We start from the raw sequence: 57671 nt of genomic DNA, 5'->3' as shown, positions 1-57671 counted from the left end.
CTTAGCCGCAAAGTTCTTGGGAAGCTTCGCATTCAGTTCGGCGATGAAGTCGCCGCCAGCCTCGTCACGCTCCGCGTCGTCATCGCCGCTACGGAACTTGTGCACCAGTGAGCAGATCAGCCACGGATCGTGTTTGTCGATCGTGCCGATCAAATCAGCGCCGCTCATGGTCCGGTAGATCTCTTCGTTGACGCCGCCAAAGACGCCCTCGATCTGCACATCGAGTTCGGTGCGATCAGTGATGATCAACACCCGCGCCTGGTCCTGGTGCTCACGAATCCACTTGGCCAACCACACCATTGTCAAGCTCTTGCCCGAGCCCTGGGTGTGCCAGATGATGCCACCCTCGCGTTTGGTGACCCGTTTCTGCGCGGCCTTCACACCGAAATACTGGTTGTGCCGCGCGATCTTCTTAACCCCCGAGTCGAACACCATGAAGTCGTGGATCAACTCCAGAAAGCGCTCCTTGGAACACATTTGCAGCAGCGCACGGTCAAGCGGCTGCGCGACATCAGACGGCTCCTTCCACTCCAGCCAATACTTCTCCGGCGCCTCGATTACCCCGTACCGCAGACCCTCCACGTCGTTGGCGGCAAAAAGCAACTGAACGGTGGAGAAGAACGGCCTGATGAAATGCTGCTGCTGGTTGCCGATGTTCTGCCGTATCCCCTCGGACACACTGACCTTCGAGCGCTTGAACTCGATCACACCCAGTGCCAAGCCATTCACATACAGCACAACATCGGGGCGCTTGGTGTGCTGGCCCTTGATCGACACCTCTTCGGCGATCACGAAGTGATTCGCGTTCGGGTTGCCCCAGTCGATCAGCCGAATCGTCTCGTACTGCTCGGCCACCCCACGCTTCACCTTCACGCCATAGCGCAGCTGATCGTAGACGGCACGGTTGGCCTCGTACAGGCTGCGTGCACCACCAACGCCAGCGGCCTTATGCAGCTCGTTGATCGCCCTCGTTATAACGACGTCGTCGTAGTCGCGCGCCAGCAGGTTCTCGCGAAGGATTGTCTCCTCGATGTTCGAGTTACCAACGCGCTCTGCCCAGTTGCCGGCGTGCCCGTAGCCCAGATGATCCTGAAACAGCCTGACAGCCCGGCGCTGTGTCGCGCGCTCTAGCTGGCCGACGGTACTCACGACACGGTCTCCAAGGCGGGCAGGCGGGTGCGACCGGTAAGAAGCTGCTGCATCAGGCCGCTCTTCATGCTCCGTGCTTTTGTAAGGCGAGCGCGCAGCGTATCGATCTCGGCGTCGGCACTAATAACCGCATCAGCAATTGCTCGCTGTTCAGCCACATCCGGCAAAGCAACCACGAAACCATTGAGGCTGCCGTTGGTTATCTGGTTGATGGTGGCGCCAAGATGTTCATCAATCTGACGCTTGAAGTCATTCGACTGAAAGAAGTACTGCAGGAACGGATTCGAGCGAGACCGGTAGACCGCCATGAATGCTCCGAAGGTCTGCCCGGCGACCCGACGATCCAGCAGGACGCTCTTACCAATCAACCGACGGCTTCCGTTTCGAACGCAGATCAGGATGTCGTTTTCGCGTAACCGGATTCGGTCGCGTATGGGGCAGTCGACGTAGACGTTGTCGTCAAACGCGAGCCGTCCGTCTTGGATATTCGATGAACGCAGCACAAGTGTGCCCGCCTGCTTCACGTTCCGAGGGCTATAGGTCAATCCGATCAAACTTTCGCCGATGTCGCCAAGCCGGAATTCAGTCCACTCTCCAGAGAATCCAGGCAGACGTGTCCGACCGGTAAGGAGCTGCTGCATCATGCCCTGCTTAATCGCCTGCTTCTTCGCAATCAGCCGCGTCAGTGTGGCGATCAGATCATCTGAGTCGCCAAGAGCTTCCGCGATGGCATCTTGTTCGGCGCGCGGGGGCAGAGCAATTGGATACTTTGCTGCCAGTGCCGTATTGAAGACCTGCTGAGCCCCGCCAACGAGTCCAGCTTGGAGGCGTGATTTTCCCGACGGGGAGTTGAGCACTTGCATCGCAAACTCGGCACTAAGCAGTTTAGGATCAGGCCGGACGATTACGAGACTCGCGGCGTTCGCTGGGCCAATTGACTTCGGAACAACCGCCGTAGTTCCTGGATAGCCGACACGAACCATGACAAGATCACCCGGCTGCAGAGAAGACTTTGCCCACTTCTTATGCGTCGCTGAAGAAATGTATCGAAGCTCCTTCAGGTCCAGTCGGCCTGGGAGAACGTTGGTTCCACGCAATAATGGCACACCGCTTTCTGCAAATAGGTGTGACATGGACCCGACAAAACCTACAGTTGTCTTGCTGCTCAGCTCGCCCAATGACGCGACAGTCCAGTCGGCGGGTATTGGACCGACGATCGATTCCTTTAGGCTGCGCTTGGTCACTAGTTGACCCCCATATCGGCGAGATGACCTGCGATCGTGGCTTCAAGCCTCTCTAGTTCGGCATCGAGCGCACCAACCGTCTCTGAGTAACGCTCCCCGAGCTCCTGAATCCGCGCGACGAGGTCAAGCGTGAGCGAATTGACCTCGCCGCCGATCCGACCTCTAACCGCTGCGCACCACTTATCATCGAGCACAAGCGATTTCACAGCGTCCTCGGTGAGATGGCCGTACTCCTTCAGCACGGCGGCATCAAGTTCGGCCTGCGCTTCCTTGACAGCTTTCTTGGCGTCGGTCTCGGCGTCGTAGAGGTCGATCAGGTGCTGGAGCGCCTTGATCTCGTCGGGGTCGGAACCTTCTTTCTTGGCGTCCTTGAGCCGCGCCGCCGCCAGGGCCTTGCTGATCTTGTCGTCGTCCATCGCTGCGGCGAGCAAGCCATCCTCGACCGCGTGCTCCTCCGTGTACTCCTCGACGGCGCGGGCGGCTTCCTCGGCGGCTGCGGTGAGTTCGTCGATGTAGGGCTGGTAGTCGGCAAAGTTGGCCGCGACCATGACGGCGGGCGGGATGAGGTCCATTTTGTACTTGGTGGCGCCGCGCCCAGAGCCGGCAATGAGGTCTGGCACTTCAGTCAGCTTGCGGTCTTTGTCCTCGATCGTCTTGCGAGGTTTGGCAGCACCGACCCAGCCCTCGTTCATGATCAGGAAGACGTCGTCGTGCATGGTCTCGTTCCAGTAGGTCATGAGCTGCTCGTAGACGTCGTACTCATCGAGGAGCGGCACCGATTTGAAACGTGCCAGCAGGTCCTCGCTGATCTCGCTGATCAACTCGCCGGGCTTCGTGTTCTCAGTTATCTTCGCCAACCGCGCGCGGTGCGAACCGAGCCACTCATCGACGTCCGCATCAACCCTGGCGGCGAACTTCTTGAACTTGGCAGAGTCCAGCACGGTCTCCTGGACGCTTGCGACATCGATCGTGAGATCACTGTAGCCAGGCCGGTTCTCGGTGAACAGTGTGCTGCGCAGGGTTGAGAAAGCCTTCCAGTAGTCGTCCAGCGCGTCGAGGTCGCGGTCTGGGATGCCGCCGTGCAGATGAGCGTGTAGGTCCTGGATGTCCTCGGGCTCCGACGAATCGATGTAGCGCGGGATGTTGAGGTTGTAATCGTTATTCGGGTCTGCGATCTCCTTGAGTGGCACCATGCGCGAGTACCGCTCGACCTCGATCTGCTTGGTGAAGCTGTCGACGATCTGGTGCATGTCACGCGGACGCAGGCGGTTCTTATTGCCGTCTTTCATGAAACCCTTGGAGGCATCGATCATGAAGATCCCAGTGCGCGCCTGCGCATTCTCCTTGTCGAGCACGATGATGCACGCCGGAATGCCAGTGCCGTAGAACAGGTTTGCCGGCAGGCCGATGATGCCCTTGATGTAGCCGCGCTTGATCAGCTCCTTACGGATGGTTGCCTCGGTGTGCCCCCGGAACAGCACACCGTGCGGCAGGATGACCGCGCCCTTGCCGGTCGACTTGAGCGACTTGACCATGTGCAGCAGGAAGGCGTAGTCGCCGTTCTTCTCGGGCGGGCGGGCATAGCCGTCGAAACGTCCGTATTCGTTCTCCAGCCCGTTCGTCCACGACTTGACCGAGAAGGGTGGATTGGCGACGAGGAGATCGAAGGAGTCGAGCGTGTCACCCGAACGGAACTTCGGGTCGACGATGGAGTCACCCATCCGGATGTCTGCGGTCACGTTGCCATGCAAGATCATGTTCATCTTCGACAGCGCCCAGGTGGCGTTGTCCTTCTCTTGGCCGTAGATGGTTAGACCGTTCGGCGCCGCGTCAACCACCTTGAGAAGTAAGGAGCCCGAGCCGCAGGTCGGGTCGTAGACCGTGGTGCGCTTCGGCGTGTTCGGCTTGATCCCGATCACTTGCGCCATCACGCGAGAGACCTCAGCCGGCGTGTAGAACTGTCCCTTGCTCTTGCCAGACTCGGTCGCGAAGTGCCGCATCAGGTACTCGTAGGCGTCGCCGAGCAGATCGTCGCCCTCAGCGCGCGAACCGGAGAAATCGAGAGCTTGGAAGATACCGATTAGCTTGGACAGCCGATCCTGCATGGCCTTGCCATCGCCGAGCTTGTTCGGGTCGTCAAAGTCCGCATTGTTGATGACGCCCTGCAAGTCGTTGGCATCGGCCAGCTTGCGGATGGCGACGTTGATCTCCTCGCCGATGTTCGGCTTGCCCTTCAGCTTGACCAGATCGTCGAAGGATCCCCCCGTCGGGACTTCGATCAGACTGGTCGGGTCGGCCTTGGCCTTGTCCGAGACGTACTTCACGAACAGCAGCGTCAGGATGTAGTCCTTGTACTGGCTGGCATCCATCCCGCCGCGTAGCTCGTCGCAGGACTTCCACAGCGAGGAGTACAGATCAGACTTCTTCAAGGCCACAGGGGACTATCTCCTATTGACGGTGCGAACATCACTGCATGCTCGCGGTTTCTGGGCAGGTCTGTCGAGGTGGGGAGCGCACCCGCCCCGCCTAGGAGAGTAGATCGGCGAGGCAGGTACCGGGGCGGATCGCTCGCCGTATCGGTGTCCCGCCAGGTCCTCGATTACGGCCGATGCGTTGACGGGACGGAGCTCGGCGCCGCTGGGACCGCAACTGTCGGCGTCGCGCAAGCGCTACGGAACTTGGGCCGGCGGCAGGCGAAGTAGACACAAGGGTCAGGCTCGCTCGCGGGGGTCAACCCCATCAGCATCGAGGATATCTATGTAACGCGCGAAGGCCCTGTCGACCTCGCTCTTGATCTGGACGAGCGTGCCTTCCTCCATGCGGTAGGTCCGATTTGGATCACCTTTGAAGGAGAGCCAGTTAAAGCTGGTCGTGATCCACTGGTCGTCGAAGATCAGGATTTTGGCGTGGGTGTTCTGTAGGCGGACGATACGCAACTTGTCGTAGCGAGCTGCCAGATTGTTGAGCTTGCGCAGCGCAAAGTCGTCGGATCCGCTGTCATCGGGTCCGTACCCGTGACCGACATGCACTTCAACGCCCGCCCGAAGTCGTCGCTCAAGGGCAGCGAGAAAGTCCGTGTTGACGACCGCGCCTCTTACCCACGGCGCAATGATCAGTAGCCGCTCCGTGGCGCCATTGAGCGCTTTAGCGAGGAGCTGCGGGTGCTCATGCACATCCACACTGCGCACCGCAATGTCCTCGATGCGTTGCGGAATCTCGGTGGATTCGTCGCCGTCTCTGGGCCTCAGCTCGCCGTTGGCTCTGAGGATCTCGACCTGATCGCTGGCAACCCGCTGCTCCTCGAGCTCGGGCGCCAGAGTGGGACGAGACTCCGGGCGCGCTACAGCGATCCCGAGTTTGATGACGGCGTCCGCCGCCGCTAGCTCCAACCCATGAGCGGGCTGCAGGTCTCCGTCGACGCATAGCCCCAGTTCCACCTCACCGGAGTCGGGATCGCCATAGACCAGCAGCTGGGCCGGCATGTAAAGGTGCAGGTTCTGTGACGCGATTTTTCGAACGCGCAGCACCTCTACTTGCCGCGTCCGGTCGTCGCGCGACTCGACCAGCTCGTTGAAGCGCTCCACGGCAAGGTCGTTTAGGTCGACTCGTGAGCTCTTCTTGGCGGGCAAGATCTCAAGGCCGGCCTCCAGGGCGTCCCGCTTCTTGATCAGGTTGGAACGTGCGTAGTTCTGGGCATTCCAGACGAGCCGATCGAACGGCACATTGAGTTGGGTTAAGACGGGTTGTACCGCTGCGGCATTGCGCGCTGCTTCTAGACCCAGCGCTGTGAGGCCAAGCTGTCCACTCCAAGCCTTGGTGAGGTTGTTGGAGCTGATCTGGTCGGCGACGGTGCTGACTACCTGGTCGCGCTGCAGGCCAAGGAGTGCAGCGATCTCATCGATCTCACGAACCCCTGCGTGCACGAACCGCAGAATGAATTCTTCCAGCAAGGGGAGCGGCTTGCGCTCCTGAGCCAGCACATCCACGCGGAGCATCGTGACCGGTAGGGCGGCATCGACCACGCTGATCAGCTGGAGCCCCGGTCGGTGATCGCCGAACCGGCGCCTAAGTATGTCGGCTGACGTAAGACTCATCGCTCGGCTGTCCTCAGTTCGCAGTCGTCCGGATGTGTCTCGACATACGAGAGCACCTTCTTCAGTGCACCGGTCGTGCCTCTGATGAATCCCGCGTCGCCAACGATGGTGAGGCCGAATCGAGCGCGGGAGAGCGCAACGTTGATGCGACGCCAGTAGTCGGGGCCGATGAACCCGAGCTCAGCCTTGGAGTTGCTGCGTGTCACCGAGAAGATGGCGACATCCGACTCACGCCCCTGCACTGCATCGACGCTCATGACCGTGATTGACAGGTGCCGTAGCCGGTTGCCAAGTGGAGCGAGCTGCTGTTTGAGGTCGGCGACTTGCGCGACGTATGGCGCGATGACAAGAACATCCAGCTGCTCGCAGTTCTTCGGCAGGCTGACGACCTGCTTATCGATTGACCCATTTAGCACCACCAGTCGATCGATCACGATGCGAGCCTCGGCACGGTTTGCGAAGCTCTTGCCCTTGCCCTGGGGAGCTGCCTCTCGGCGAGCCTCGCCGTGGGCCGACGTATCGAGCCACAGGACGGGCTTGCCGTAGCCGAGGGCGTAGCCGCCGAGCCCGCCGTCGTTGGGGGAGCGCAACTTCTCGCCGTAGAAGCAGGTCGAGATCATGTCACCGATCGGGCGGATCATCCGGTACTGCTGATTCAGCATGACCTGCGAGTGTTCCGGTAACCGATCCGTCAGTCGTTGGAAGAGCGTCTGTTTGACGTCTTCGGGAAGGAGCTGATTGTCGTTCATCAGGTCTTTGTTCCGCAGCAGGTCTTCGTCGATCGGTGGCAGCTGGTTCGTGTCACCGACGACGACCCAGCGCTTGGCTCGGGAGACCGGCACTAGGGCTTCGGTGAGGGTTGCGCGAGACGCCTCATCGACGATGCACAGGTCAATGTCGAGATGGCGCACTGCGGGATGCCTCAAGTAGCCGACGCAGGTTCCCGCGATCACGCTCGTCTGGTCGAGGAAGGTGTTCGCGAGGCCAGAATCCGAGGCGATCCGCTGCAGCCACTCACCCTGCAACTGGAGCCGGATCAAAAGCTGCTGCGCATCGCTGCTTCCACCGATGAGGGCATCTACAGCATTCATCGCGTCTGCTGCAGTCATGTCTGCCGTCAGGGTCAGGTCGCTGCCAAGCTCCGACTGCGCCTCCGATAGCAGCTCATCGCGGAGGTCAGCCAGCGCGTCAACCTTCTCCTGTACCGATGTCGAGGACGTTGGCTCCGACAGGGAAGTCGCCAACTCCGACCGCCGCTCCCCCTCCTCGTCTGGGCGCGCGGTCTGGATGTGGTCGAGTTGCGCCAGGGTGGCAGACAGCTGCTGGAGCGCCAACGCTGCTCGGAGATGTGATGGCGCCAACCCCGCCTCGGAGGCACGCGCTCCGAGGTGACTCTCAGCGTTCTTGCGCACCGCTCTTGCCCACCGCTTCATCTGAGCATCGAGCAAAAGGTGCCGTACTGATTCATCGACGCGATTCGGGTCAGCGCCTGCGAGCCTGACCATGCTCGCCCGGCCACTGTCAGCAAGCCGCTGCAGGGCATTGTCCACGGCGACGTTCGTCTGCGAAGCGATGAGCACCCGTGCCTGGGCGTCTGCTTGCAGTGTCTGCTCAACGAGCTCAGCGATGAAGCTAGTCTTGCCCGTCCCTGGTGGTCCTTGGACTACGAAGATGTCCGGGGAACCCATCGCTGTCTCGATGGCCTCCCGCTTGCGCTCGTCAAGTTCGCGGTTCCAGCTCACGATCGGAATCGCCTTGGGCTCCGCGTTGCAGCCGGGGTCAAGAAGCAACTGCCTCAGATCTGGGCGAGCTGACTTATCGCGCTGAACGTCGTCGACGGCCTGACGCTGTCGGTTCAGCGCCGCTTCGTCGGGTCCAAGGTGCGGATCGAGTACCGCGCGGTCGGGAAGTCCTTCCCACCGCCTGGCGCTCAGGATCACAACTCGATCGCCCTCGTGATCGATGACTTCGCCCCATCCGAGTTTTCGGTCGGTCGCCAGATCCCGCACACGCCATTCGGTGCCCACCAGGTCGTGGTCCACCGCCGTCTCTAGAGTGAACGTGGCCTCACGACCCCGTGCCTGCCACTTTTTGTAGGGAAGCGGCTTCTTCTCCCCGCGGGCAAGCTCTTCGCGGGCATTCAGAACTCGACGCCAGGTGTCAAATAGTTCGTCGCCGACCCGTTCCTCTCCGACACTTGCGTCCCCATCGCCCTGAGCCTCGTAGAAGGCATCGACTGTGTCGATCAAGGTGGCAATGCCGGTCTTGGCAAGGGCAAGGTTGGCCGGCTGGTTGAACGTCCAGTCGAAGACTTTCGGCATGAGAAGCGCACGCCGTCTGTGATTTTCAAGTCGCTCAAAGTCGAGCTCCGCCGCTTTGATGATCACAGCGCCGCTCTCGTCACACTTCAAGGTGAAGCTCCAGGCCTCGCCGTCGAGGCGGATGCGATCACGCTGGAGTTCGCCCGACTCTTGGCTGTTAAAGAAGGACGCGTAGACGTTCCCCGACAGGTCTGCGTTGGCCTTGCCGATCGCCTCCTGCCGTGCGTCATCACTACGCGCCAGTGCCTTGATGGCCGACTTCGTAAGGCGCAGCCAGACCGGATTTCGCGCAACCTGCTGCTCTGCTTGTCTGCGCTGTTGGATGGCATTTAGGGCGCCCAGGAGGTCGCTGGCGTTCTTCGGTCGGTCATCCGGCTGCGTGGCGATGCACGAGCCCAGCAGGCGCCGGGCTTCAGGAGGAACGGGAATTGTCTCCAATGCCCGTTCGACACCCGCGAGGTCCTTGAGCTGCTCCTTGGTCATGCATTGAATGAGGAGAACGCCCATTGAGTAGACGTCTCGCACATACCGAATATCAGCGTTGAGTTCCGGCGGCGCGTACGGCTTCGAATGCCAGCCTGCGACGGTATGCGAAGTTGTCTGCTCCTCGCCGCGGATCTTCGCGATTCCAAAGTCTGCAAGCAGGGGAACCCCTTCGTCTGAGACTAGGACGTTTTGTGGCTTGATGTCGCGGTGCTCGATCTGCTTCAGGTGGGTGTAGGCAAGGGCATCCACCAGTGGCAGGGCTATCTCGGTAGCCAACCGATCCCATGAGTCCCACGGTCCAGATGCCTTCAACACATCGTCGAGGTTGCGCTCGACCCAATCCAAGACGAGGACATAGGTGTCGGTCTCGTCCATGCCGGACCAGCGGCAGCGCACGATGTTTGGGTGCGAAAGGCTCTTGAGCGTGTTCGCTTCGTTGTTGAAGACTTTCCGGGTCACGTCGTCGGACTGGCCCGACAGGAGCTTGACAGCAACAAACGATTCGTCGCGGTCATCAATCGCCTTGCGGACGATGGAGAAGGTCCCGCTACGGCGCTCGACCTTCAGAAGCATGTAGTGGTCAGCGATAACGTCGGGCACGCTCAAGACCCCCTTTTGTGTCGACGCTGGCTGGCGGGAGTCCTATCGAAACATAGCGGTCCGACACGATTTGAACCCGCCGCGGGTTGCCGTCCCTGGAGGTTGCGATGGCGTTCGACGGACGGGCGCAGAGGTGCGTGCTCCCGATATTTCGATCCGCTTCAAGAGGGTCCGCTCTCCCGTCGCCGTGGCCAGAGCTCCAGCGATTCGCCTGACCCGTACGCACCTCGGCATCTGGTGATCCACCCGTCCTCGATATCCGAGTTCGTGGGTGGAGAACTCACAGCCACCACTGACCACGTTGATGCTGTAGTTAACTAAACTTGAAATACCATTGATGCTATATGGCGTTGATGAAATAATCAGAAGGTGATCGACCTCGCCAGCCTCCGCCGGACGGTTGGCCTCACCCAGGTGGAACTGGCCGAGGCCCTCGGCACTAGCCAGGGACAGATCAGCCGTATGGAGAGGCAGCACGACATGTTGGTCAGCACCCTCGCGGACTATCTCCAGGCGCTAGGTGTTCGTGCCTCGCTCGTTGTCGAGATGGGCGAGCAAACGGTGACGCACGACCTCACAGCCGGGCAAGAGGACAAATGACCACCCAGGCCGAGATCACCCAGAAGAACCACCACCGCGCCGTCCGCTTCTTCTGGGGCCTTCTGCTGGGTGCGACACTTGTGAGTCTCGTCGGCAACGAGGTCCACGCATTGCTGCCGTACATCCCCAAGGTCGTCATCGAGATTGGCGCCGCAGCTGTGCCCCCCATCGTCCTCCTCGCCGCCGTGCACGGCATCGCTCTCGCCGTCCGTGCTGGAGCGTCCGGCAGGGTCTACCGCTGCGCTACCGCGGCAGTTGCAGTCATCGGCATGGGCGCCTTCATGCTCAGCTTCCGCGCGCTCCGTGACCTGCTGATCGAGACGGGCACGCCAGCGGAATGGGCGTGGGTTTTCCCTGCCATCATCGACACCGCGGTCGGAGTGTCCACCCTGATGTTGGTTGCGCTCGGGGACAAACCGGCACGCCGCGCCCGCACCGTAACCTCGTCTACCGGTACACAAACTCCAGCCAAGCAACGGTTGGCGCAACCCCCCACTCAGAATGCAAAAGGCGAGGTCACACCGTTTGCCCCAGCCAGTGCGCGAGCGCAGACCTCTGCATCAGTACAACCTGACCCGGCACAGACAATGGGGGACTCAGCGCAAGTCGAAGTGACAGAGGCCGATGCAGAACGTGCACAGGTTGATGCAAACCTTGCGTCGGAGCTGATTGCATCCGGTGTGACCACACAAGCTGTCGAGACTGTGATCGCGGTTCTTGCGGCACGACGCAACGGCGCGTCGATCAACGCTGCCGCCAAGGGATCTGGGATCAATTACAGGACTGCGCAGCGGATCGTGCAGGCGGCGGCCGAGAACCGACAGCGGGAGCTTGCGGTGGCCAGCTGACTGCTCCGAGCGGAGAATGAAGCCGTGGCAACAACGCGGAAGTGCCGGAGGTAGTGGGCGACAGCCCCGGCTCGATCAGAGCGATGGCCCGTTGCGGCAAGTGCGGGCACTTCGCCAGCGTTCACCACGGCGGTGGGGGAGGACGCCCCGGCGGCTCGTCCTGCGCGGCCCCCGAGTGCGATTGCCCAAAGTTTGTTGAGGGCGCCGACGCCCGCGTTCCGCTGGGCAAGGACAACCTGACGCCTGCTGAAGTGGCACAGCTGACGGGGCTGTCAGTGCACACCCTGAGCTATTGGCGTCAAACCGATCAGGGACCGAAGACGATCAAGGCAGGCACCCGGACGCTGTACCGGCGAAAGGACCTAGAGCAGTGGCTCGCAGGAGTCGACGGACGGACAGAACCCTTGCGCAGTAACAGGAATGCACCGTCAGAATCGACATCGAGAACGACCGGCTGGTATGAGAAGGCGGTAGAGGCTGCAGGCCGGATCGAGCCAGCCCGCGCATCACCCTGGAAGCTTGCGAGCACTTACGCACTGCTATCCATCGCCGAAAGCCTTCTCGCACACCGGCAGAAGAGACCGCCGGGTCCGGCCCCGACGGGATCCGCAGGGCGACAGGATAGCGAACTTCTCACCGTCGCCGACGTAGCCGAGATGACGCGGATCAAGACGAGCACGTTGCGCTACTGGCGCGCCCTGGGAGAGCGCGGCCCTGCGTCGTTCAAGCTTGGCAGGCATGTGATGTACCGCCGTGCGGATGTAGAGAAATGGCTAAACGAGGCGCGATGAGCGCGGCGAGGCAACGCAGGCGCAGCGGGACCTCCCGGACCCGCATTCCTCGCAAACCGACCGGTGGCCGAAGCGCGAGGACCTATGCCACCGCAACTCCTGTCCGATCTCGCGTTGGGTTTGCTGGCGGCCGGACCTGTGGTGAGGATGGTGCGGGGAGCATCCGTCCTTCGCGGCGATCGGCTTGTGGCCACGCCGTGGCCACAATTTGGCCACAGTTACAGTTAACTGAAGTGAACCTCTGTTACGTTTCTTCGCAGCTAGAGCCACTATCGACGCCCTGATCAGGTAGCTGAATAGGGTTCAAATCCCTCCGCCACCGCCATTTCTCTTCGCCGAGACTGCCGGCAGATCGTAACTTCCGTCGAGATCGCGATCTGACCGCAGTTTCGGCGATTTGAAGCCGCTCAGGCGAAGGGCACCCGGTAGTCGGGTGACCATGCGCCGCCGATGCAGCTCATCGTGATGCCGTCGGCTGTCAGCGCTACGCCCTTGTCCTCGCCGCACACGGCGCGGTCGGTGCGAATACCGACCAGCGGCGGCGACGCGATCCATTGGCCCTTGGCACTGCATGCCAGCGTGCCACCCGACGAGTCGAGCGCCAGGTTGTACCGGGTGTTCTGCACGCAGGCGTCACCCAGGGTGGCGCCCCGCTCGATGTACGGCACGCATGCGGGGGCGGTGCCGTCACAGGACACCGGATACGCCGACGCGCTTGTCGCCGTCACCATCGGTGCCACGATGAATCCACAACCCAACGCCAGTGCAGCCATGAGTTTCATGGGCCATAGCGTAGGTCCCTGCGCACACACTGGGTGCGCATTAGGCTCACTACTCATGAAGTCGCTGGCTGTCGCGCTGTTCGTGGGCCTGTTCTCGACCGTCGCGATGGCCCCGCCCGCCAACGCCGACGTGGTGGCCTACCTCGTCAACGTGCATGTGCGCCCCGGATACAACTTCCCCAACGCCGACGCCGCGATCGGCTACGGCAACAGCATCTGCGACCGAGTCGCCGCCAAGATGAGCTACGCGCAACTGGTCGAGGAGGTCAAGGCCGACTTCAACACCTCCGACTACTACCAGGGCGCCTACCTGATCAATCAGGCCGTCAACGAGCTCTGCCCGGCGCAGATCTGGCAACTGCGGCAGTCGGCGGCCGGGTACAAGCTTCCTGCCTGATTCTTCTCACGACAACGGCGGCGCCCTTTCCGGACGCCGCCGATGTCGTAATGGGGGGCTACGGGCAGGAAACCTCAATCGCGAACGGCTTGTTCATCGGTTGCATGGGGTTGGCCATGTCAACGCCGGTCGCGGTGCCTGAAATCTTCCACGTCTTGCCGTCTTTTTCGGCCTTCGCGTCGCCCTGGCCGGTACCGGCCTGATAGCCGAGCGTCACACCGTTGACGTTGCCCAAACCGACCGACTGTACGGTCTTGCCGTCATCGCTCACCACGGCCGCGATGCCTGTCGCGGCGTCGCCGATCGCGATGTTCATGTTTCCGCCCATTGAGCTGCACACGACTGTGCCCTGGACCTTCTGATCCTGTCCATCGATCGTGACGGTGGTCTTGCCTTGCGCTGACGCCGCCGAGGACGTCTGGCCGCTTGTCTCGGACTTCTTCTCACCCGAACCACAGCCGGAAAGACCGGCAATGACAATCGCCGCGCCGCCTACGGCGACCACGAACCCACGCTTCACGACTGTTCTCCTTTTGTTGTCGTGATCCGACAAGATCAGCGGATCATCCCGGCCAGTATGGGTGGCCCGTTCACGGCGGATATGGCGATTTGGCGAAAAATTTGCCTGCGCACCGACTGATCGTTATCTGGGCTTGATGGGTACGGCGGCATCGCACTAGGCACATTCGGTAGGTTCGTTCGCATGCAGACTTTGCGCACCCCGGACGAACGCTTTGCCAATCTGCCTGAATTCCCTTATCCCGCAAAGTATTGCGAAGTCGACGACGGCGACGGCGGGCAATTGCGGGTGGCATGGGTGGAAGTCGGTCCCGCCGAAGGTAATCCGGTGCTGATGCTGCACGGCGAGCCGTCATGGTCGTTTCTCTATCGGAAGATGATGCCGGTCTTGGCCGCCGCCGGTTATCGGGTCATTTGTCCGGACCTGGTCGGTTTCGGCAGGTCCGACAAGCCCACCCGGATCGGGGACCACGCGTATGCCCGGCATGTCGAGTGGATGCGCGCTGTCGCGTTCGACGTGCTCGACCTGCAGCACGTCACGCTCGTCGGGCAGGACTGGGGTGGGCTGATCGGGTTACGGATCGCCGCGGAAAATCCGGATCGGTTCGCGCGCATCGTCGTCGCCAACACAGGACTGCCCACGGGCGATCATCCAATGCCCGAGGTGTGGTGGAACTTCCGCAAGGCGATCCAGGGCGCATCCCAGCTAGACGTTGGCCGCTGGGTCGAGGCCGGCTGCGCGCGCCCGTTTACCGGCGCAATCCGCGCGGCCTACAGTGCGCCGTTCCCCGACGACTCCTATTGCGTCGGCCCGCGGGCGATGCCGGGGCTCGTGCCCACCTCACCGGAGGACCCGGCGACGGAGGCCAACCGCGCTGCGTGGAAAGCGTTGTGCGACAGCACAACCCCAATGCTCGTGGCATTCAGCGACAGCGACCCGATCACCGGCGCGATGGCGCCCATCTTCTCGAGCCAGATGCGCGGCGCGCAGGGCATCGACCACCCCGTCATCGCGAACGCCGGGCACTTCCTGCAGGAAGACGCCGGCGTGGAGCTCGCAGAGGCGATTGTCCGATTCCTCGCGCGCTAGCAGGCGACCTTGATCGCGAACGTGCCTGTCGTCCTGAAGCTGGGATTGGCGGTGGCGAAGCCGACGGCCGCCCCGGTGATGTCGTAGGTCCTGCCGGTCATCGTGACCTTCGCATCCTCGCCGAGGCCTCTGTTGTAGCTACCGGTGAAGCCGCCGACGTTGTTGAGGCTGACGGCATCGGCGGCCAGCTCGTCCTTGTTGGAGATCAGCGCGGTCACTCCCGACGCCTGATCGCCGGTGGTGATGGTGGTCAGCGAGCCCGCAGGCGTGCATTGCACCGCCTCGGTGGTGCCGACATTCTGGCCGTTGACGGTGACCTGCGCGGTGCCAGCGACGAGCGTGCCCGGCCCGGGCTTGTAGTCCGGCGGCCCCGACGAACACCCGGCGACGGCCAGCGTCACTGCGGCGGCTACCCACGCGATTCTCACAGTGCAAAATCTACGACGTGACCGTGCCGAATACTCCTCGTCCGAGAGACTCGTCGGCGTCGTTCTTCAGCGTTGACGCCGAATTGCCCGGACGACTCGGTCGCGCCGGCATCATCCGCACTCCCCACGGCGACATCCATACGCCGGCGTTCATCGCCGTCGGCACCCAGGCCACCGTCAAGGCCGTCCTGCCCGAAACCATGAAAGACCTTGGCGCGCAAGCGGTTCTGGCCAACGCCTACCACCTGTATCTGCAGCCTGGCCCCGACATCGTCGAGGAGGCAGGTGGCCTTGGCGCGTTCATGAACTGGCACGGGCCGACGTTCACCGATAGCGGCGGGTTCCAGGTGTTGTCGCTGGGTGCCGGCTTCAAGAAGGTGCTGGCGATGGACACCGAACGGGTGCAGGCCGACGACGTCATCGCCGAGGGCAAGGAGCGGCTGGCCCATGTCGACGACGACGGAGTCACATTCCGCTCGCATCTCGACGGGTCCACACACCGCTTCACCCCCGAGGTGTCGATCGGCATTCAGCATAAGCTCGGCGCTGACGTCATCTTCGCCTTCGACGAGCTGACCACGCTGGTCAATACCCGCGCCTACCAGGAAGAGTCGGTGAAGCGCACCCACGACTGGGCGGTGCGCTGTCTGGTCGAGCACCGCCGGTTGACTGCGCTGCACCCGTCAAAGCCGGCGCAGGCGTTGTTCGGCGTGGTGCAGGGCGCCCAGTACGAGGACCTGCGCAGGCAGGCCACCCGGGGACTGACGACCATCGTCGATGAGGACGGGCGCGGGTTCGACGGCTACGGCATCGGCGGCGCACTGGAGAAGCAGAACCTGGCGACGATCGTCGGCTGGGTCAGCAGTGAACTGCCCGCGGACAAGCCCCGCCACCTGCTGGGCATCAGCGAGCCCGACGATCTGTTCGACGCGGTCGCGGCGGGCGCCGACACTTTCGACTGCGTATCGCCGTCGAGGGTCGCGCGCAACGCCGCGGTCTACGGGCCGACCGGCCGCTTCAACATCACCAATTCGCGGTACCGGCGTGACTTCAGCCCCATCGACGCCGACTGCGACTGCTATACCTGCGCCCACTACACCCGCGCCTACCTGAACCATCTGTTCAAGGCGAAAGAACTCCTGGCGAAGACGCTCGCCACCATCCACAACGAGCGCTTTGTCATCCGGCTCGTCGACCAGATTCGCGCGGCGATCCGCACCGGCGAGTTCGACGAACTCCGCGCACACGTTCTGGGCCAGTACTACTCGACGCGTGCACAATAAATAGATGACCGCTACCGCGGATCCACAGGCCCTGCTGCTGCAGCTGCTCGACCGGTCGAACCGGGCCAACCCGTACCCCGCCTATGAACGGATCCGCGAGCGCGGGCCCCTGCAACTGCCGCACATGACGCTGAATGTGTTCTCGTCGTTTGCCGACTGTGACGAGGTGCTGCGCCATCCGTCGTCGGCCAGCGACCGGCTCAAGTCAACCGCCGCACAGCGCGAGATCGCCGCGGGCGCCGAGGCCCGCCCCATTGGTCCGCCGGGATTTCTGTTCCTCGACCCGCCTGACCACACGCGGCTGCGCAAGCTGGTGAGCAAGGCCTTCGCGCCGAAGGTCGTCAAGGCCCTGGAGCCGAGCATCACCGAGATGGTCGACTCGCTACTGGACAAGGTCGCAGCCGCCGAGCGCTTCGAGGTCATCAACGATCTGGCTTATCCGCTGCCCGTCGCGGTGATCTGCCGACTGCTCGGCGTACCGATCGAGGACGAGCCGCAGTTCAGCCGGGCATCGGCGCTGCTGGCCGCGGCACTGGATCCGGTGTTGTCGTTCACCGGTGAGGCCAACGAAAGTTTCGACGAGATGGTCGAGGCCGGGATGTGGCTGCGCGGCTATCTGCGGGATCTGATCGTGCGCAGGCGAAGCGATCCGGGGGAGGACCTGATGTCGGCGTTGATCCACGTCGAGGAATCGGGCGATCAGCTGACCGAAGAAGAGATCATCGCGACGTGCAACCTGCTGCTGGTTGCCGGACATGAGACGACGGTGAACCTGATCGCCAACGCCATTCTCGCGATGCTGCGGCATCCCGAGCACTGGCAGGCGCTGGCCGCTGACCCGCAACGGGTTTCAGCCGTCGTCGAGGAGACGTTGCGGTACGACCCGCCGGTCCAGTTGATGGGCCGAATTGCTGCCGACGACATGACAATTGGCGACACCGACGTCCCGAGGGGGGACGTGATGGTGCTGCTGTTGGCCGCGGCGCACCACGATCCCGCGGCATTCGATCGGCCAGCCGAGTTCGACCCCGATCGGGAGAACATTCGCCACCTGGCGTTCGGCAAGGGTCCGCACTTCTGTCTCGGCGCGCCGCTGGCACGCCTGGAGGCCGCTGTTGCACTGACGAAGGTCACCGAGCGCTTCCCGCGTTCACGGCTGGTCGGTGAACCTGCATACAAGCCGAACGTGACCTTGCGTGGAATGGCGTCATTGGAGGTCGCCATCTAGACGACGCCGAAGCTCACGTTCGGGCGTGGAAGTTCGAGCAAATCCCGCCAAAACGTCGATCTCGGCGGCCTTGTCTATACCGTCGTGCGCATGCGAATCCTGTTAGTGGGCGCCGGCGGCGTCGGCTCGGCGTTCTGTGCGATTGCGGCCCGGAGGGACTTCTTCGAGCAGATCGTCGTCAGCGACTACGACGAGTCACGGGCCGAGCAAGCCGCGGAGGCCGTTGGCGACGAGCGGTTCTCGGCGGCGCGAGTCGATGCGACATGGGCAGACGACGTCGCGGCAGTGGTCGGCCAACACGGCATCACCCATGTCATGAACGCCGTTGATCCGCGATTCGTGATGCCGATTTTCAACGGTGCCCTGGCCGGCGGCGCCGACTACTTGGACATGGCGATGAGCCTGTCGCAGCGCCATCCCGACCGGCCGCATGAGCTCACCGGCGTCAAACTCGGCGACGAACAGTTCGCCGTCGAGGAGCAGTGGAAGGCCGCGGGCCGCCTCGCTCTCGTCGGGATAGGCGTGGAGCCTGGCCTTTCCGATGTGTTCGCCCGATACGCCGCCGATCACTTATTCTCCGACATCGACGAGCTCGGCACCCGCGACGGCTCGAATCTCACCGTCGACGGCTACGAGTTCGCGCCGTCGTTCTCGATCTGGACCACCATCGAGGAATGCCTCAACCCGCCGGTGATCTGGGAGGCGGACCGCGGCTGGTTCACCACCGAACCATTTTCTGAGCCAGAGGTTTTCGACTTTCCCGACGGCATCGGCCCCGTCGAATGCGTCAACGTCGAACACGAGGAAGTCCTGCTGATGCCGCGCTGGGTCAACTGCAAACGCGCGACCTTCAAATACGGTCTCGGCGCAGAATTCATCGACGTACTCAAAACGCTGCACAAGCTCGGTCTCGATCGCACCGACAAGGTCACGGTCGGTGGCGTGGAAGTGAGTCCGCGTGACGTGGTCGCGGCTTGCCTACCGAATCCAGCCACGCTAGGGCCCAAGATGCACGGCAAGACATGCGCCGGGCTATGGGTGACGGGCACCGGCAAGGACGGCAGTCCGCGATCGACGTATCTGTACCACGTGGTCGACAATCAATGGTCGATGACCGAGTACGGCCATCAGTGTGTCGTATGGCAAACCGCCATCAATCCCGTTGTGGCGCTGGAACTTCTGGCCAGCGGCACGTGGAGCGGCAGCGGCGTGCTCGGACCCGAGGCTTTCGATTCTGTGCCGTTCCTGGAGCTGCTGACCGCCTACGGTTCACCGTGGGACCAGAAGGAGCTCTGACATATGCCAGAAGAGCTCACTGCCGAGCGCAACAAAACGCACACAAATCGCTACAGCGGGTTGAGGATCCGGTCCAGGAACTGGCGGGTGCGCTCTTCCTTGGGGTTGCCGATCACCTCGGCGGGCGGACCCTGCTCCAGAATCACCCCGTGATCGGTGAACAGCACCTGATCGGAAACCTGCTTGGCGAACTGGATTTCGTGCGTCACGATCACCAACGTCCAGCCCTCGACGGCCAGATCCCTGATGACGGACAGCACCTCACCGACGAGTTCGGGATCCAGCGCCGACGTTGGCTCGTCGAATAGCACCACCTTGGGCTTCAGCGCCAGCGCCCTGGCGATGCCGACACGCTGCTGCTGGCCACCGGACAGTTGATACGGGTACTGGTCCCGCTTTTCGGCGAGGCCGACCTGCTGCAGCAGTTCGGCGGCTTCGGCTTCCGCCTCGTCCTTCGGCCGTTTCTGCACGAAGATCGGGCCCTCGGTGATGTTCTGCAACACCGTCTTGTGCGGAAACAGGTTGTGCGACTGGAAGACAAAGCCGCTCTGCGCGCGATACCGACGCAGCTGGTCTTTGGCCACCGGCTTGGAGAAGTCCAGTTCGACCTCGCCGACGCGGATCACCCCTGCATCAGGCACGTCCAATGCGTTGAGCGCCCGCAGCAGCGTCGTCTTCCCCGAGCCCGAAGGCCCGATGATCGTCGTCGCCGAGCCCTGCGGCACCGTGAACGAAACACCTTTGAGCACTTCATTTTCCCCGAAGGCCTTGTGCACGCCCTCGGCCAGCACGCGGTTCTCTGTCATCGCGCCACATACCTTTCCAGCCGGCGTTCAATGCGGCTCTGACCGAACGACAGCACCAGGCAGATCACCCAGTAGTACACGGCAGCCGTTCCGTACAACGCGAAGAATTCGAACGTCGGCGCGGCAATGATCTGGGCCTGTCGCAGCAACTCGGTGACCAATATGGTCGAGGCGAGGGAAGTATCTTTGACCAGTGAGATCAACGTATTCGACAGCGGCGGCACCGCCACCCGCGTGGCCTGGGGAAGCACGATGCGCCGCAGCGCGCCAACATAATTGAGGCCGATCGTCTCGGCCGCCTCCCACTGGCCCTTCGGGATGCTCTGGATGGCCGAGCGGATGATCTCCGCCGCGTAGCCGCCGACGTTCAGCGAGAACGCGATCACAGCCGCCGGGAACGGATCGATCTTCACCCCCAATTCCGGCAGCGCGTAGAACACGATGAAAAGCTGTACCAGCAACGGGGTTCCGCGGATGATCGAGATGTAGAACCGCGCCACGTTGGTGAGGATCACGTTCGGTGACAGCCGGGCCAACGCCACCGCCAGCGCGAGCACCAGCCCGATCACGAAGCTGATCACCGTCAACGGAATCGTCTTGGTGATCGCCGCCTTCGCCAACGGCCCGAGACTTTCCAAGATCAGATCCCACGTCGACTTCGGTTTCGTCTGGTTCCCGGCTGCCGCGGGCGCCCCAGACGCGTTGACCTTGAGGTACTTCTGCGAGATGTCGGCCAGCGTGCCGTCGGCACGGAGTTCGTCGAGTGCCTTGTTCAGGTCGGGGAGAAGCCCGCTGTTCTTGCGCGCGGCGAAGCCCTGCTCGCTCTTCTCGCCGACGTTGCCGGCGATCTTGACGGAGGTGTCGCCGGTCTCGGCGAGGTAGGCATACACGGCGATGCTGTCGTTGACGACGACGTCGACGCGGCCCTGGTTGAGGAGCTTGATGGCCTGGGTGAATCCTTCGACGGTCTCGACTCGCGCCCCGGCCTTGCGGGCCACATCCGCCCAGTTGCTGGTTGCGTTCTCGGCGGCGACCTTGCCCTTCAGATCGTCGAGCGTCTTGACGGTGTTGTCGTCGGCCCGCGTGACGATGACGCCTTCACCAACCGAGTACGGTTCGGACAGGTCGTACTTCTGCTTGCGCTCGGCGTTGATGGTCACCTCGTTGGCGACTGCGTCGAACCGGTTGGCCTCCAGCGCGGCGAAGATCGAATCCCATGGCGTTTCAACAAATTCGACCTTGACGCCGAGCTTGTCGGCAACCGCGCGGGCGACGTCGACGTCGTAGCCGACAAGCTGGCCGGTGGCCGGGTCGTGGTAGCTGAACGGTGAGTACACGCCCTCGGTGCCGACCCGCAGCAACCCCGCCGACTTGACCGGGTTGTCCCCGTTTGTGGTCGACGACCCACACGCGGTGAGCAGGAAGACGGCGAGCAGCAACACGGCCGCGACGGCTCTTCGGAGATTGCGCACCGGCGGAAGCTAGCAGGGCCGCGGACGCCGACCAAGAGTTCTGCTCAACCCGGCCGGTATATCCACGGTTGCCGAGGCAGCGCCGTGGGTTTGAACTGCGTGAGCATCTGCTCGGGGGTCGCCGCTGAATAGCCAAGCGAGCCAGCGATCTGTGCCTGGGCCTGTGCGACGCCGATCTCGGCAAGTGTCACGGCGCCGTCGCGTTTGGCCAGCCGCGCGCCGTCTTCATTGAGCACCAGTGCGACATGGGCGTATGTCGGCTCCGGGTAGCCGAGCAGTCGCGCGAGGTAGGCCTGCCGCGGCGACGACGGCAACAGGTCATCACCGCGGACCACCTGGTCGACGCCCTGCGCGGCGTCGTCAACCACCACCGCGAGGTTGTAGGCCGCGACACCGTCACCGCGTCGCACCACGAAATCGTCGACTATGCCGGTGTACTCGCCGTGCAGCAGGTCATGAACCGTGTGCACGAACGTGTCCGTGCGCAGTCGAAGCGCCGGTGGCCGCCCCGTCTCGTGACGCCGGACCTCACGTTCGGCATCGGTGAGGTCGCGGCACGTGCCCGGATACGCGCCCTGCGGTGCATGCGGGGCCCGCGGGGCCTGCGCGATATCCCTTCTGGTGCAATAGCATTCGTAGAGAAGACCGCGGTCGGCCAGGTCGTCGACAACGGCGTCGTAGCGCTGTGGGTGCTCCGACTGCCATTCTGCGGGCTCATCCCACGTCAGCCCGATCGCCGCCAGATCTTCGAGCTGGCGGTTGGCGATGTCGGTGTGGGTGCGGTCGTCGAGGTCCTCGACGCGCATCAGGAAGCGACGTCCCGTCGAGCGCGCAAACAACCACGCCAGCACTGCTGTGCGCAGATTGCCGATGTGCAAATCGGCCGACGGGCTGGGCGCGAACCTGCCAGCGGTCACGCCCGCAATCTACCTAGCTGCGCTCCCAGGGAGCGGTGTCGCCCATTTTCTTGTAGTACTTGGCGAGGTGGCTCTTGACCCGGTCGATGTCGTCCTTGGGCAAGTCGACGCCACCGCGTGAGCCTTGCATGATCGCCCCTGCCGCCATCACCCCGCGCGGCACGGCCTCCAGCTTGCCGTCGACCACGTCGGCGATCAGCAGCTTGTAGGCGGTGAAATTGTCCTTGTTGTCGCTGTCGTACCAGACGTGCGCGTCGCGGTACTTCTGGTTGGGCTCGTCTTGCGCGTCAGCCCACTTGCGAACTCGTTTCTCCGCTGCATCGCCGTCCCATTCACGGTCCCGATCAGCGAGCGGCAGATCCTGAAATGCTGTCACTGACATACCTGTGGCGTGCCCGCACCCTCGGTTGGCTAAACCGCCAGGGCCGCTGTGAATTCGCTGCAAAACCAGTCGACGTCTGTCATGGAAAACACCAGTGGCGGGCGGACTTTCAGTACGTTGCCGTCATGGCCGCACACCGAGATCAGCACCCGCCGTTCGCGCATGGCGTTGACCAGTGCCTTGGCGCCAGTCCTGTCCGGAGTCTTCGCATCGGGGTCGCTGACGATCTCCACCCCGATGTACAACCCTGCTCCCCGCACATCGCCGACGCGTGGATTGTCCGCGGCGATCGGGGCCAGCTCCGCCCGCAGCGCAGCGCCGACCGCAGCGGCATTGCCCATCAAATCCTCGTTCTCGATGACATCGAGCACCGCCGCAGCGGCGGCCATCGACACCGGGTTGCCGGCATACGTATTGAAGTACGGCACCCTGGCAGCGAACGGATATAACACGTGGTCACGCGCCGCCATCGCGGCGACGGGCAGGCCGTTGCCCATCGGCTTGGCCATCGTGACGATGTCGGGTATCACGCCGTGACGCTCGAACCCCCACATGGATTCGCCGGTGCGCGCGAAGCCTGGCTGCACCTCGTCGGCGATGAACACCCCGCCGTTTCGATGCACGACGTCGACGGCCGGCGCGAGCACCGAGCGGTCGGGGTAGATGCCGTCGGACGAGAAGATCGTGTCCGCGATCAGGCAACTGAGGCGAATTCCGTTCTCGCTCAAGTCGTCCACCGCGCGGGCGACATCGGCTGCGAAGCGTGCCGCCGCATCGGGATACCGGTAGCTGTCGGGAGGCGGCACCGTACGCACATGCCGGGCGGGCGTCGTCGCGTCGCCGAGAGACGGCGAAATCTCCATTACTGCAGCGGTGTTGCCGTGGTAGGCGTCGCGGGTGACGATGACACCCTTCGCATCGGTGAAGGCCTCGGCGACGCGCAACGCGAGGTCGTTGACCTCTGAGCCGGTGCAGCCGTACATCACCTGATCGATCTCACTGGGCATGGTGGCGAGCAGCCGCTCGGAATAGTCGACGATGCCGCGGTGCAAGTAGCGCGTGTGGGTGTTCAGCGTCGACATCTGACGAGTGACCGCATCGGTGACGTGCGGGTGGCAGTGCCCGACACTGACCACATTGTTGTAGGCGTCCAGGTAGCGCGCGCCGTCGGCGTCGAACACGTGGCTGCCCAGCCCGCGGACCAGATGCACCGGCCTGTCGTAGAACAACCGATTCGCCGGTCCGAGCACGCGCTCGCGGGCCTCGATCAGCGGGTCGCCGTCGTCACCGGCCGTGTAGCTGTTCGAGTCCATGATGTTCGAGAAGCTCACCGCCCCAGTCTGCTGTATGGGCCGTCGTCCGTCAGACTGTGTGGAATGTCCGGACTGCCGCCCGACCACGAGTCGTATGCCCGTGCGGCGCTGGCTGCCTACGGCCGCGACCGCGACAGTCCGCTGCGGCTGCTGAGCCTGTCGGAGAACGCCACCTACTTGGTCGACGACGCCGACCCGATGGTGCTGCGGGTGCACCGGCCCGGCTACCACTCGCTGGATGGGATTCGCTCCGAACTGCAGTGGATGACCGCGCTGCGCGAGCAGGCCGGCGTGCTGACTCCGCACCTGATCCCGGCGCGCGACGGCCGCGACGTGGTGCCCGCCGTGGTCGACGGCAACACCCTGCATGTCGACGCCGTGACGTTCATTTCCGGCTGTACCGCCGAGGAACAGCCCGATGCCGTCGGCTTCGACGAACTCGGTCGCATCACCGCGGCCATGCACGACCACGTCCAGCGGTGGACCGCACCCGATTACTTCACGCGGTTCAGCTGGGACGTCGAGGCCACGCTCGGCAGCGAGGCGCGCTGGGGCAACTGGCGGCACGCGCCGGGATTGACTGCGGCGGACGAGGTGGTCGTGGCACGCGCGGCCGCCGAGGTCGACCGTCGACTCAACGAGTTCGGCTGCGGGACAGACCGTTTCGGCTTGATACACGCCGATCTGCGGATGGCGAATCTGATGGTCGACCCAACCGATGCTTCTGGCCCGATCACCGTCATCGACTTCGACGACTGTGGATGGTCCTGGTATCTCTTCGATCTCGCCGCGGTCGTGTCGTTCATCGAGGACACGCCGGAGGCCGAGAGGATGATCGCCGACTGGCTGCGCGGTTACCACGAGGTGCGCGACATTCCCGGCGAGCACCTGGAGATGATCCCGACGTTGGTGATGCTGCGCAGGCTCATGTTGACCGCCTGGGTTGCGTCGCACGCCGATGCCGACGCGGCGATCGCGTTCACCGACGGTTTCGCGACGGGGACGGCCCGGCTGGCCGAGCGATACCTCACCGATCGCGACTGGCTGCGCGACGCGATTCACTCGTCGCGAGTATGACCCTCGCGTACGTTGACCGACGAACGGATCGAGCGCATCGGTACCACGCTGATGGTCCTCGAGGAGAAGACGGCCGAGCTGGCGTGAATGAGCGGTCTAATCAATGTCAGGGAATTAGGCCGTCAAGAAACTTTGGTGGAGCAGACGGGGCCGCAGGCTGCAGACTTATCGGCTGTTGACCCTGCTGCGGGTTGGGGTCGTTGCACACCCCGGGTTTCGACATGGCGCTGACGGTGCCGGCGAGCGTCACAGGGTCGAACGAGTACAGCAGGTCTGCCGGGCCGGTACTTCCGTCGGGGCATGTCCACCCAGTTGAGGCGCCACGGCGTTCAACGGTCCAGGGGCCGCCGGCCACTCTGCTGATCGCCCCGACCCACCCCCGAGACGTCGCCACCGTCCCTCCGCAGGTGCGCTCTGCGTTGCATTGCGTGGTGACGGTCCAGATCGTCGGCGGGCCGTCGGTGACAAGGTTGAAGTCGCCATCGAGTTGGTCGTCCGCCGATGCCGGGCTTGCCAAGCCGATAGCGGTGCTGGTGACGGCGATGGCGGCAGCCATCGCGCGGGTGATCGCCATCGGCGAAGCATCACACGTTTCGGCCGAGGCCGGGCACGATATCGCCAAGGTCGAACATCACCGGCTGCTCGAGCTGTTCGTAGGTGCATGAGCGGGGGTCGCGGTCGGGTCGCCAGCGGTTGAACTGCGCGGTGTGGCGGAACCGTTCGCCCTCCATGTGGTCGTAGCGCACCTCCACCACGCGTTCGGGTCGCAGCGGCACGAACGACAGGTCCTTACCCGCGTTCCACCGCGAACCCCCCTCGTATCGACGCGGTGTGCTGTCGGCTGCCATGTGAGCGGCCCAGTTCCACGGGTGTTGCTCGAACGTGGTGACAAATGACTGCAACTCGCTGAACAGCTGCCGCCGCTCGGCCATTGGAAACGCGCCGATCACGCCGACCGAGGCGAGGGTGCCGTCGTCGCGGTAGAGGCCGAGCAGCAGTGAGCCGACCGCGCCGTCCCCCGACTTGTGCATCCGGTAGCCGGCGACCACACAGTCGGCGGTTCGTTCGTGCTTGATTTTGAACATGACTCGCTTGTCCGGCTGATAGGTGATCGCAGACGGCTTGGCGATCAGACCGTCGAGCCCGGCGCCCTCGAATTCGGAGAACCACCGCTGCGCGGTCGCCAGATCGGTGGTGGCGGGCGTGACATGGACCGACGGGCCGGAATCGGCCAATGCGTCGACGAGTGCGGCGCGCCGCTCGTGGAACGGTCGCTCGGTGTAGTCCTCGTCGCCGAGGGCCAGCAGATCGAACGCAATGAACGAGGCGGGCGTCCGCTCGGCGAGCATGTTGACGCGGCTGGCCGCTGGGTGCAGGCGCAACTGCAACGCCTCGAAATCCAGGCCGTGGTCGGTCGCGATCACGATCTCACCGTCGACTACGCAGCGCTGCGGCAGTTCGGTCGTGATGGCCGCAACCACTTCCGGGAAATACCGGGTCATCGGCCGTTCGTTGCGGCTGCCCAGCTCCACCTCGTGGCGGTCGCGGAAGCAGATGGTCCTGAAGCCGTCCCATTTTGGTTCATAGGACGCGTCCGGCGGGATTGACCGCACTGGCTTGGCCAGCATCGGCGACACGGGCGGCATCACGGGCAGCTGCATCGATCCATTGTCGGGTGCCGCCCCTTAACGGGTCGATTACTAGTACCAGGCGCGAGTAATCAACCCGTTAACCCCCGCGATGACATTGCCCGGTGTCGGCGGTCTAGTTGAGTATGAAAAGCGTGGACCTCCCCGTAATGCCACCGTTGGAGCCGATGCTGGCCAAGGCCCAGGCCAAGGTGCCCCCCGACCCGGGGGTGTGGTCCTACGAGCCGAAGTGGGACGGCTTTCGCGCGCTGGTGTTCCGCGACGGCGACAGAGTCGTCATGCAGTCGCGCAACGGCAAGGAGCTCGGCCGCTACTTCCCCGAACTCGAGCAGGCGTTGCGCGACGAACTCGCGCCGCGCTGCGTGCTCGACGGCGAGATCGTGGTGCCTCGCGAGATCGGCGGACGCATCCGGCTGGACTGGGAGTCGCTGTCGCAGCGCATCCACCCGGCCGAGAGCCGCATCAAGATGCTGGCCGAGCAGACGCCTGCACACTTCATCGGCTTCGACGCGCTGGCCACCGGCGACAGCTCGTTGTTGAAGGAGCCATTCCGGGTGCGTCGGGAGGCGCTGTCCCAGTCGATCAACGAAAAACAGTGGTGTCATGTCACCCGCACCACCGAGGATCCCGAGCAGGGCGCCAAGTGGCTCGACACCTTTGAGGGCGCGGGCCTAGATGGGGTGATCGCGAAGCGGCTGGACGGGCCGTACCTGCCGGGCAAGCGGGAGATGGTCAAGGTCAAGCATGCCCGCGACGCCGACTGTGTGGCGATGGGCTACCGCATCCATAAGAGCGGCGAAGGTATCGGGTCGATACTGCTCGGGCTGTACCGCGACGACGGCGAACTGCAAATGGTCGGGGGCGCTGCATCTTTCACCGCGAAGGACCGGCTCAAGCTACTCGCTGATCTCGAGCCGCTGCGCGAGGGCGACGAGGTGCGCGAAGGGGATCCGAGTCGGTGGAACTCCGCGGCAGACAAGCGGTGGATCCCGGTGCGTCCCGAGAGGGTGTGTGAGGTGGCCTACGACCAGATGGAGGGAAACGCGTTGCACGCAGCCGGAGGGCCGGCGACATCCGGCCACGGCAGGCGTTTTCGGCATGCGGTGAAGTTCATTCGTTGGCGGCCCGATCGCGACCCGCAAAGCTGCACCTTCGAGCAGCTTGATGTGCCGATCACCTTCGACCTCTACGACGTGCTGGAGTCATCCGTGGCGAGCGAAGCGACGGGAGAAGGCTGAGCATGGCAACACCGGCAGAAGAAATCGACGTCGACGGGGTCAAGGTCCGGCTGACCAATCCTGACAAGGTGTATTTCCCGAAGCTGGGCTCCGACGGCACCAAGCGCAAGCTCGTCGAGTATTACCTTGCCGTCGCGAGTGGTCCGATGCTCACGGCGCTGCGCGACCGGCCGACACATCTGCAGCGCTTTCCCGACGGCATCGAGGGCGAGGAGATCTATCAGAAACGAATCCCCAAGCACGCGCCGGATTATCTGGAAACCTGTGTGGTGACGTTCCCGTCGGGCCGAACTGCGGACGCGCTCAAGGTGACTCACGCGGCGGCGATCGTGTGGGCCGCGCAGATGGGCACCATCACGCTGCACCCGTGGCAGGTGCGATGCGCTGACACCGAGCATCCCGACGAACTTCGCGTCGACCTGGATCCGCAGCCGGGCACCGCTTTCAAGGAGGCTCGCGCAATAGCCGTCGACGTGCTCAAGCCGGTGCTCGACGAACTCGGCCTGGTCGGCTATCCGAAGACATCCGGCGGTCGCGGCGTGCACATCTTCCTTCGCATCAAGCCGGATTGGGATTTCATCGCGGTGCGGCGGGCGGGTATCGCGCTGGCTCGAGAGGTCCAGCGGCGGGCACCCGATGCGGTCACCACCTCATGGTGGAAAGAAGAGCGTGGCAAGCGAATCTTCATCGACTACAACCAGAACGCCCGCGACCGCACCTTCGCGTCGGCGTATTCGGCGCGCAAGACGCCGATCGCGACGGTGTCGATGCCGTTGACGTGGGATGAGCTGCGCGACGCCGACCCCGACAACTACACCATCACCACCGCACCCGGTTTCGTCGCCGGCCGCGACGACCCATGGGAGGGAATCGATTCGGTGGCCCAGTCATTAGAGCCACTGATGGAGATGGTCAAGGCCGACGAGGAGCGTGGGCTCGGCGATCTGCCGTACCCGCCGAGCTATCCGAAGATGCCGGGCGAGCCGCCGCGGGTGCAACCGAGCAAAAAGGTGGCCGCGAATTGGGACGACGAGGGCAACCCGGTGAGCCGGTGAACCACACCGATGCTCAACGACGCCACGACCCGGATGTTCGCAGCTTCGCCAGTGACAACTACGCAGGCGTTCACCCGGAGATTCTCGCCGCTCTCGCGCTTGCCAACGGGGGGCACCAGGTTGCCTACGGTGACGACGCGTACACCGAGAACCTGCAAAACATCATTCGTGACCACTTCGGCCCCACCGCAGAGGCCTTTCCCGTCTTCAACGGCACCGGTGCGAATGTCGTTGCGCTACAGGCTCTCACCGATCGTTGGGGTGCGGTGGTATGCGCCGACACCGCGCACATCAACGTCGACGAGTGCGGCGCGCCCGAACGGATGGGTGGGCTCAAACTGCTCACCGTGCCGACGGCCGATGGCAAGCTCACCCCGGAGCTGATCGACCGACAGGCCTGGGGCTGGGCCGACGAGCACCGGGCGATGCCGCAGGTCGTTTCGATCACGCAAAGCACCGAGCTGGGCACGCTGTACACACCCGACGAGATCCGCGCGATCTGTGAGCACGCCCACGCCAGGAACATGAAAGTGCACATGGACGGTTCACGGATCGCCAATGCGGGTGCAGCACTTGATATTCCGATGCGCGCATTCACTTCCGAGGCCGGCGTTGACATCCTGTCACTGGGCGGCACCAAGAACGGCGCGCTGTTGGGCGAGGCGGTCGTGGTGCTGAATCAGGGTGCGGCCAGCCACATGAAGCATTTGCGCAAGCTCTCGATGCAGCTGCACTCCAAAATGCGCTTCGTCGCGGTTCAGCTGGAAGCGCTACTGGCCAAGGACCTTTGGCTGCGCAACGCCCGGCACGCCAACCAGATGGCGAAACGCCTCGCCGAAGGGGTGCGCGCCGTCGAGGGGGTGCGGCTGCTGTATCCGGTGCAGGCAAACGCGGTCTTCGCCCGGCTCCCGCGTGAAGTCAGCGAACGGCTGCAGAAGCGATTCCGGTTCTACTTCTGGGACGAGGCGGCCGGGGACGTCCGCTGGATGTGTTCGTTCGACACCACCGAGGCCGATGTCGACGCATTCGTCGTGGCACTCGAGGAGGAGATGGCGCGTTAATCAGGACGAATTCAGCGCGCCGCTTTAGCTACTGCGCCTGCTGGTTGGCGGCTCGGTCGCTACTTGCTCACATGCCTGCCGGCGAGACCCGCCCCGTAGCGAACGTCGCGCCTTGACTGGCCATCCCCGATCGCACATAGGACAGGTGCGCATCGGAGAACATCTCGTCATGGGTCGGCGCCGACATACCGCCGCCGGGCGAGCAGATCGGATCGCCAGCGGCGCACAAGTCAATGGCCTTGTCCGCATAGAGCGGGCTCACCGCTGTCAGCGGTGCCCCGACGTATCTGTCCATCGGATTGCCGAAGACCACCACCGCTGCAACGTGATTCGCCAGCTCGGGTGGCATCGGTGCGGGAGTGAACCCGGCGAACGATACCGGGATCGCGGTTATCAGATCGATGGTCAGCGCGCCTTGCGAGTAGCCACCGAGCACGATTCGGGTATTGGGACAGTTCGTCACGGTGGACTCGACGTGGGCCCTGGCATTGTCAGCCCCTGCTGATGCCGAATTGGCGAAGTCTTCCGTGGCGGGGTAATCAACCGGGTACACGGCGACGGATCTGCCACCGACCTGTGAGCGTAGGGAGTCGACGAATGCCTGCCCGACCTGACCGACACCGGGCGGTTCTGTTGTGGCGCGGGCAAATACGACCTCGACGTCGGGGCAAGCGGCGGCGAATGCGGATGAAATGGCGAAGGGCGCACACAGGGCCGCCCACGTTGTCACCACCGCGGAACCCACAAAACACACGACGGCGTGTGCGCTCACGTCCCAATGCTGACACATCGTGGCAGGAAAGGAACAGACCGAATCTAGTTGCAGGTGCAAGGAACTGGGGTGATGCGTAATCACACTTCCGCAACCGCGCGCGACGCTGATGGCGTCTGCCTATCGATGGGTGACCAATGACGTGGCGCGACCACGTCGGATCGCGCTCCGGCTTTGCGCCGCCACCCTGGCGGCGGGGGCTGCTCGGTCCGTTGAACGGCCTCAGCCCCGCGTACGGGTCGAAGACGATCGACTTGTGCAATGGCAACGATCCGATACGTGGCGAGGGCGATATGGACAACACGGCGGCGCATCACCAGTACGTCCCCGGTGGCACCGACCAAGCCGCGGGGTTCGTCGCAGGACTGGTCTAGTCCCCGGTGCGCTGGACGCGGGAATCGAAGTCGCTGTCATACGGACAATCGCCGGTGACTATGTAGTGGCCCCGTCCGGTGAGGAGGACGACCGGATCTTGTGCCGGCTGGGGCAGCGGATATTCCAGGCTCTTTTCGCTCCGACCGCGACCGCCGTTCTCGCATGGGGAGTCGTATGTCGTATTCGTCAGGACCCACCGGCTCTGCGAGTAGACCGTAACTTTCGTGTAATCGGGATTGCGCCACCAGCTCAGGCAGCGTTCGCCGGTGCGAAGGCAGTCCGTCTGAATGTCGAACGTGGCTTCGGCGCTGCGGCCGCCGTTTGTGTACGTGTCGGTCTCCTGGTACCGGCCGCGCAACGCGCCCGCGGGCGATGCAACCCGCGGTGGCTGAGCGGCGGGGTCGGCGATCGGCGTGTGCTTCTGGACGTCTCCGGTGCGGGTGAATGTCACCTGCTGACTCTGGGCGCAACCGGACGTCGACCGAACGATGAACTCGCCCTGCAACTTTCCGTCAGGCTGTGGCCGCAGGTTGACGGTCTGCCATATGTCGGTCTGCACGTTCTCGCACGCTCCCGACTTCGCGCCGACCGCCAGCCAGCGTCCGTCGATCTCGTCGAACACCAATGTCGACGGTGTGGACTGAGTTCCGCTGACCTTTGACGCGGTCGCTACGCATGCGGGGCGACACGCCGATCTGATCACCCACGTCTCGCTTCCACCCGGTGCGTTCTGCTGCGGCTGACCGTTAGGCGTTGTCGGAGAGCCGAACTCGACGGCGAAGGTGCCGTCAAGGGGGCCTGTTGACTCTTGCTTGGATCCGCTCACGGTGATAAAGACGGTGACAACTGCGACAACAATCAGAATCACGGCGGCTGGGATCACAATGCCCTTCCGTCGCCACCACCGCAACGGAGCGGGTGCGGTATCCGGAGGCGGCCCAGTGCTGCCAGGCTCGGACGGTGGGGCTTCGCCGACCACGTCGTGGGGACTGGCTTGTGTTGGCGCCCAGGCCTTCTTGACATGCTCGGGCTCTCCGGTCAGCGTCGGTACCCATGCCTCGTCCGCCTGCTCGGCTGGACGGGCTTGGGTGGGCGCCGAAGCCTTGCCGGTCTGCGCGTGTGTGTGGACCTCGGTTGGGGACGACGACGCGACGCCAACAGCCGTGTGCTTCGGACCGGCCGGAGGCACGGGGATCACCGCGTTGACCGCCGTTCGGGCCGCGCGGGCCAACTCTGTGGTCGTGCCGTATCGCCCGCTCGGATCTTTGGCCATCCCGGTGGCGATGACAGTATCTAATCGAGGTGATAACCCCGGACGGGTAATCGACGGCCGTGGCGGTGGAGTCGTCAGGTGGCCGGCGATCTGCTGCTCCACGCTGTCACCCGGGAACGGCCGACTGGAGGTCAGGCATTCGTACAACACACAGGCGAGCGCGTAAATGTCAGCACGGGCGTCGGCCTGGCCGGTCGTGAAACGCTCAGGAGCCATGTAGGGCCAGGTGCCCACGACGTTGCCGGTTGCCGTCAATTTGGTCTCGCCGGTTCCACGGGCGATGCCGAAGTCAATGAGATAGGCGAAATCGTCTTCTGCGACAAGGATATTGGAGGGCTTGACATCGCGATGCACCAGCCCGACTCGGTGAGCGGCGTTGAGCGCTGATGCAATCTGCTCGATGATCTTCACGGCCCGCTCCGGCCGCAACGGGCCGTGCGTCAGTACGTGCTCGAGATCTTCTCCCTCTATTAGGCGCATGTCGACATAAAGCCGACCGTCGATCTCCCCGAAGTTGTGGATCGGGACGACGTGTGGATTGTTCAGCCCCGCAGCGGTAAAGGCCTCGCGACGAAAACGCTGCGCGAACGTCGGGTCGGCGGCCAGCTGCGGCGGGAGGACTTTGACGGCCACGACTCTCTGCGTTGCCGTGTCGAAGGCTTTCCAGACCTCGCCCATGCCGCCGCGGCCCAATAACTCGATCAATTCGTATCGGCCGAACGGCGTGCCGCTCACAACACCTCCGCCCGACAGCAAACCTTGAGGTTCACAGCCATCACCATAAGTCCGTCACTGCGCCGTGCAACGGGTATTGGGGGCGGTTGTGCCGCCGGAGTTGAGGTCAGCGTTGGTAGCTAGCCCGGCTATTGCTTGTGGGCGAAATGACCACCACCAGACGCTTGTGGCGAAATTTGCTATCTGCCAACCCGATATCGATTTGCATCGGTACTTGCGAATCGTGGCATTTGCGAAGCTGCGCCGACGTTTTGCCGATTCGATCATGTTCCCTCCACCGCGCTGCAAGAATTCCGATCATCAAGCACTTAGCTGGCGTAGATCATTGGGGGTGATCTGTGATGAGGCTTTTCTGCCGACTCCGGCCGGGCGTTTTGGTCATCACGACGATAGCCGTGATCGCTGCGATGGGCGGGTTGCCCGTCCCGGATGCGCAGGCCTTCTACATCCAGAACCATGAGCGCATCACGCGCGATGCGCTCACACCAATCGGGGTCGACAACGCCACCCAGAACCAGATACTCGTCGGCCCGCCGCCCGGTGCCGGGGCAGTGGAGCGACTCATTCTTCAGTGACGAGTTCCGGCATATCGACAACGCGAAGAACCCCGTCGATATCTGCGCCCGCACGCGGGAGCGGAAGCATTGCGGCTCAACGCTGAAATGAGCTACCGGCAACCAGGGCCAAAGTAGCCTGGGCCCGATGCAGACCATCCGCAAGTTGCTCGCCGCGCTCGCGATCGTCGCGATGCTCATCGGCGGTATCAGCATTGCGGCGGCGCTGATCTTCGGTGACCACACCAGGCCTGCGACGCCCGTTTCCACGCCGCGAACGACGCCGCCCCCACCGCCGCCATCGGTGCCGACACCGAAGGAGTTCACGATCAACGTGGTGGTTACCGAGCAGAACTGTGATCCTGGCCCGGGCTGCGTGTACAAGTACACGATCGAGCCGAAATACATTGGCTTCCATCCATTGCCGACCACCCCGTTCACGGTCAAATATGAGGTGCAAGGCGGCGACCTGCCGCAGCCCGGCGAGTTCACCGTCGAGGGCAACCAGGCGAAGATCCTCAAGGATGTGGTGCTCGAAGGCCCTCCCGCGGCCCGACTGCAAGCCGTCGTCCTGCAAGTGGTGGGCTGAGTCTTGCGATTCCCCGCGCGTGGCGGCGTCCTGCAAGCATTGTTAGCGCTATGACAAAGGCGTCGCTGCTCCGCGCTGAAGAAGGCCTGCCCCGCGGAGTTCAGGGGGCGGCCGATTCGCGGTTTTCCAATGTCGTTCGTGTCTTCGCGGGGTTGTTCCCCGGAAAGCGGTTCGGGGGCGGCGCGCTTTCGGTGTACATCGACGGACGGCCGGTCGTCGACGTCTGGATGGGTTGGTCCGACCGCGCTGGGGAACAGCCGTGGACAAGCGACACCGGTGCCATGGTGTTCTCGGCGACGAAAGGCGTGGCGGCGACGGTCATTCACCGCCTGGTCGACCGCGGCCTGCTGGACTACGACGAGCCGGTCGCGACGTACTGGCCCGAGTTCGGCGCCAACGGCAAGGACGCCATCACGATCCGCGATGTGCTGCGGCACCGATCCGGGCTGTCACACCTGAAGGGAGTGGGCCGCGACGAGTTGCTCGATCACGAGCTGATGGAGCAGCGGCTGGCCGCTGCGTCGGTCGACCGTCTGCGTGGCTGGCCGGCCTACCACGCGCTGACGTACGGCTGGATTCTGTCCGGGTTGACCCGTGCGGTGACCGGTCAGGGCATGCGTGAACTGATCCGCGATGAGGTGGCCCGCCCTCTCGACACCGACGGTCTGCATTTGGGCCGGCCGCCCGCTGGCTCACCGACCAAGGTCGCGCAAATCCTTGCGCCACAAAGCACCCGCGGCAATCCAGTGTTCAACTTCGTCGCACCGAAGGTGGCAGGGCTGCCGCTCTCTGGCGCGTTCGGGGCGATGTTCTTTCCCGGCATCAAATCGTTTGTGCAGGGCGATATTCCATTCCTCGACGGCGAGGTGCCTGCCGCCAACGGCGTCGTCACCGCCCGCGGTCTGGCCAAGATGTACGCGGCGATCGCCAACGACGGCAGGATCGACGGCACCCAATTCCTGTCGAGCGACCTGGCGCAGGGATTGATCGGAAACCCGAAGCCGTGGCCCGACCTCAACATCGTCGTACCGATGCCGTTCCATCTGGGCTATCACGAATCGCCGATCCCCGGACTGCTCAAGGGCTTTGGTCACTTCGGACTTGGTGGCACCCTCGGCTGGGCCGACCCGGCGTCGGGCGCGGCGTTCGCGTTCGTACACAACCGGTTGTTGACACCGATGGTGCTCGACATGGCGTCGTTCGCCGGACTTGCTCGGCCATTACGCAACGCGATCACCGCGGCGCGGCACGCGGGCGCCCTTGCGGTGCCGAGATACGGTGCGCGCTATCGCGATGCCAATCAAAAGGAGCCTAAGAAGCGGCTCGCTGGACGCCGCTAGCCCTGCGGCACAACGCCTTTCGCCTGTGGCAGTGGCAGGTCGTTGTAGGTCACGATGCCCGGCGGCGCGGCAACCACGGCGGGGATGGCGTGGATCGGCGGCATCGCCGTCATGATTTTCCCGAGGACGAAGAAGTCCTCAATCGACTTCGCGTTCTCGATCATGTCCTGTGGCGGAAGAAAGCCGACCTGCATGTTGACAGTCGGACGGCCGTCGATCGTGATCTTCCAACCATCGGCGTCCAGCTTCCAGTCCGGTTCGAGCGTGTGGCCCTTCTTCCACCGGACGTTGATGTCGATGACGGTCTTGCCGTTGACAATTCCCTGCCAGCTGGCGAAGACGCCCGCCACGTGGCCCGCGGGAATGGTCCATGACGCCATGGTGACGTCCGAAGTGCTCTGGGCGTATTCGGCCACACACTTGATCTCGTCGAGTTCGACCCCGAGTGAGTCGGCGACCAGCTGTACCGCCTCGGCGAACACCGCGGTGCCCTTCGACATCATCGGCTGCAGGTCGGGATCGTCAATGGGCATGCCGAAGCCACACGGTCGCTCGGTGTCGGGTGAGTCGTAGAGGGTGGTGTCGGCAGACTCCGCGATGGTGATCTTGTCGACGCGATCGCAGGATGTCGCCGCGACAATCGCGAGCAACTCTGCGAATCCGGGACTCACGCCGGAGCCGAAGAGCGTCGATCCGCCCTTCTGGCAAGCATCTTCGAGTTTGGCTCTGTCGTCCCCGAGATTGCGGCCGGTGATGAAGGACGCAGAGGCGACGACGTTGACGCCCGCCGAAAGGATGCGGACGAGCTCGTCGACGTCGATCCACATCGGGTTGTAGACGACGCAGTCGGGCTTGAGTGCCAGCAGCGCATCGACGTCATTGGTGGCCGTGACGCCGAGCGGCTGGATGCCGGCCAGCTCTCCGACGTCGCGGCCGACTTTGTCCGTCGACCACGCGTAACAGCCGATGAGGTCAAGTGTGGGGTTGGCAGCGATGGCCGCTACGGAGCTTTTGCCGACGTTTCCCGTCGTCCACTGGACAACGCGATGAGGAGTGGTGTTGAGCACTCGCTCAGCATAGGTCGGTCAGGGGCCGGAAACCAGAGTCGCCTTGCCCGTGCGCTGCTGGCCGCTGCGGTCGATCCACGTCAGGTCGACGACATCGCCGGGATAGTGCCGGTCCAGTACGTAGGTCAGCGTCGTGGCCGAGTCCAGCGACGTTCCGTCGAGGCCCGTCAGCACATCACCGATGGCCAACCCTGCCTGTGCTGCGGGCCCGCCGAGCATCACGTCGCGGACGATGATCCCGCCACCGTTGCGTGGCTGAGTGCCGACACCGACACCCAGCAGCGTGGGCTGTCCGATATGAACGGATGCCGACGGCGCGCCGGAGCGGATCTGATTTGCCACAGCCATCGCGGCATTGATGGGTATCGCGAAACCCTTGCCGGCAGGGCCCATTTGGAAGTTCACGGTCGCGGCGGTGACCACGCCGATGACCTGTCCGGAGCCGTTCACCAGTGGCCCGCCGGAATCGCCAGGCCGCACATCGGCGGCCACCTCGATCAAGCCGTTGACTTCCTCCGAGCTGCCGGTCAACGCGTCTTCGGCGTTGACAGTGCGGTTCAGCGCCGTCACCGGGCCGGTCTCATGCGTCAGCGGTGCTCCCATTCCGCGCGCGTTGCCGAGCCCGACGGTCGGCTCACCGACGACGACCTGGCTGGAATCACCGATCGGGGCGGCCGGCAACCCACCCGCGCCGCGAAGCTGCAGTACCGCGATGTCGTTCTTGCGGTCGTAGCCGACGAGGTCGATGGGGTAATCGCGCCCGCCGATGGTGCCCGTGATGGTGTTGGCGCCCGCGACGACGTGGTAGTTGGTCAGCACTGCCCCGCCAGGATCGATGACCATCCCGGTGCCGGTTCCGATCGCCTGCTGGTAGTCGATCTTCGTGGTGACCTGGACGACGGCCGGCTCAACTGCGGCCGCCGCCGCGGCGATGTCCACCGGTGCGGCCGCCGCTGTCGCAGGCGCGACGAGGGCCAGGACCGCGGCGAGCACGGTCAGCAATGCCGGCGCCAGACGGCGCTTGGGAGATATGCGCATCTGCCTATAGTGCCCGAACTGCCGCCCGCTAAATCCTCGAAGGCGTCGTCAGGGCTTCTTTATAACCACGGTGGCGCGGTAATCCTCAATGCGATGGGGTCGGCCGCCGGCGTGACAACCCATCAGTGCCAATCCGATCAGCACCACTAGGAGTCGCGTCCAATTCGTCATGGCCGTCAGCCGCGGACGCGTAACCGCCTGCGCCTGCGATTGCGCAACCCGCCATTGGTGGCGTCGGCTTCGGGTTCGTCCTCCGCTGCGGATTCCGGCTCCTCGGCCGCCGACTCCGGTTCTGCGGCCTCCGTGCTTTCGGCGGTGACCTCGGCGGCCTTCTCGCCGGCTGTGCCCTCGATGTCCGACTCCGAGCTGTCTTCGGCCTCGTCTTCGGTGGACTCTTCAGTGGCCTCGTCTTCGACCTCGGTTGCTTCGTCGTCTTCGGCCTTACGCCGACGACGGCGGCCCTGCTTGGCCTTCTTGGGCTTGATCGGTTTCGGGGGCGGCGGGGGCAGCTCGGCCACAAACGCCAGGTGGAACGCGAAGATGCCGAGCAGCGCGATGGCTGCGGCCGCGCCGTAGATGCCGAACAACCACTGCCCAGCGCTGTCGAGGCTGATCCAGATCTCGCTGATCGCGGTGCCCAGGATCAGCACCCCCGCAAACACATGGAGCGCGATCGACGACGTGCGCAGTCGCAGCGCCATCTGCGGCGTGCCGAACTCCGGTCGACGGGTGCGCAGCAGAGTGAACACCACCGGCAGCGCGGCAAGGCCGATGAGCGCCCCGGTGACGATGCGCAACGCAGTGCCGAGCGTGTGCGACGTGTCGCCAGAGAGCTCCCACCACCGCGGCAGGACAAAGAAGAAGTAGAGGACACCGGCGGCGATAGAAAACGACGCGTGCCAAACCACCGCAACGGTGCGGCTCATACTCCTCCTACGCGCTCATTGGCTCTTCGCGCGAGCGCTTATCGCTTTATTTGGCCGGGGTGCGACCCGAAAGTCGCACCCCGGGCCGAGTGCGGAGGATAGGGGATTTGAACCCCTGAGGGCTATTAACCCAACCCGCGTTCCAGGCGAGCGCCATAGGCCACTAGGCGAATCCTCCGCGGGCTATGGTAGCCGACCGTCCTGATGTGCCCGTCGAGTCGGACGGTGCCCCTCGCCGGATCACTCCGCTCCTGGCCGCCGGCGGGCGGGTATTACACTCGCTACGGACCCCGCGCGGCGTCTATCCTGTGAACTCCCCCAGGGCCGGAAGGCAGCAAGGGTCAATGGGCTCTGGCGGGTGCGCGGGGTCCCCTTCTTGTTCACGGCCTATCGAAAGGCGCGCCGTGTCGTTTTTGTCTCTTGGCCGTGAGGAACTGCAGGCACAGCATGAGCTGCAGTCCCGCAACTACGCCGACCTGCAGGCCAAGAAGCTGAAGCTGGACCTCACCCGCGGCAAGCCGTCGCCAGAGCAGCTCGACCTGTCCAATGCCCTGCTGAGCCTGCCCGGGGATGACTTCCGCGATGGCGACGGCACAGACACCCGTAACTACGGCGGCCTGCACGGCCTGCCTGAGCTGCGCGCCATCTTCGGTGAGCTGCTCGGCATCCCGGTGCAAAATCTGATCGCGGGCAACAACGCGAGCCTCGAGCTGATGCACGACGTGGTCGTGTACTCGATGCTGCATGGCGGTGTTGACTCTGCTCAGCCGTGGCTCAAAGAGCCCGCCGTCAAGTTTCTCTGCCCGTCGCCCGGGTACGACCGGCACTTCGCGATCACCGAGACGCTCGGCATCGAGATGATTCCCGTGCCGATGCGCGAGGAGGGCCCCGACGTCGATCTGATCGAGGAGCTCGTCGCCTCCGACGCGGCCATCAAGGGCATGTGGTGTGTGCCGGTCTACTCGAACCCGACCGGTGTCACGTTTGCCTGGGAGACGGTCCGCCGGCTGGTGCAAATGCAAACGGCGGCAAAAGATTTCCGGTTGATGTGGGATAACGCCTACCCCGTGCACACCCTGAGCCACGAGTTCGTCAAGCAGGTCGATGTACTGGGCCTGGCCGAGGCCGCGGGTAACCCGAACCGGCCGCTGGTGTTCTCGTCGACGTCCAAGATCACGTTCGCGGGCGCAGGCGTCGCCTTCTTCGCCGGCTCGCTGGGCAACATCGCGTGGTATCTGCAGTACGCGGGCAAGAAGTCCATTGGCCCCGATAAAGTGAACCAGCTGCGGCACCTGAGGTTCTTCGGCGACGCCGACGGAGTCCGCCTGCAGATGCAGCGCCACCAGCAGGTGCTGGCGCCCAAATTCGCGTTGGTGCAGGAGATTCTCGAGAATCGTCTCGGTGAATCGAAGGTCGCGTCGTGGACCGACCCCAAGGGTGGCTACTTCGTCAGCCTCGACGTGCTTCCCGGCACGGCCAAGCGCACGGTCGCGCTGGCCAAGGACGCAGGCATTGCGGTGACGGAGGCGGGTTCGGCGTTCCCGTACCGAAAAGACCCGGAGGACAAGAACATCCGGATCGCGCCGTCGTTCCCCGGCCTGCCCGACCTGCGCGACGCGATCGACGGCCTTGCCACGTGCGCGCTGCTGTCGGCGACCGAGTCGCTCCTGAGAACCTGATGGATCACCCGGCCCCGGTTCGTCACACCACGCCGGTAGCCTGCTGAGCGTGGCGCTCTACCGGAAGTACCGACCGGCAACCTTCGCCGACGTAGTTGGCCAGGAGCACGTCACCGAACCGCTCTCCACGGCGCTGGCCGCTGGCCGCATCAACCACGCCTATCTGTTCTCGGGGCCGCGGGGCTGTGGCAAGACATCGTCGGCGCGCATCCTGGCTCGCTCGTTGAACTGCGAGCAGGGGCCGACACCCACGCCCTGCGGCGTGTGCGACTCCTGCGTCGCGCTGGCGCCCAACGGACCGGGCAGCGTCGACGTCGTCGAACTCGACGCGGCCAGCCATGGCGGTGTCGATGACACCCGCGAGCTTCGTGACCGCGCGTTCTACGCACCTGCCCAGTCGCGCTATCGCATCTTCATCGTCGACGAGGCGCACATGGTCACCACAGCCGGCTTCAACGCGTTGCTGAAGATCGTCGAGGAGCCGCCGGATCACTTGATCTTCGTGTTTGCGACGACGGAACCGGAGAAGGTGCTGCCGACCATCCGGTCGCGCACTCATCACTACCCGTTCCGGCTGCTGGCACCGCGGACCATGCGCTCGCTACTCGAACGCATCTGCTCGGCGGAGGACGTTTCGGTCGACGATGCGGTGTACCCGTTGGTCATTCGGGCTGGCGGCGGCTCACCCCGCGACACGCTCTCTGTGCTCGACCAGCTGCTGGCTGGGGCCGATGCAAACCGGGTGGACTATCAGCGCGCGCTGGCATTGCTCGGCGCGACGGACGTCGCGCTGATCGACGTCGCTGTCGACGCGCTGGCAGCAGGTGACGCCGCGGCGTTGTTCGGGGCGGTCGAGGCGGTCATCGACGCCGGCCACGACCCGCGCCGGTTCGCCACCGACCTGCTCGAGCGGTTCCGCGACCTGATCGTGCTGCAGTCCGTGCCCGACGCGATTGCCCGCGGCGTGGTCGACGGGCCCGAAGACATTCTGGAGCGGATGCGCGAGCAGGCCGCGAAGATCGGCACCGCAACCCTGACCCGGTACGCCGAGGTGGTGCACGCAGGGCTCGGCGAGATGCGCGGCGCCACCGCACCGCGGCTGCTGCTCGAGGTGGTGTGCGCGCGGCTGCTGCTTCCGTCGGCCAGCGACACCGAAGGGGCGCTGCTGCAACGTGTCGAACGCATCGAGACGCGGCTGGACATGTCGATCCCGGCGGGGGAGGCCGCGGTGTCGTCGGCGTCGCTCGCGCCGCCGAAGCAATACGCTCGCAAGAGCAAGAATGAGCGCACTCCCGCTGCCGAGCCCAAGCCAGAACCCGCGGCGGCGGCCAGGGTTGAGGTCGCACCGAACGACGAGGTTGAGGCGGCGGCGAAGCCAGCGGCTGCGCCCGAACCGAAACCAGAACCGCCGCCCTCACCACCTCCGTCGCCGCCACCGGTGCGGCCGCCGTCCGACCCCGTGGTGGAAGCCCCTGCCGCGACGGTTGGTCCAGCTGGTGGCGAGCTGAATGCGGCGTCGGTACGCAGCATGTGGAGCACAGTGCGCGAGAAGGTTCGTCAGCGCAGCCGCACCATTGACGTGATGCTGGCTGGCGCGATCGTGCGCGCGGTCGAGGGCGACACGCTGGTGCTCAGTCACGAGTCGACGCCGTTGGCGAAACGACTTGTGGAACAACGCAATTCCGATGTCATCCGGGAGGCGCTCAAGGACGCGCTTGGTGTGGACTGGAAGATCCGATGTGAAGCGGGTGCCGCGCCGCCGGTTGCCGCTCCCGAGCCGGAGAGCGTCGCTCCGTCAGCGCCTAAGCCAGCCGACGACGAAGAAGAGGACATGCTGGCCGAGGCCGGCAACGACACCTCCGAGGTGACGCGCCGCGACCCCGAAGAGGCTGCGCTGGAGCTACTGCAAACCGAGCTGGGCGCTCGTCGTATCGACGGCGGCTAACGTCCGCTCGGCTTGAGCGCAGTCGAGGCTAGGGCGTCCACCACGGACGCAGCGGCAGGCCGCCGTCGTGGCCGTGCGAGTCCAGCTTGACCGCCAGAACCTGGTGCAGCTGAACGACATTCGTCTCGAAGCCGACGCGCGAGCCCGCCATGTACAGCCCCCACACCTTCGCGGTGGGCAGCCCGACCTCTTCGACCGCCTCGTCCCAGTGTTCGACGAGATTGCGGCACCAGTCGCGCAGCGTCAACGCGTAGTGGTGGCGCAGGTTCTCCTCGTGGACGACTTCGAGGCCGACGTCCTGGACTTCGGTGATGATGCGCCCAGAGCCGGTGAGCTCGCCGTCAGGGAACACATAGCGGTCGATGAAACCGCCCGCGCTAGCCCCAGTCCGGTTGTCGTGGCGCGTGATGCAGTGGTTGAGCAGCAGCCCGCCGGTGCGCAGCTTCGACTTGAGGAACCGGAAGTATGCCGGATAGTTGTGCACGCCAATGTGTTCCGTCAGGCCGATGGACGAAACCGCGTCGAAGCCGGATTCGCGAACATCGCGGTAGTCACTGTGGCGCACTTCGGCCAAGTCTGACAGGCCCTGTTCCTCTATCGCCTGCTGCGCCCACGCCGCTTGTTCTTTCGACAGTGTGACGCCGATGGTCTTGACGCCGTGGCGCGCCGCGTAGCGCACCATGCCGCCCCAGCCGCAGCCGACGTCGAGCAACCGGTCGCCCGGCTTCAGCCTCAGCTTCTCGAACACCAATCGGTACTTGTTCTCCTGCGCCTCCTCCAGCGTCGCATCCGGGTGCGGATAGCACGCGCAGGTGTAGGTCATCGAGGGGCCAAGCACCCACTCGTAGAACGTGTTTGACACGTCATAGTGGTGGTGAATTGCCTCGGCGTCACGGATTCTGCTGTGCCGCAGTCCTTCTGCGATGCGACGCCAGCGCGGCAGTGCTTCCTGCGGCGGTGGCGCGATCGGCTTGAGGTGTTCGAAGCCGATCGAGCGAATGATATTGGGCAGCAGCCGGGCGGGTGGCAGCTTGAAGTCCATCTTGTCGGCGAGCGCCTTCAGCAGCTCGTAGGGATCACCGGGATGCACGCCAAGCGGTTCCAGATCGCCCGACACATACGCGCGTGCCAGGCCGAGATCGCCGGGGGCAGTGGCCAGATACGTGGTGCCGCGCGGTGTCCTCAGGTCCAGGCCGACAGCAGCGTCGTCCGGCCCGGCCGTACTTCCGTCGTACGCGGTGAACTTCAGCGGCAGCTGACCTGCCGCGAAGATCTCCAGAATTTCGGCCAGCGTGAGTCTCCTGGCCGGCGCATGTGACTGATCTCTGAATGTCGTCATCGCCGTTGCACCGCCTTCGCGTACAGATCTAGCAACCGTGAGTCAGGGTCGTAGGTTTTCTTGACGGTCTTGTAAGCCTCCCCGCCATACAGCTCGTCAAACTCATCATGGGAATAAAAAGCGTCGGAATACAGCGATTTGTGACCATCGAGGCCGCTGATCTTGCGTTCGATCATCCTGTTGGTATACCCATCGGTCGGTCCGACCGGCACCGACGACCAAAAACCGATGTTGACGTAGGTGTGGTGTGGGCGAATCGGGTACAAGGGCCAGCCACCCTCATCGCGTAACCGCAGCGGACACACCCACACCGGTTCAATCGGCACGTTGGCCAAAAACCAGTCAAGGAACTCGGCGGTGCGTTCGATGGGCACCTCGACGTCCTGCACAACGCGTTCGCGCGGCGGCCGGCCATTGCGCTTCTCGATGCGGTCGGCGATGTTGAACCGCTGATCGTAGGCGATCAGCTTCCAATAAAAGCTGCTGCGCCGGAAACGCCGCGGCCAGAGTCGGCGAATCCGCGGGTCCTGCGCGCCGAACGCACGCGAGCACCAGAACCAATCGGTGTCCCAGCGCCACAGGTAATCGTGAATGGTGAGCCGGTCGTGCTTCTCGCCATTCCCGTGCTGGATGGAGCGGTAGTAGATCTGCTGACCGGTGTAGTCGCTGACGGGGCCGGGTGTGCCGGTTTGGAAGCCAAGCGTCAGGTAACTCTCATCGGCGCTGAACACCACACCGTCGAGGTAATCGACAGGAACGCCGTCGTGGCCGCCGGTCTCGATGATGCGGTCCATGGCCGCGACCAAGTCGTCCAGTGAGTGGAATCTCAAGTGTCGCAACGCAACGAACGGTTTGACGGATTCCAGCTCGATCTTCAGTCGGACCGAATAGCCAAGCGTGCCATACGAATTCGGGAATGCCCGATACAGGTCGGCATGCTGGTCGGGCGACGCGGTGAGCACCTCGCCGGTGCCGGTCAGGATGTCCATCTCCAGTACGGACTCATGCGGCAGGCCGTTGCGGAACGACGCCGACTCGATGCCAAGCCCGGTGACCGCGCCGCCCAGCGTGATGGTCTTCAGCTGCGGCACGACGAACGGCGAGAGCCCATACGGCAAGGTGGCCGCGACCAGATCCTGGTAGGTACACATGCCGGCCACGTCGGCGGTCCGCGCCTCGGGGTCCACGGCGATGACGCCCGTCAGCCCCGAGGTGTCCAGCCCCTTGGCGGTGGCTTTGGCCCGTGCGCGGAACAGGTTTGACGTGGGCTTGGCGAGCCGGACGGTGGCGCTCGGCGGAATCGCGCGGTAACTGGCGAGAAGCCGCTGCACGCCCGCAGCGTGAGCAGCCTGTGCGTCGCTCCCCTCAACAAACACGGATATACGCTAGTCCGCGGTCGCTGCCGATGCGACCGCACCGACAGGCAAGGAGAGCTATCTCATGGGACAGGTCAGCGCGTCCAGCACCGTCTTGATTGACGCCCCGCCGGAGCGCGTGCTGGCGGCCGTGGCCGACTATGCGACCGTGCGCCCGAAGATCCTGTCCTCGCACTACAGCGAGTACCAGGTGCTCGAGGGTGGTCAGGGCGCAGGCACTGTCGCGACCTGGAAGCTGCAGGCGACGAAATCGCGGGTGCGCGACGTCAAGGCCGACGTCGACGTGGCAGGTCACACCGTCATCGAGAAGGACGCCAACTCGTCGATGATCACCAACTGGACCGTCGCGCCGGCCGGGCAGGGGTCGTCGGTCACGGTCAAGACGTCGTGGCAGGGGGCCGGCGGCATCGGCGGCTTCTTCGAGAAGACGTTCGCGCCGCTGGGGTTGCGCAAGATCCAGGGTGAGGTGCTGGAGAATCTCAAGAAACAGGTCGAGACCCGCTAGCTGGTCCGCGGCGGCTGGGTGCCCAGGAAGCCCGCGATACCGCGAACGACGGCATCGGCGTACTTCTGCCTGCCCTCGGGCGTTTTCATCAGTCCGGAGTCAACGGGGTTCTTCATGTTGCCGAGTTCCACCAGGATCGACGGGAACTGAGCCAGGTTCAGGCCGGCAATGTCCGAGCGGGGGTCGAGCCCGTTGGAGCCGGTGTAGGTCGACGGCACGAAGCCGGATGCCTGCAGCTGGTCGCGCATGGTCTGCGCGAACTGGACCGACGGGCCGGCCTGTGTCTGGTTCAGCGGCGGTGACGAGTACAGGACGTGGAAACCGCGGCCGGTGGGCGGTCCGCCGTCGCCGTGGATGCTGACGATAGCGTTGGGGCTCAGCGCGTTGGCCATCGCGGCGCGTTCGTCGACGCACGGGCCGAGCCCGGTGTCGTCGCCGCGGGACATCGCGGTGCGCACGCCGAGAGCGGTCAGCGCCTGGCGGATGCGCAGGGTGGTGTCCCAAGTGAAGGTGTGTTCGGGATAGCCGTCGTCGGTCGAAGTACCGGTCTCCTGGCAGTTCTTGGTGCCGCCGCGGCCGGTGGGCACCTGCTTGCCGATGGAGGCGTCGTTCGAGCCGTTATGGCCGGGGTCGAGAAAGACGATCATCCCGGCGATGTTGGCTGGGGCGGCGGAGGCGGCGCTGGCGAGCGTCGACGCGGCGACGAGTAGACCGGTGGCCACGGCGGCGCCGACACGCAGAAAGGCTGGGACGTGCACGGCGCCACGGTAGCTGCACGGCCGACTAGGCTGAAAGCCCGAACCGCCGCTTACCGATGAGCGCAACCAAGTCGAGACCCATCTGCAACTAACACGCAAGGGGACCAGTCATGCAACCCGGAGGCACGCCCGACATGTCGGCACTCCTCGCACAGGCGCAGCAGGTGCAGCAGCAGCTGATGGAGGCACAGGAGGCGCTGGCCGCAGCTGAGGTCCACGGTCAGGCGGGCGGCGGCCTGGTGCAGGTCACCATGAAGGGCAGTGGTGAGGTGGTGGCGGTGTCGATCGACCCGAAGGTCGTCGACCCATCCGACGTCGAGACGCTGCAGGATCTGATCGTCGGCGCCATCGCCGATGCGGCCAAGCAGGTCACCATCCTGGCGCACGACCGGCTCGGGCCGCTCGCGGGCGGGATGGGTGGCCTAGGTCTGCCAGGACTCTAGAGTGTTTGAAGGCCCTGTCCAGGATTTGATCGACGAGCTCGGCAAGCTGCCCGGCATCGGGCCGAAGAGTGCGCAGCGGATCGCATTCCACCTGCTGTCGGTGGAGCCGCCCGACATCGACCGGCTGACCGCGGTGTTGAACAAGGTTCGCGACGGCGTGAAGTTTTGCGCGGTATGCGGAAATGTCTCCGACGAGGACCGCTGTCGGATTTGTTCTGATGCGCGACGTGATCCCGCTGTGGTGTGTGTCGTCGAGGAGCCGAAGGATGTGCAGGCCGTCGAGCGCACCCGCGAATTCCGCGGCACCTACCACGTTTTGGGTGGGGCGTTGGACCCGCTGTCTGGCATTGGGCCAGAACAACTTCGGATTCGTGAGCTGTTGAACCGCCTCGGTGAAACCGAGATTTCCGAGGTGATCATCGCGACGGATCCGAACACCGAGGGTGAGGCGACCGCGACATACTTGGTGCGGATGCTGCGCGATATCCCGGGTTTGACGGTGACGCGCATTGCGTCGGGCCTGCCGATGGGCGGCGACCTGGAGTTCGCCGACGAGCTGACGCTGGGCCGGGCCCTGGCGGGCCGCCGCGCAATGGCCTGAGTTTCGGCTCCCGTCGGGCACGGTCCGCGGCTCGCTGGATTTCCGCTGTTTCTCCCTGGACCGCCGTTTCTCCCTGGACTCCCGCGAGATTGCACTTATCGCGCACTTCACTCGCAATTTCTCGCCGTAACTGCAGTTTCGCGGACCTGTCGGCCCTCTTTGCGAGCATCCTCACGTGAGGAAGGTGTTTCTCGGCAGCGAGGCGGTGGCGCAAGGATCGCTCACTCCATACGAGTTGCGACGCGGGCATCAGAGGATGTTCCGCAATGTGTATTTCGACAAGCGGCATGACATGACGTTGCTCGATCGGATCGAGGGCGCATGGCTGCGATCCGGCCGCCAAGCCGTCATCGCGGGAGTGGCGGCCTCGGCACTGCATGGTGCCCAATGGGTTGCCGATGACATCCCGATCGAGCTGATCTGGAACTACGGCCGCTCACCGAGCGGCTTGCTGGTCCGAAACGAGGCGTTGGAGGATGACGAGATCACAAGGGTGGCTAGCCTGCCCGTCACCACCCGTGTGCGCACGGCATTCGACCTCGGCCGCTATCTGCCTCGGGGAGAAGGCATTGCGCGACTCGATTCGCTCATGCACTCGCAGATCTTTTCGATCGAGGACGTCCTGCTGCTCGCCAAGCGGTACCGGGGAGCACGTGGGCTGAGGGCACTGCGAGCTTCCCTTCCGCTGGTCGACGGCGGCGCCGCGTCGCCGCAGGAGACCTGGCTGCGGGTGTTGTATATCGATGCCGGATTGCCAAGGCCTACAACGCAAATACCGATCGTCGAGGGTCGCGGGAAGGTTGTTCGGTGGGCGGACATGGGCTGGGAGGAATTCATGGTCGTATCCGAATACGACGGAGATCTGCATCGCACCAACCGCAATAAGTACACCAACGACATCCGCGGCCTACGCAGGGCCAGGGAGCTGGGCTGGATCGTCGATCAAGTGATCAAGGAGGACCGGCCAGCTGACATCGTCCAGCGTGCGCGGGCGGCATTGATATCGCGAGGTTGGCGGCCCTAGACGCATCGAGTTTCTCGAGACTGCACTTATTGCGCGGTCCACTCGCATTTTGTCGCAATAACTGCGATTTCGACGACGGCCTAGACGCGGCGCGGGGCCGCTAGGCGTTCCCGGCGCAGCTGCGCCACCTCGTCGATCTCCAGCGGCGCCAACTCCCCGACAACCTTCGTCAATAGATGGTCTGCCAACTCCGGGTTGCGGGCCAGACAGGGCCCATGCAGGTACGTCGCCACCACACTGCCCTGGACCGCGCCGTCGATGCCATCGCCCGCGCGGTTGCCCGCACCGCTGATGACCCGGGCGAGCGGTTTGGCTGCCGGGCCGAGAACTGTTCCGCCGCGGTGGTTTTCGAATCCTGTCAGCCGCTCCGCTAAGCCCGGCACCAACGGCTGCGAAACGACTTCACCGATCGTTCGCTCCTCCTGCGGCGACGTCGTCACATCCAACAGGCCGACCCCGTCGACGCGCTCACCCGACGATGTCTCATACCAATGCCCGAGCACCTGAATCGCCGCGCAGATCGCCAGCACCGGCGCACCCCGCGAAGCTGCCTCTTGTAAACCGGGATAACGGATCAAGTGCTTGGTCGCCAGCCGTTGCGCGTAATCCTCCGCACCGCCAAGGGTGTAGATGTCGAGTTGCGACGGCACCGCGTCCGACAACGTGATTTCGACGATCTCCGCATCAAAGCCCCGCAGCCGCAACCGCTCTCGCAGCACCACCGAGTTGCCACCGTCGCCGTAGGTGCCCATCACATCGGGCAACACCAGCCCGATCCGTACCGTCGATTCAGCCATGCCGCGCCACCGCTCGCTGAAGTTGCAGGAACGCGGTGTAGTTGGCGACCACCTCGACATGTCCCGGCGGACACGACGCGATCGCCTCAACCGGGTTGTGCACCAACGTATGTTCGACACCCGCATAGCCAAGGCGCACCGCCAAATCGGTGCCACGCTCACCCGCGGCCACCACCGGCTTGGCTTGGGAGTGTTTCACGAAATGCTCGAAGTTGACGTCCCACAGCCACGACAGGTCTTCACCGTCGGGGACCTGTCCGTTGACTGAAATCACCACCGAGCCCGCATCGGTGTCGACCATCGACAGCGCCTCCTGCCAGCCGGCGGGGTTCTTGGCCAACAACATTCGCACCGAATGCGCTCCGAGTTGCACCGTGCTGTACCGGCCAGCGACCTCGTCGACGCCCGACACCGCGGCTACGGCCGCGGCCGGATCCGCGCCCAGCGTCACCGCCGCCGCTACCGCCTGCGTCGCATTCCCACGGTTCACCGCGCCGGGCAACGCGAGCGTCATCGGCAGCGAAAGCCCATCTGGTCCATAGATATTCGCGTCGTCATACCACCACTGCGGGGTGGGACGCTTGAAGTCAGTGCCCGTGGAATACCAATGGCTGCCGTCGCGCACGATGATCTCGCCCGACCGCGGGCAGCTCACCGAATCGTTGGCCCAACCGCCGCCCGCGGCCACCCACACCACATGCGCGCTGTCGTATGCGGCCGACGTCATCAGCACGTCATCGCAGTTGGCCACCACCGCTGTCGACGGATGACGCGCCAACCCGCCACGCAGCGTCCGCTCGATGTGGTTGATCTCGCCGACGCGGTCCAGCTGATCTCGCGACAGGTTCAGCAGCACGATCACCGACGGGTCGATTGCATCCGCCACGTGCGGCACATGCATCTCGTCGACCTCGAGCGCCGCCAGCGCAGCGTCACGCGATCCTGCCAGCGCGGCGACCAGTCCGGCGTCCATGTTCGCGCCCTCGGCATTGGTCGCGACCGACCCGAGGGTGCCCAGTGCCGCCGCCGTCATCCGGGTCGTCGTCGACTTGCCGTTGGTGCCGGTGATCACGACCGTGCGACGGCCCTGGCCGAGCTGACCTAGCACCGATTTGTCCAGCGCTAGCGCCACCAGGCCGCCGATCATCGCGCCCGCGCCACGCCCGGTGACCCGCGACGCCCAGCGCGCGCTTGCCCCGGCCGCGAGCGCGAAACGTCCACGAGTGGTGACCATCCTCGGCATTTTAGGTAGCCGACACGCTGGCCAGCGATCCGGCGATGTCAGGGGCCCGTGCCATGCTCGAAACGTGAGCCAAACCTGGGGCCGGCCGGCAAACGAGACCGGGGCGGGCTGGGCGGTCGTCGACGTCGAGACGTCCGGCTTTCGCCCCGGGCAGGCCCGCATTGTGAGCGTTGCTGCGCTGGCCCTCGGCGACGATGGCAACGTCGAGCAAAGCCTCTACACACTGCTCAACCCCGGCGTCGACCCCGGTCCCACGCACGTGCACGGGCTGACCGCCGAGATGTTAGAGGGCCAGCCCTGCTTCGGCGACGTCGTCGGCCCCCTCGTCGAGCTGTTGAAGGACCGCACGCTCGTCGCCCACAACGTCGGCTTCGACTACTCATTCCTGGCCGCCGAGGCCGAGCTGGTGGGGGCGGAGCTGCCCGTGGACACCGTGATGTGCACCGTCGAGCTGACCCGCCGCCTCGAACTGGGCACCGAGAACCTTCAACTGGCGACGCTGGCGTCGCACTGGGGCATCACGCAGATCAAGCCGCACGATGCGCTCGACGACGCCATGGTGCTCGCCCAGATCCTCAAGCCGGTGTTGGTCCGCGCCAGGGAACGCAAGGTGTGGCTGCCGGTGCGGTCGGTGTCGCGGCGGCTGTGGCCCAACGGCCAGGTCACCCACGACGAGCTGCGCCCGCTGAAGATGCTCGCCTCGCGGCTGCCGTGCCCGTATGTGAATCCCGGCCGGTTCGTCCGGGGGCGGCCGCTGGTGCAGGGCATGCGGGTCGGATTATCGGCCGAAGTCACCCGCACCCACGAGGAGCTGATCGAGCGGATCGTGCACGCCGGGCTGTCCTACACCGACAACATCGACCCCGAGACCTCGCTTGTCATCTGCAACGAGACCGAACCCGAGCACGGCAAGGGCTATCAGGCCAACGAGCTCGGTGTGCCGCTTGTCAACGACACCGACTTCATGCGGCTCCTCGGCGGCGTCGTCGGCGGCACCGACATCGAGGAATTCACCGACACCACGCTGGCCGGCGAGCAGTTCGCGCTCTTCTAACTCGGCCGTGCAGTACCCAGCGACACACCGGGCGTGAACGTGACCGGCAGCCTGCCGAGCCCAGTCATGCTCGGGTTGCCGGAGTAGCGATGCACCCCGCCGAGATCGACCTCGTAGTCGGGGATGCGGTCAAGCACGGCCTTCACCATCACCGCGAACATCACCCGCGCGAGCGGCGCGCCAATGCAGCGGTGCGGGCCGAGCCCGAACGCGACGTGGCGGTTGGGCGCCCGGTCGAGCACGACTTGGTCGGCGCGCTCGAACTCCTGCTCGTCGCGGTTGGCGGCGAACCAACTGATGAGCACTTGGTCGTTACGCCGAAGTTGTTGTCCGCCAACGACAGCGTCACGAGTGACCGTGCGGCTGAGCGTCTTGTTGACCGAGCAGTATCTGAGGTACTCGTCGGCCGCAGTGCGGTACAACTCAGGGTGGTCGACGAGCTGTTGCCGCAACTCCGGATGGGTGCCGAGATGCAGCAGGCTCAGCGCGGTTAGCGAGGTGGTGGTGTCGACGCCGCCGCCGATAAGGTTCCACAGAATGTCGACCAGTTGGTTGTCGTTCAGCCGCTTGCCGTCGAATTCGAACTGAACAAGGAAACTCGTCAGATCGTCGGCCGGATCGGCACGCCTAGTTGCCGCGAACTCCAGCAGCCCGTCGATCATCGCGGGGACTTCGGCGATCACCTTGTGGTATCGGTCGGCGTCACCGGCATCCATCACACCGTGGAAGAGGTCGGCATAGAGCCGCCAGTTGTCGTACGGCAGGCCCATCAGCCGCATGGTGAGGATGGCCGGGACCGGGCTTGCGTAGTCCAGCACGAGGTCCATCTGGCCCTCGGTGATCTTCTGGTCGAGGAACCAATGCACCGACTGCTCCATGAACGGCCGCATCTTCTCGACGGCGCCAGAGGAGAAGAACGGGGTGAGTGCCTTGCGCAGGGCCAGATGGTAGGGGCCGTCGACCTCCCCGATGCCCAGCGGCGGCTGGCCCTCGGGACGCGGAATACCCATCTCCCCTTGGTAATTCACGCCATCGGCGGCATCCGGTTCGTACTTGTGGGCGAACATCTCGCCGTCGCGTGCGATCTGTTCCACCGCGTCGTAACTCGACACATACCAGAAGCCGCCGTACTTCTCATTCCATGCGACGGGGCACCGGCTGCGCAGGTTGGCGTTGAGCTCTTCCTCGTTGCGGGTGAACTCGTCGGAGTGGTGATCGAAGCCCACGATCACATCGGCACTGACGTCGGGACGGCCCATTGGGCTATCTTTGCATTTTTAGGGAGTTAAGTCCCCGGGAGGTGAACCCATCGACGAAGCGACCATCGGCGGGCGTGCGATTCCCGACCTGCCTGATCTCGCGCGGATGCGAGCGGAACGCTTTGAGCGGCTGCAGCGACAGCTCGAGACACACGGTGTCGACGGCCTGGTCCTGCTTGGGTCGAGTTCGGTCGCCTATGCCACCGGAGCCGCCGTCCCGGCCCAGGATGGTGATCGCGCAGCGCTATTCCGCGCGGTGGCGGTGGTGGTGAAGGGAGATTCGGCACCGCACCTCTACACGCCGTTTCCCCACGGCGCGCCCGCCGAGTTTCCCGACGACCATCTGCACGGCCCGCTGTTCCCCGATCTCGACGACGGCATCGACGCATTCGCCAATGCGCTCGCCGAGCATTTCGCTCCAGGCGCCCGCGTCGGCGTCGACGACCAGACGCATGCGATGTTGCGTGCGTCGCCGCGGTTCGAGTGGGCCGACGCCTCTGATGTGGTTGGTGCAGCGAAGCTTACGAAGACGCCTGACGAAATCGCGTGTATTCGCAACGCGCAGAGGCTGAATGAGCTTGCGATGACCGACGCGTTGGCGGCGCTGCGTCCCGGGGTGCGCCAGATCGACCTGAGCGCAGTATTCCTTCGTCGAGTCTTCGAACTCGGCGCGTCGGCGAACGGCATCGATCCGATCTGGCAGGTGATGGCGCCGACGCGCGAACAAGGACCGTGGACGCTGCACGGCGACCTGGCCTACCCGACGGTCACCACCGACCGCTTCCTGCGCGAGGGCGATGTCATCTGGGTCGACTCCGGCATCACCTGGGAGGGCTACGCATCCGACTACGGACGGACGTGGACAACCGGCGCAGCCCCGAATGCCAAGCAGCAGGAGCACTTCCGCCGTTGGCGTGCGGTCGTCGACGCGGCCCTGGACGTTTTGAAGCCCGGCGTGTCCGCGATGGAGCTCGGCAAGGCCGCCATCGACGCCAACGATGGGGTCCGGCCCTGGATCGAGCACTTCTACTTGGCGCACGGGGTCGGCACGGAGAGCGCCGAAATGCCGCTCATCGGAACAGACTTGGGCAAGGGCTTCGATGAGCGGCTCATCATGCAACCGGGCATGGTGCTGGTCCTCGAGCCGGTCATCTGGGAAGAAGGGTGTGCCGGATATCGATCGGAAGACATTGTGGCCGTGACCGATACGGGATGGGTGAAACTCAGCGGCTCGACGTATGAGCCGTATGGGGTCGAAGCGTGAGTCCGATAGCGCGGGACCGCGGCCTGTACATCGGCATGATGGGCCTCGAGGACGACGCCCGCGTCGACTTCACCCGGCTGCGCGCCGAACGCCGCGCAAAAGTCTTCTCCGGCATGGAAAGCCACGGTCTCGACGCACTGATGCTCGGCGGCGTCGGCAACGTGCGGTATGTGTCGGGAGCCCGTCAGCTGGGACGCTCGGGTGTGCTGCCGTTCGCTCCGGTCGCTGTCGTGGTGCGGGAAAGCAGTCGCGTGCATCTGCTGTCGACGTGGGACGAGGGAGTGCCGCCGGAGATCGGCCGCGACGACCTGTACCGCATGAGCTGGAATCCGGCGAACCTCGCGGCCGATTTGGCGAGTATTCCCGGTCTGCGCGACGCGCGGCGGGTCGGCACCGACGGGTTGACGCCGATGTTCGCCGCGTTGATCCCGCAACTCGTGACGCAGGCCGATCTCGTCGACGCCGGCCCGGTGATGACGACTGCGCGCCGGATCAAGACGCCCGACGAGATCGTCTGCCTGGAGGTGGCGTCGGCGATATCCGAGGGTGCTCTGAGTGCGATGGAAGACGCGCTGAGGCCGGGCGTCACCGAGCGCGAACTGCTCGGCGTTTACCACGAGCGGATCGCAAGCCTCGGTGCGCCGATGCCGCCGTCGGAAGGCGTGTGTTTCACGACGGCACCGAGCGGGCCAGTCCGGTTCCGCCATTTGGCATCCGACCGACCCATCCGCGACAGCGAATTGGCGACCCTTGCGCCGGGCGCGCTGTACGCCGGCTACGAAGCGGGCCTGGGTCGCACCCGGGTAGCCGGCACGCGCCGCGACGTGAGAGAACTCGCGTCGCGATGCGCACGCGGAATGGACTCGCTGATCGCTGCATGCCGCCCTGGAAACACCGGTGCAGACCTGTACCGCGGATGGGCAGACGCGGGGCTCAATGACCCGGGGGTCCCGCTCGCGCATGGTCTGGGATTGGGCGCGGAGCCGCCACTGATAGGTCTCGGGCGCGGCCGCGACGCAGTCATTGACGCCGGAATGGTGTTGAGCGTGCAGTCCTGGGTCACCCAGGAGGGCATCGGTGGCTGCCTGTTGCGCGATACGGTGCTCGTCGAGGACGGTGGGCCAACGTCGCTCACCCGCTTCGGAAGGTTGTAATGGCAAGCCAACGAACGATTTTCACCTCCGAACGGACACGGCTTGCTCGAAATATCGACGGGGGCCGGGCGATGCTGCCGCGGTGGCGATCGCCTCTGCTGCGTGCATTCCGGACCGGGGCCGAACGCCGCTAGACACTACGACGAAGCAGTGAGTTGCATCACACGAGTATGCGTTATACGGTATGCAATCTCCGGTAGGTATTTTCGCAGCGCCAGGGTTGCCCTGAAGCAGTGAACTTCTTCCCGGTCGCGCGGGTTAGGAACCCCGAACTCGTGCCGATGCGCCGTGCGGCGCCCGACAACGCGAGAGGCGGCAGTTCTGTGTTCAAACCCGTCCTAGGGGTGGTGGCCATCGCCACCGCCACCCTCCTCACCGTCAGCTGCAGCGCACCGTCCGCTGCTCCGGCGGCGCCTGTCAGCCAAAAGCCCGCACCGAAGGTGAACGTCATCACTCAGAAAACCATTGCTCTCCCCGGTGTCGGAGGCCATGGAGACGAGGTTGTCGTCGACCCGGGAGCCCACGCCGCATATGTTGCCCAAAGTCCGGACAACAATGTTGTCGTCATAGACACGACCGCCAACAGCGTGGAAGCGGTTGTACCCCAGATAGCGAGCGGGAATGGCATTGCCTTCAGCGACTCGTATGTCTTCGTGGCCGAAGCGGACTCCGGAACCGTCGCAGTCATCGCGAAACCCAGCTGGAAGGTCATCGCCACCGTGCCGTCAGGCGGAAAAACGCCCGACGCCATCTATTACGACCCGCATGAGAACAGTGTCTTTGTCGCCAACGATGACTCGAACAACATGGAACAGTTCTCGGCCACCGCACCATTTGCCATCGAGGGGACCCTGAATCTTGATCCGGCACAGCCCAAAACCGGACCCGACCTGGGAACGTATTCAAGCGCCGACGACAAGATCTATCAATCCGACGACAACAACGTCGACGTCATAGACGCGAAGACCCGGACGATCCAGAAAGTCTTCACTCCGCTGAGCCCCGATGTGGCGACGAAGGATATCTACTTCGACCAGGCGCGTCGATTGCTCTGGGTGGGGACGTCTGACCCGAAGGTGATCGCTATCGATCCGGACACCGGGAAGGTTGTCTACACCGTGAAGACGGCATCCGGCATGGACCAACTCGCGGCGGACACTGATGACGGCCTGCTCTTCCTCGGCGAAAGTAAGGCGGGAGTCATGGGCGTCGTCGACCTCGCCACCCACGAAAACATCACTGATGTAAAAACGGAATCGGGATTCCATACTGAGGGCTATCTGCCGGGCAGTCACCACGCATACACCTACTTGAACCAATCGAACAAGATCGAGATAGACGACGTCAGCAGGTCGTGACCATGGCCCGCGTCGGTCTTGTGTCTGAAAGGTCTTGGATCACAGCCTGTCTGAGGGAATCCCCGCGGTTTCCTAGGTACGCGGACGTATCGGAGAAGCGCAAGGGTTAGAGCTGATTCGGATCGGCTTCGAACTGGCGTGGACCTGCGTTTGTCGCTCTTCCTTTGTCGTGCAACAGGTCCCGTTTGTGGGAGGATGAAGCGGTCAACGACCGTCCGCGTCCGCCGGATCGCATAGGAGCCATGTCTGTGTTCGAGGCACGTCGTACGGTTTTCAACCACGTCGGGTTGTGCGTCGCAGATCGCGAGCGATCCCGCCGGTTCTACGAGGGTCTGCTCGGTTTCACGTTTTGGTGGGATCTCGAACTGCCCGACGAGGGCACCGAAAAGCTGCTGCAACTGGACCGGCCGATCGGCGTGCGTGCGACCTACCTGGTGCGTGACGGGCTGGTGCTCGAGCTGCTGGACTACTCGAAGCGTGACGTGCACGCCGGTGCGCGGCGGCCGATGGACCAGGCGGGGTTGACCCATATATCGCTATCGGTGTCCGATCTGGCCGCCGTTTTGACGATGGTCGAGGAGTTCGGCGGGTCTGTGATCGAAGAGACCGTGACGGAACAGTTCGCGATGATCCGTGATCCCGACGGACAGCTGATCGAGTTGCTGCCCGACTCGTGGCTGGCGAGTCTGCCGCCCCGGCCGTAACCGGTATTGCGATCACTACGATCGTAGTGATACAGTCGGCTGTGCTGGCCGCGGCGAAATTAGTGCGGTCTTCCTGACGATGCTCGCGAAACTGCACTATAGAAGCTGATGCCTCCCAACCCGGAGCGACGGACGCAGATCCTCGACGCCGCAATCGACATCCTGTGTGACGACGGCGTCGGGGGTTTGACGCATCGGCAGGTCGACAGCCGCGCAGGTGTGCCCGCAGGCACCACGTCGAACTACTTCCGCACGCGCCAGGCACTGCTCGAGGCGACCGCCCAGCGCACGGTCGACCTGCACTGGCAGCGTGTCGAGATGTTGCAGTCGGCGATCGGCCCGCTGAGCCGTGACGCGTTGAAGGCGTTGATGA

The 57671-nt window shown here is 64.3% G+C and carries 54 protein-coding genes, 1 tRNA gene and 1 other RNA gene (2 of these 56 running past the window's edge); 29 read left to right on the top strand and 27 right to left on the bottom strand.

The genetic code is table 11. From position 1 onward, the window contains the following. The 5 genes from MYCSM_RS29465 to MYCSM_RS29445 all read right to left on the bottom strand — a co-directional run. Nucleotides 1-1149, bottom strand: the 5' portion of a protein-coding gene (locus MYCSM_RS29465; RefSeq protein WP_015309838.1) for a type I restriction endonuclease subunit R. The gene continues 1941 nt to the left of window position 1, outside the view; the window shows 1149 of its 3090 coding nt (coding positions 1-1149); the start codon lies at nt 1147-1149; the stop codon falls past the left edge of the window. After that, the gene (locus tag MYCSM_RS29460) at nt 1146-2393 is read right to left on the bottom strand and encodes a restriction endonuclease subunit S (protein WP_015309837.1); all 1248 of its coding nucleotides are present in this window, start codon (nt 2391-2393) and stop codon (nt 1146-1148) included. Before MYCSM_RS29460 ends, MYCSM_RS29465 begins: the two co-directional genes overlap by 4 nt. After that, the gene (locus MYCSM_RS29455; protein WP_015309836.1) at nt 2393-4828 is read right to left on the bottom strand and encodes a type I restriction-modification system subunit M; all 2436 of its coding nucleotides are present in this window, start codon (nt 4826-4828) and stop codon (nt 2393-2395) included. Before MYCSM_RS29455 ends, MYCSM_RS29460 begins: the two co-directional genes overlap by 1 nt. A gap of 276 nt (nt 4829-5104) precedes the next feature. Further along, nucleotides 5105-6415, bottom strand: coding sequence for a hypothetical protein (locus MYCSM_RS29450; protein WP_051073835.1), 1311 nt, complete (start codon nt 6413-6415; stop codon nt 5105-5107). A gap of 68 nt (nt 6416-6483) precedes the next feature. Continuing rightward, a complete protein-coding gene (locus MYCSM_RS29445) occupies nt 6484-9894 on the bottom strand; it encodes a serine/threonine-protein kinase (RefSeq protein ID WP_015309834.1) in 3411 nt (1136 codons plus the stop codon). A 369-nt stretch (nt 9895-10263) separates the two neighbouring features. Here MYCSM_RS29445 and MYCSM_RS29440 point away from each other — a divergent pair, with 369 nt between their 5' ends. Genes MYCSM_RS29440 through MYCSM_RS29430 form a run of 3 tightly spaced genes read left to right on the top strand, consistent with a single transcriptional unit; the run spans nt 10264 to nt 12133 of the window. After that, entirely contained in the window at nt 10264-10494 is a 231-nt protein-coding gene (locus MYCSM_RS29440) for a helix-turn-helix domain-containing protein (RefSeq protein WP_051073834.1), read from the top strand. Further along, nucleotides 10491-11342 carry a DUF2637 domain-containing protein gene (locus MYCSM_RS29435; RefSeq protein ID WP_015309833.1) on the top strand — a complete coding sequence of 284 codons (852 nt, stop codon included), beginning with the start codon at nt 10491-10493 and terminating at the stop codon, nt 11340-11342. The genes MYCSM_RS29440 and MYCSM_RS29435 overlap by 4 nt, the downstream gene beginning before the upstream one ends. A gap of 41 nt (nt 11343-11383) precedes the next feature. Then, nucleotides 11384-12133 carry a helix-turn-helix transcriptional regulator gene (locus tag MYCSM_RS29430; RefSeq protein ID WP_232425690.1) on the top strand — a complete coding sequence of 250 codons (750 nt, stop codon included), beginning with the start codon at nt 11384-11386 and terminating at the stop codon, nt 12131-12133. Nucleotides 12134-12540: 407 nt separating this feature from the next. Here the strand turns inward: MYCSM_RS29430 and MYCSM_RS29425 are convergent, their stop codons facing one another. After that, on the bottom strand, nt 12541-12915 hold the full coding sequence (locus tag MYCSM_RS29425) for a hypothetical protein (protein ID WP_015309831.1): 375 nt from the start codon (nt 12913-12915) through the stop codon (nt 12541-12543). Nucleotides 12916-12970: 55 nt separating this feature from the next. On the opposite strand from MYCSM_RS29425, the gene MYCSM_RS29420 reads away from it, so the two are divergent. Next, nucleotides 12971-13312: a DUF732 domain-containing protein gene (locus MYCSM_RS29420; RefSeq protein ID WP_015309830.1), complete on the top strand. Its 342-nt coding sequence runs from the start codon at nt 12971-12973 to the stop codon at nt 13310-13312. A gap of 58 nt (nt 13313-13370) precedes the next feature. Here the strand turns inward: MYCSM_RS29420 and MYCSM_RS29415 are convergent, their stop codons facing one another. After that, nucleotides 13371-13832, bottom strand: coding sequence for a lipoprotein LpqH (locus tag MYCSM_RS29415; protein ID WP_015309829.1), 462 nt, complete (start codon nt 13830-13832; stop codon nt 13371-13373). 183 nt (nt 13833-14015) lie between these two features. Here MYCSM_RS29415 and MYCSM_RS29410 point away from each other — a divergent pair, with 183 nt between their 5' ends. After that, nucleotides 14016-14921: a haloalkane dehalogenase gene (locus MYCSM_RS29410; protein ID WP_015309828.1), complete on the top strand. Its 906-nt coding sequence runs from the start codon at nt 14016-14018 to the stop codon at nt 14919-14921. Here MYCSM_RS29410 and MYCSM_RS29405 read toward each other — a convergent pair. Then, a complete protein-coding gene (locus MYCSM_RS29405) occupies nt 14918-15349 on the bottom strand; it encodes a lipoprotein LpqH (protein WP_041312833.1) in 432 nt (143 codons plus the stop codon). The two genes, MYCSM_RS29410 and MYCSM_RS29405, sit on opposite strands and share 4 nt — an antisense overlap. A 17-nt stretch (nt 15350-15366) precedes the next feature. Here MYCSM_RS29405 and tgt point away from each other — a divergent pair, with 17 nt between their 5' ends. The 3 genes from tgt (at nt 15367) to MYCSM_RS29390 (ending at nt 19156) form a co-directional block, all read left to right on the top strand. Then, the gene (tgt, locus tag MYCSM_RS29400) at nt 15367-16632 is read left to right on the top strand and encodes a tRNA guanosine(34) transglycosylase Tgt (protein WP_015309826.1); all 1266 of its coding nucleotides are present in this window, start codon (nt 15367-15369) and stop codon (nt 16630-16632) included. Nucleotides 16633-16636: 4 nt separating this feature from the next. Then, nucleotides 16637-17860 carry a cytochrome P450 gene (locus MYCSM_RS29395; RefSeq protein WP_015309825.1) on the top strand — a complete coding sequence of 408 codons (1224 nt, stop codon included), beginning with the start codon at nt 16637-16639 and terminating at the stop codon, nt 17858-17860. Between the two features lie 90 nt (nt 17861-17950). Next, nucleotides 17951-19156, top strand: a complete 1206-nt coding sequence (locus tag MYCSM_RS29390; RefSeq protein WP_015309824.1) for a saccharopine dehydrogenase family protein — start codon at nt 17951-17953, stop codon at nt 19154-19156. 50 nt (nt 19157-19206) lie between these two features. Here MYCSM_RS29390 and MYCSM_RS29385 read toward each other — a convergent pair whose 3' ends face one another. Genes MYCSM_RS29385 through MYCSM_RS29360 form a run of 5 tightly spaced genes read right to left on the bottom strand, consistent with a single transcriptional unit; the run spans nt 19207 to nt 24064 of the window. Further along, a complete protein-coding gene (locus MYCSM_RS29385; protein ID WP_015309823.1) occupies nt 19207-19962 on the bottom strand; it encodes an amino acid ABC transporter ATP-binding protein in 756 nt (251 codons plus the stop codon). After that, nucleotides 19959-21434 carry an ABC transporter permease subunit gene (locus MYCSM_RS36335; RefSeq protein WP_083906360.1) on the bottom strand — a complete coding sequence of 492 codons (1476 nt, stop codon included), beginning with the start codon at nt 21432-21434 and terminating at the stop codon, nt 19959-19961. The genes MYCSM_RS29385 and MYCSM_RS36335 overlap by 4 nt, the downstream gene beginning before the upstream one ends. A 44-nt stretch (nt 21435-21478) precedes the next feature. Continuing rightward, complete coding sequence (gluQRS, locus tag MYCSM_RS29370) at nt 21479-22351, bottom strand: tRNA glutamyl-Q(34) synthetase GluQRS (RefSeq protein ID WP_015309821.1); 873 nt, start codon at nt 22349-22351, stop codon at nt 21479-21481. A 13-nt stretch (nt 22352-22364) separates the two neighbouring features. Next, nucleotides 22365-22733, bottom strand: coding sequence for a hypothetical protein (locus MYCSM_RS29365; protein ID WP_015309820.1), 369 nt, complete (start codon nt 22731-22733; stop codon nt 22365-22367). 29 nt (nt 22734-22762) lie between these two features. Continuing rightward, nucleotides 22763-24064 (bottom strand): aspartate aminotransferase family protein, encoded by a 1302-nt coding sequence (locus tag MYCSM_RS29360; protein ID WP_015309819.1) that lies wholly within the window; start codon nt 24062-24064, stop codon nt 22763-22765. 45 nt (nt 24065-24109) lie between these two features. Here MYCSM_RS29360 and MYCSM_RS29355 point away from each other — a divergent pair, with 45 nt between their 5' ends. After that, entirely contained in the window at nt 24110-25123 is a 1014-nt protein-coding gene (locus tag MYCSM_RS29355) for a phosphotransferase enzyme family protein (protein ID WP_015309818.1), read from the top strand. A gap of 106 nt (nt 25124-25229) precedes the next feature. Here MYCSM_RS29355 and MYCSM_RS29350 read toward each other — a convergent pair whose 3' ends face one another. Continuing rightward, entirely contained in the window at nt 25230-25697 is a 468-nt protein-coding gene (locus MYCSM_RS29350) for a hypothetical protein (protein ID WP_015309817.1), read from the bottom strand. Nucleotides 25698-25707: 10 nt separating this feature from the next. Then, nucleotides 25708-26784 (bottom strand): ATP-dependent DNA ligase, encoded by a 1077-nt coding sequence (locus tag MYCSM_RS29345; RefSeq protein WP_015309816.1) that lies wholly within the window; start codon nt 26782-26784, stop codon nt 25708-25710. 113 nt (nt 26785-26897) lie between these two features. Here MYCSM_RS29345 and MYCSM_RS29340 point away from each other — a divergent pair, with 113 nt between their 5' ends. Genes MYCSM_RS29340 through MYCSM_RS29330 form a run of 3 tightly spaced genes read left to right on the top strand, consistent with a single transcriptional unit; the run spans nt 26898 to nt 30126 of the window. After that, on the top strand, nt 26898-28010 hold the full coding sequence (locus MYCSM_RS29340) for an ATP-dependent DNA ligase (protein ID WP_041312831.1): 1113 nt from the start codon (nt 26898-26900) through the stop codon (nt 28008-28010). Nucleotides 28011-28012: 2 nt separating this feature from the next. After that, the gene (gene ligD / locus MYCSM_RS29335; protein ID WP_015309814.1) at nt 28013-29065 is read left to right on the top strand and encodes a non-homologous end-joining DNA ligase; all 1053 of its coding nucleotides are present in this window, start codon (nt 28013-28015) and stop codon (nt 29063-29065) included. Next, nucleotides 29062-30126 carry a threonine aldolase family protein gene (locus tag MYCSM_RS29330; protein ID WP_015309813.1) on the top strand — a complete coding sequence of 355 codons (1065 nt, stop codon included), beginning with the start codon at nt 29062-29064 and terminating at the stop codon, nt 30124-30126. The genes ligD and MYCSM_RS29330 overlap by 4 nt, the downstream gene beginning before the upstream one ends. Nucleotides 30127-30193: 67 nt before the next feature. Here the strand turns inward: MYCSM_RS29330 and MYCSM_RS29325 are convergent, their stop codons facing one another. Continuing rightward, nucleotides 30194-30898: a cutinase family protein gene (locus MYCSM_RS29325; RefSeq protein WP_232425689.1), complete on the bottom strand. Its 705-nt coding sequence runs from the start codon at nt 30896-30898 to the stop codon at nt 30194-30196. Between the two features lie 137 nt (nt 30899-31035). Between MYCSM_RS29325 and MYCSM_RS29320 the strand changes: the two genes are divergently transcribed. Then, entirely contained in the window at nt 31036-31272 is a 237-nt protein-coding gene (locus MYCSM_RS29320) for a cutinase family protein (protein WP_041312830.1), read from the top strand. On the opposite strand, the gene MYCSM_RS29315 is transcribed toward MYCSM_RS29320, so the two are convergent. Further along, nucleotides 31269-33281 (bottom strand): serine/threonine-protein kinase, encoded by a 2013-nt coding sequence (locus MYCSM_RS29315; protein WP_015309811.1) that lies wholly within the window; start codon nt 33279-33281, stop codon nt 31269-31271. The genes MYCSM_RS29320 and MYCSM_RS29315 overlap by 4 nt on opposite strands. 341 nt (nt 33282-33622) lie before the next feature. Between MYCSM_RS29315 and MYCSM_RS29310 the strand changes: the two genes are divergently transcribed. From MYCSM_RS29310 to MYCSM_RS29300, 3 genes are all read left to right on the top strand, one after another. Continuing rightward, nucleotides 33623-33856: a hypothetical protein gene (locus MYCSM_RS29310; protein ID WP_015309809.1), complete on the top strand. Its 234-nt coding sequence runs from the start codon at nt 33623-33625 to the stop codon at nt 33854-33856. Between the two features lie 127 nt (nt 33857-33983). Then, a complete protein-coding gene (locus tag MYCSM_RS29305) occupies nt 33984-34424 on the top strand; it encodes a hypothetical protein (RefSeq protein ID WP_015309808.1) in 441 nt (146 codons plus the stop codon). A 50-nt stretch (nt 34425-34474) separates the two neighbouring features. Next, a complete protein-coding gene (locus MYCSM_RS29300) occupies nt 34475-35764 on the top strand; it encodes a serine hydrolase domain-containing protein (protein WP_015309807.1) in 1290 nt (429 codons plus the stop codon). Here the strand turns inward: MYCSM_RS29300 and MYCSM_RS29295 are convergent. From MYCSM_RS29295 to MYCSM_RS29280, 4 genes are all read right to left on the bottom strand, one after another. Beyond that, the gene (locus MYCSM_RS29295; RefSeq protein ID WP_015309806.1) at nt 35761-36831 is read right to left on the bottom strand and encodes an NAD(P)H-dependent amine dehydrogenase family protein; all 1071 of its coding nucleotides are present in this window, start codon (nt 36829-36831) and stop codon (nt 35761-35763) included. The genes MYCSM_RS29300 and MYCSM_RS29295 overlap by 4 nt on opposite strands. Before the next feature lie 18 nt (nt 36832-36849). Beyond that, complete coding sequence (locus MYCSM_RS29290) at nt 36850-37869, bottom strand: S1C family serine protease (RefSeq protein WP_015309805.1); 1020 nt, start codon at nt 37867-37869, stop codon at nt 36850-36852. A gap of 176 nt (nt 37870-38045) precedes the next feature. Then, a complete protein-coding gene (locus tag MYCSM_RS29285; RefSeq protein ID WP_015309804.1) occupies nt 38046-38795 on the bottom strand; it encodes a hypothetical protein in 750 nt (249 codons plus the stop codon). 92 nt (nt 38796-38887) lie between these two features. Beyond that, nucleotides 38888-38973: transfer RNA gene (locus tag MYCSM_RS29280), tRNA-Ser, on the bottom strand. A gap of 104 nt (nt 38974-39077) precedes the next feature. Between MYCSM_RS29280 and ffs the strand changes: the two genes are divergently transcribed. From ffs to MYCSM_RS29270, 3 genes are all read left to right on the top strand, one after another. Further along, nucleotides 39078-39172, top strand: an RNA gene (gene ffs / locus MYCSM_RS35445) — signal recognition particle sRNA small type. A gap of 27 nt (nt 39173-39199) precedes the next feature. Next, nucleotides 39200-40474 (top strand): aminotransferase class I/II-fold pyridoxal phosphate-dependent enzyme, encoded by a 1275-nt coding sequence (locus tag MYCSM_RS29275; RefSeq protein WP_015309803.1) that lies wholly within the window; start codon nt 39200-39202, stop codon nt 40472-40474. 49 nt (nt 40475-40523) lie between these two features. Continuing rightward, nucleotides 40524-42419 (top strand): DNA polymerase III subunits gamma/tau, encoded by a 1896-nt coding sequence (locus tag MYCSM_RS29270; RefSeq protein ID WP_015309802.1) that lies wholly within the window; start codon nt 40524-40526, stop codon nt 42417-42419. A gap of 28 nt (nt 42420-42447) precedes the next feature. Here the strand turns inward: MYCSM_RS29270 and MYCSM_RS29265 are convergent, their stop codons facing one another. Further along, a complete protein-coding gene (locus MYCSM_RS29265; protein WP_015309801.1) occupies nt 42448-43758 on the bottom strand; it encodes a class I SAM-dependent methyltransferase in 1311 nt (436 codons plus the stop codon). Continuing rightward, entirely contained in the window at nt 43755-45134 is a 1380-nt protein-coding gene (locus tag MYCSM_RS29260) for an FAD-binding oxidoreductase (RefSeq protein WP_015309800.1), read from the bottom strand. The genes MYCSM_RS29265 and MYCSM_RS29260 overlap by 4 nt, the downstream gene beginning before the upstream one ends. A gap of 64 nt (nt 45135-45198) precedes the next feature. On the opposite strand from MYCSM_RS29260, the gene MYCSM_RS29255 reads away from it, so the two are divergent. Then, the gene (locus tag MYCSM_RS29255) at nt 45199-45639 is read left to right on the top strand and encodes an SRPBCC family protein (protein WP_015309799.1); all 441 of its coding nucleotides are present in this window, start codon (nt 45199-45201) and stop codon (nt 45637-45639) included. Here MYCSM_RS29255 and MYCSM_RS29250 read toward each other — a convergent pair. After that, nucleotides 45636-46397, bottom strand: coding sequence for an Rv3717 family N-acetylmuramoyl-L-alanine amidase (locus MYCSM_RS29250; RefSeq protein ID WP_015309798.1), 762 nt, complete (start codon nt 46395-46397; stop codon nt 45636-45638). The two genes, MYCSM_RS29255 and MYCSM_RS29250, sit on opposite strands and share 4 nt — an antisense overlap. Before the next feature lie 110 nt (nt 46398-46507). Here MYCSM_RS29250 and MYCSM_RS29245 point away from each other — a divergent pair, with 110 nt between their 5' ends. From MYCSM_RS29245 to MYCSM_RS29235, 3 genes are all read left to right on the top strand, one after another. Then, entirely contained in the window at nt 46508-46840 is a 333-nt protein-coding gene (locus MYCSM_RS29245) for a YbaB/EbfC family nucleoid-associated protein (protein WP_041312825.1), read from the top strand. A gap of 1 nt (nt 46841) precedes the next feature. Further along, nucleotides 46842-47441, top strand: a complete 600-nt coding sequence (recR, locus tag MYCSM_RS29240) for a recombination mediator RecR (RefSeq protein ID WP_015309796.1) — start codon at nt 46842-46844, stop codon at nt 47439-47441. Nucleotides 47442-47616: 175 nt separating this feature from the next. After that, nucleotides 47617-48465, top strand: coding sequence for a hypothetical protein (locus MYCSM_RS29235; protein ID WP_015309795.1), 849 nt, complete (start codon nt 47617-47619; stop codon nt 48463-48465). A gap of 80 nt (nt 48466-48545) precedes the next feature. Here the strand turns inward: MYCSM_RS29235 and MYCSM_RS29230 are convergent, their stop codons facing one another. Continuing rightward, complete coding sequence (locus MYCSM_RS29230) at nt 48546-49262, bottom strand: type 1 glutamine amidotransferase (RefSeq protein ID WP_015309794.1); 717 nt, start codon at nt 49260-49262, stop codon at nt 48546-48548. Further along, the gene (locus MYCSM_RS29225) at nt 49255-50496 is read right to left on the bottom strand and encodes a Mur ligase family protein (RefSeq protein ID WP_015309793.1); all 1242 of its coding nucleotides are present in this window, start codon (nt 50494-50496) and stop codon (nt 49255-49257) included. Before MYCSM_RS29225 ends, MYCSM_RS29230 begins: the two co-directional genes overlap by 8 nt. Before the next feature lie 73 nt (nt 50497-50569). Here MYCSM_RS29225 and MYCSM_RS29220 point away from each other — a divergent pair, with 73 nt between their 5' ends. Further along, nucleotides 50570-51559: a DEDDh family exonuclease gene (locus MYCSM_RS29220; RefSeq protein WP_015309792.1), complete on the top strand. Its 990-nt coding sequence runs from the start codon at nt 50570-50572 to the stop codon at nt 51557-51559. Here the strand turns inward: MYCSM_RS29220 and MYCSM_RS29215 are convergent. Continuing rightward, nucleotides 51556-52818 (bottom strand): cytochrome P450, encoded by a 1263-nt coding sequence (locus MYCSM_RS29215; RefSeq protein WP_015309791.1) that lies wholly within the window; start codon nt 52816-52818, stop codon nt 51556-51558. The two genes, MYCSM_RS29220 and MYCSM_RS29215, sit on opposite strands and share 4 nt — an antisense overlap. Nucleotides 52819-52924: 106 nt before the next feature. Here MYCSM_RS29215 and MYCSM_RS29210 point away from each other — a divergent pair, with 106 nt between their 5' ends. From MYCSM_RS29210 to MYCSM_RS29190, 5 genes are all read left to right on the top strand, one after another. Next, nucleotides 52925-54082, top strand: coding sequence for a M24 family metallopeptidase (locus tag MYCSM_RS29210; protein ID WP_015309790.1), 1158 nt, complete (start codon nt 52925-52927; stop codon nt 54080-54082). Continuing rightward, nucleotides 54079-55236, top strand: coding sequence for a M24 family metallopeptidase (locus MYCSM_RS29205; RefSeq protein ID WP_015309789.1), 1158 nt, complete (start codon nt 54079-54081; stop codon nt 55234-55236). Before MYCSM_RS29210 ends, MYCSM_RS29205 begins: the two co-directional genes overlap by 4 nt. A gap of 233 nt (nt 55237-55469) precedes the next feature. Continuing rightward, nucleotides 55470-56594 (top strand): YncE family protein, encoded by a 1125-nt coding sequence (locus MYCSM_RS29200; protein WP_015309788.1) that lies wholly within the window; start codon nt 55470-55472, stop codon nt 56592-56594. 242 nt (nt 56595-56836) lie between these two features. Beyond that, nucleotides 56837-57298, top strand: a complete 462-nt coding sequence (locus MYCSM_RS29195) for a VOC family protein (protein ID WP_041312821.1) — start codon at nt 56837-56839, stop codon at nt 57296-57298. Nucleotides 57299-57406: 108 nt separating this feature from the next. Further along, nucleotides 57407-57671, top strand: partial view of a TetR/AcrR family transcriptional regulator gene (locus tag MYCSM_RS29190; protein WP_015309786.1) — the 5' portion only. Its footprint extends 302 nt past the window's final position; only the first 265 of its 567 coding nucleotides appear in the window; it begins with the start codon at nt 57407-57409; the stop codon falls past the right edge of the window.

Source organism: Mycobacterium sp. JS623 (assembly GCF_000328565.1).
GTDB lineage: Bacteria > Actinomycetota > Actinomycetes > Mycobacteriales > Mycobacteriaceae > Mycobacterium.
The sequence above is the reverse complement of the archived record's forward strand: the minus strand, read 5'-3'. Positions and strand labels throughout refer to the sequence as shown.

Bases quoted from the DNA above. Each gene is read 5' to 3' on its own strand.
- MYCSM_RS29435 (WP_015309833.1), top strand. From the start codon at position 10,491: ATGACCACCCAGGCCGAGATCACCCAGAAGAACCACCACCGCGCCGTC.
- MYCSM_RS29425 (WP_015309831.1), bottom strand. From the start codon at position 12,915: ATGAAACTCATGGCTGCACTGGCGTTGGGTTGTGGATTCATCGTGGCA.
- MYCSM_RS29420 (WP_015309830.1), top strand. From the start codon at position 12,971: ATGAAGTCGCTGGCTGTCGCGCTGTTCGTGGGCCTGTTCTCGACCGTC.
- MYCSM_RS29410 (WP_015309828.1), top strand. From the start codon at position 14,016: ATGCAGACTTTGCGCACCCCGGACGAACGCTTTGCCAATCTGCCTGAA.
- MYCSM_RS29395 (WP_015309825.1), top strand. From the start codon at position 16,637: ATGACCGCTACCGCGGATCCACAGGCCCTGCTGCTGCAGCTGCTCGAC.
- MYCSM_RS29390 (WP_015309824.1), top strand. From the start codon at position 17,951: ATGCGAATCCTGTTAGTGGGCGCCGGCGGCGTCGGCTCGGCGTTCTGT.
- MYCSM_RS29385 (WP_015309823.1), bottom strand. From the start codon at position 19,962: ATGACAGAGAACCGCGTGCTGGCCGAGGGCGTGCACAAGGCCTTCGGG.
- MYCSM_RS29365 (WP_015309820.1), bottom strand. From the start codon at position 22,733: ATGTCAGTGACAGCATTTCAGGATCTGCCGCTCGCTGATCGGGACCGT.
- MYCSM_RS29355 (WP_015309818.1), top strand. From the start codon at position 24,110: ATGTCCGGACTGCCGCCCGACCACGAGTCGTATGCCCGTGCGGCGCTG.
- MYCSM_RS29350 (WP_015309817.1), bottom strand. From the start codon at position 25,697: ATGGCGATCACCCGCGCGATGGCTGCCGCCATCGCCGTCACCAGCACC.
- MYCSM_RS29345 (WP_015309816.1), bottom strand. From the start codon at position 26,784: ATGCAGCTGCCCGTGATGCCGCCCGTGTCGCCGATGCTGGCCAAGCCA.
- MYCSM_RS29340 (WP_041312831.1), top strand. From the start codon at position 26,898: ATGAAAAGCGTGGACCTCCCCGTAATGCCACCGTTGGAGCCGATGCTG.
- ligD (WP_015309814.1), top strand. From the start codon at position 28,013: ATGGCAACACCGGCAGAAGAAATCGACGTCGACGGGGTCAAGGTCCGG.
- MYCSM_RS29320 (WP_041312830.1), top strand. From the start codon at position 31,036: ATGACGTGGCGCGACCACGTCGGATCGCGCTCCGGCTTTGCGCCGCCA.
- MYCSM_RS29310 (WP_015309809.1), top strand. From the start codon at position 33,623: ATGAGGCTTTTCTGCCGACTCCGGCCGGGCGTTTTGGTCATCACGACG.
- MYCSM_RS29305 (WP_015309808.1), top strand. From the start codon at position 33,984: ATGCAGACCATCCGCAAGTTGCTCGCCGCGCTCGCGATCGTCGCGATG.
- MYCSM_RS29300 (WP_015309807.1), top strand. From the start codon at position 34,475: ATGACAAAGGCGTCGCTGCTCCGCGCTGAAGAAGGCCTGCCCCGCGGA.
- MYCSM_RS29290 (WP_015309805.1), bottom strand. From the start codon at position 37,869: ATGCGCATATCTCCCAAGCGCCGTCTGGCGCCGGCATTGCTGACCGTG.
- MYCSM_RS29285 (WP_015309804.1), bottom strand. From the start codon at position 38,795: ATGAGCCGCACCGTTGCGGTGGTTTGGCACGCGTCGTTTTCTATCGCC.
- MYCSM_RS29265 (WP_015309801.1), bottom strand. From the start codon at position 43,758: ATGACGACATTCAGAGATCAGTCACATGCGCCGGCCAGGAGACTCACG.
- MYCSM_RS29255 (WP_015309799.1), top strand. From the start codon at position 45,199: ATGGGACAGGTCAGCGCGTCCAGCACCGTCTTGATTGACGCCCCGCCG.
- MYCSM_RS29245 (WP_041312825.1), top strand. From the start codon at position 46,508: ATGCAACCCGGAGGCACGCCCGACATGTCGGCACTCCTCGCACAGGCG.
- MYCSM_RS29230 (WP_015309794.1), bottom strand. From the start codon at position 49,262: ATGGCTGAATCGACGGTACGGATCGGGCTGGTGTTGCCCGATGTGATG.
- MYCSM_RS29225 (WP_015309793.1), bottom strand. From the start codon at position 50,496: ATGGTCACCACTCGTGGACGTTTCGCGCTCGCGGCCGGGGCAAGCGCG.
- MYCSM_RS29215 (WP_015309791.1), bottom strand. From the start codon at position 52,818: ATGGGCCGTCCCGACGTCAGTGCCGATGTGATCGTGGGCTTCGATCAC.
- MYCSM_RS29210 (WP_015309790.1), top strand. From the start codon at position 52,925: ATGCGAGCGGAACGCTTTGAGCGGCTGCAGCGACAGCTCGAGACACAC.
- MYCSM_RS29195 (WP_041312821.1), top strand. From the start codon at position 56,837: ATGTCTGTGTTCGAGGCACGTCGTACGGTTTTCAACCACGTCGGGTTG.